Genomic DNA, 55,956 nt, shown 5'->3' on the forward strand with positions numbered 1-55,956 from the left:
AAAATATTTTTCTTTAAAAACATATAGATTTTATAAAACCAACATCATCATTCACGTACAAAGTCTCAAACTCGAATTAATAGTTATTTTACATTACTCTCATCAACTTGACCTGAGGGCTTTGTGTTTGTAAACAGCAGATGCTACCTACTTACCCTCATCAAAATTTTTAAACTCTGTGGCAAGCTGGCTGAGTGTTTTGACTTGCTTTCCATAACGACGACATGAACGGCATGCCAATAAATGAATTTGCAAATTAGTCTGTTCGGTCGGGGGGGCGCGCTATCTAAGTTTTGATTACTGGGTGAAGCATTTTTTCTTAAAATGAAATGAATAAGGGAATAAACTCTATTCCCTTACATTAAAGCAACTTGGATCAGCCTTTAAACCAAACTCAGGCCTATCCGCTGACAATCAAAGGTCTTTCTACGATGCCTTGTCACTCTTAAATAATGATTATTGGCATGGCTGTTTAAACGGTTTTTTACAGCTTGCAAAGCACGTTGAGTCTGCTTGTCATCAAAACAGTTTACCGAGATACCCTTTAAATCGTGCTCTTCAAATGAAACGGCTCCATAACCATTGGTTATATCCTGCCATTGTTCACCAATTCTGCGCGCATGATCCGCTAGAGTGACAGCTTGTGCCTGTCCAGCATAGATACAGAATAACTGAACATAATAGCCCTGCTCTGGATCATGTTTAATCTGCCAAATTACAGAATGAATGGAACGAAACAGCTCAGTATCTCTGGAGCGAATTAACTTTAGGAAAGCACTGAGGTAAAGATCGAGATCATATAGTCGAATCACAGATAGCGCTTCAGGTTGGATCCCTAAACAAATTGGAAAGATGGTTAATTGATCTTGTTGCTGTATACATTCTGATAAGAAGCGTTCAGCCTTTTTCACCTGTTTCTTATACTCGTTCTGATCATATAGATAATCCGCTTCAATCAACCCAACTTGATCGTGTACATATTTTATAAAACCTTCAACCACATGATCAGGTAAGTCTTGAATAGAATCATAGAACTTAAACGCATTGGCTTTAAAGATGATCTGCTCAAGATGCTTAAACACAATGATTGCTGCGATGTAATTATTCCCATCGATAAAGAATCGTCTGGATTTCTTAATCAATGGAATGATCTGCTGTTTGAATTGTTCAACACTGATTTGATTAGCTAATATTGCTTGAATAAAGATTTCAATTTCACAAAATGTTTGAGATTCATTGTAAGTCGTCATGATAAAACACATCCTAAGTTATTTATTTCATAGACTTAGGAGTGCCGTAACTTTTTAATGGTGATCTAATCTAGAATCCACATTGCCGCAAGGTTTGGACTACACTTCTACGCCAATGCACTTCAAATTGGCCCGTACCAAAGCTGCGCATTCGAGGCAACATAGCCCGTAAATGCTGTGCATATTTTTCAGGATTGACCAGATACATGGCCGCATTCAAAGCATTGCTTACTTCCAATTCAACATTGCACTGGATATGCCCTACACCTAATCGATTAAATTCCTTAAACTGCTGCTTATGATCCGTGGTATTACAATTAAAGTACCATCCCAGATTACCTGTAATACTTTGCCATAATTTCCCAACCTGATCAGCGAGATACCAGTCACTCATACGTTTAGATGGATCATAGATCAGCAATAAATGGCAATGATAGCCTTTATCTACCCCCTGTTCTAATGCCCATGCATACCCTCGCAAACCCATGAAACATCGATCTTGATTTGCGATACGATTTCTTAAAATACTCATATGCTGTTGAACATTCTCAATACCAATATAGACCTGTTGTTTTTTGAGATAACCCAAATCAACACGCACAAATAAAAGTTCAGAATAGTGGGTAATGAGTTTAGTCAGATACTGATGCAGTGAATTTCGATTCTGCTGTTCTTGTTGGATAAAACGAGCATGCTCATTCCAATAATCGTTTCGATATTGATAGAGTACATAGCATAGGGTTTGAACTTGCTGAGTATTAAAATTTAAGATCTGTGATGCAGGTTGACCATTCAGAAAGTAATCAATCCATTGCTTACATTGAATAAAATGTTGGATCGATTCAGCGTAGTGAAGCTGTGCTGAATAGAAGTGTTGAAACGCTTCATATAATGTACTGAGTGACTGTTTGAATTGTTGATCATTGATTTGTTCAAAGCAAACGCTATAAACAAAGTCTTCTATCGCAGTACAAACACTGGATTCATTCCAGATTGGTGTTGTCAAATTCATGTTGTGATACTCATCATGTTCGGATTCATATCACAGGCATGTCTGTAATCTTTTACTTGTTTACCCATATATATGAGTAAAGAATCAAGTAATAATAAAATAAGATATTGATAAGTATATAATTAGAATTAGATATAATAACTTTAATAACCCGCTAAGCTCCATCTACGACTTAACAGCGAATCGGTTAGATTGACTGAGCATAAAGCACATGACTTAACCTAACAGAGAAAAGCTAAAGTTAATTTTTTGGGTTATTACCTTTTTCAACATTAACAGTTGAACCCTTGATTAAAACCTTTCTGATCGGGACTTCTGGTCTTGGCTGGAAAATCTCATTGTAGGATAAATATTTGATAACTGTTTGTTTAAATAAATTTTGCTTTTTCTTGTCCCTAACATTAAATACTACGAACTTTGAGTTAAATTCTCGTTGTGATGAAAATACAGCTATAGATTCCGTATTGCTATACACATTCTGAGGATCTTTTTTTGACTTACTCTCAAAATGGTTTGTTAAGAAATTATGCCAATAATCAATTATTGATCTTGCAATACTATCAACCTGCGTAAGCTTAGATCGAGGAAAGAAAAACAAAACATCAGCAATACTTTTTTTCTGAATATTAAGACTCCAACAGCCTAAATAACCAACACATTTTGATAACGGTTGCGCTCTTTTACCAAAACGGATGAAACTTGTGAAAAGCTTAGAAAACTCTTCTTGTGGGATGGTCCCCCATCCCTCTACATCTAAGATGAATTGAATTCTATAGACCACTAGATCTTGCACTAAAATAGCATTTAAATAATCGATAGCTGTCGCATAACGTCGAGCACAAATTTTATATTGTGTCTCAATTGCAGTTTTTTTATTCATCTCTAAATGTTTAGAACTAATCCTGTTTTTTAGTCTTCCATGATGAACCGAATTTTCAATGTATCTATCTCTGAAAGCTGCAATCGCCCTATTCAGCTCAAAAATTTTGGTTAAATCCAGATTGAACTTATCGTCCATTTTGTTCTTTAAAAAGAAATTTGATATGCCAAAATGATCTACTTTGATATTAAGACTTAAAGCAGAATTTTCATTGTAACCTAAGAATAATTGCACTGCCTCATACTCATCAATCAAACTGAAATATTGCTGGCAGCATGGAGTAACCGAACGCGACCATTCATCTTCGGTTAATAAGTTGGACTCACTAAACTGTCTAGGGAAATCAAAAAAGCTGCCAAATGAGACCAAGACATTTTCAATAAAAATCTCTAATCGCACACCGACTTCGACTAATCCTTTAAAGTTAGTGTCAATGCAGGCATATTCTTGATACATCAACTGTGCTATCTCAATCCGTTCAACAGCTGCTATTGGTAAATCTTGATATTGCCAAATTTTTTCTGGATTTTTGCCTTCTATTCGTTTTTTCCACTGCTCAATATTGCTCTGATATGCTAGTAATGGGTCGTAATATACAAATTCATCAAGCCTTAAAAACTCCCCATTAAGAGGGACATTACCCGCATTGTTTCGGTAATCCAGCTTTATGATGTAATCAATGTATGCGTAGTAGCCCAGAATCCAATACTTAAACTGGTGTATCTGCTCTGTTTGGTGATATGAAATTTTTGTAAAATCGTGCTTGGTAATTTGCTTTGACAGGTTTAGCCAATTGGTGATTGCGACGCCTGAATCAAACTTGTCTCGACTGATACTATCGGTGAGCTTTTCAATTATTTTTTTCGAGCTAAGCTTTTTTTTACCCTTAAAAAATAAAATACAATGCAAATTCAAGCCATGCTGATGGTCACTTTCCCACTTAAATAATCCATTCAAAAAATCAGGAAACCGATTTAAGTACGTCTGAATTTTGGTTATGTAGTCTAAATTAATTCGGATAAATTCATGTTCTGGACTGTTAAATGAATTTTTTAGATTTATATCTAGACACAGAACATTCAATTCCAAATTTTGTGAAATTAGGGAATCAAACTCCGTACATAAATAGTTATGCTCAAAAAGATTTGGTCTACTTTCAACTTCTACATTCCAACTTATACTTTTCTGATTTTCCTTAATCCATTCTTTTAAAGCTTCTATTTGACTTAAAGGAAATGAAGTATCACTCCTCCTACGGGAAACTTTTTGTAAATTTGGGGATGAATGAGCATAGGGATCACTCTCGTCTAAGTGTAAGGAATGTGCACTTGCATTCTGTATATTTCTAACACGTTCCATCAGTTCAGCAGAAGTCGTCATTTGACTAAACATATACCCACTGTCGGGGTAAATTAATGTATCAGCCACCAATTTACTAAAATACAAAAAAGTATCTTGATCAAACTCATGCCCCCCATTATGCGTATTTAAAAACTTCTCAAGTACAGGATTTCTGTGGCTACGAATGTCCTCAAAAAAGTTAGAAAAGTTTTCCAGTAAATCAACAGACTCTTTAAAAAAAGTGTTCCTTCCATGTTCTCCAGATGACAACGACGCATATGAGTGTGGAACTCTCAGCCTTAACAACTTAAAAAGTTTTTCTTTTTCCATAAAAATAAAAAATATACCAATTAAACCATTGAATTTATTATATATGAAATTAAAATTCAATTTTTAAAACACATATTAATCACATTTTTTCAAAATAAAAATAATATTATTTAGAATTATTAATCAGCAAAGTTTTAAGTGAGATTCCAAAATACATAGTTTTCTGCAACTAATCCCAGAAGTTTAATCAACAATCTACCCTTCAATTTTCTCAACCATAAAGCGCTCGCATAGCCAAAATATCTAGTACTGTTTCATCACCTCATGAGTTTAATTCCGTAGTACTTTTTCCATCTGACATTCAAACAAATCTATTCAATCAGCCAACATAACCTGAAAGTTAAATGTTAAATTTATTCAAAAGATGAGCTGATGCTAAATAGAGAAATATATTTGAAAATGAGCTTTGAAAAGTAGCTAAGTGAATAATTTCAAATAGCGAAGGTAAGATAGTTTTGAGTCAAAACGAGATTGTTAAGATTTCGATATCCTTATCAAGACGGGTAACTTTCTCTTTTTCAAAAGCTATGTCTGTTCAAATCTGAACTAATACAGAGTATTAAATAATGATGGCGCTCAGACCATAATCCCCCCAAAAGTGAGTCGTAAAATTTTCAGATTGATATAGAATTTTGAATACTCTCTTTTTCGACTAAAGTTTATTCTTGTACTTGTGTATTAATTTTAGTCCAATTAATCTGACATTAAAGGACTAAAATACTTAGATGAAACTAGTAAAATACTACTATTAAAGGTAAATGTCTTTTCCTCAAACTCCTCTCAGCTATTACATCCAACTCATCACTTGCTCCCCATACCACTCCATAATTTTCACTCGCTCATCCCAGTACTGTGCTCTGTTATAAGCGGATCGAATTCTGTTTTGAGGAACATGAGCAAGCTGACGTTCAATCGCATCGGGATTAAATAGGTTTGACTCATTGAGGACTGTACTGAATAACGACCTAAAACCATGTGTTGTCATTCGACCTGCATAGCCTGACCGCTTAATCACAGCTAAGATCGATTCACTGCGCATGGGTTCCTTGTTACTTAAACGGTGTGGAAATAGTAGTTCCTGATTATGGGTAAGTCTTAATGCCTGAAGCTCTGCAATCATTCTGTCCGTCAACGGTACACGATGTGGCAATCGATTCTTCATACGCTCTTCAGGGATATCCCACTTGCGCCCTTCCAAATCAAATTCATCCCAACGTGCTCGTAGTAATTCACTTACTCGAACGCCTGTCAGCATAATTAGGACAATTGCATGGTGTGTTTGAGCATCAGCAGGATAAGCCTTAATATGTATGAGAAACTCAGGCATTTCAGCGGCAGATAAAGAGGCTAAGTTTTTAACCCTTTTATTCTTGAGGGCATAAACCAAATCACCGGCAGGATCATCGTAACGATAGCCATGAGCAATGGCATATTTCATCACCATCCCACAACGAGATAAAGTACGTTTGGCTACCTCAAGTGAGCCTCTCGCCTCAATCTTTTTTATGATCTGCAAAATTTCAGGTGCTTGAATCTGATTAATACGCTTATTTTCTAATGAAAGATATAATTCATCTAGAGATGCTCTGACATTGCTAATATGTTTTGGAGACCACGTCTCCTTCTGATTCTCGAACCAATCTTCAGCTACTTCTTTAAAGAAAGGCTTTATGTCCTCATGAAGTACTGATTTGGAATGTTTATACTTAAGTTCATAAGCCATTTCTCTCGCTTTTTTCAAACTAAGCTCTGGGTATGGTCCTAGTGACTCAGATTGACGCTGCCCATGAACAGTATAGCGGACATTCCAATACTTCTGCCCTTTAGTCGTAATAATCAGCGATAAACCATGTGAATCCGATAGGCGATATTGCTTGTCTTTCGGTTGAGCTTTTCTACATTCTGCATCTGTGAGTGACATATATTTAACCAGAATTTGTTGTGTTAATTTCTGGGTAAATTTTGCCAATTTTTACCCACACAAAGCAAAAATAGGGTCAAATCGCTTAGGACAGTATCGGACAACACAGCCAATAAAAAAGCCCTTAAACATTGAGTTTAAAGGCTTTTTTACATTCAGTCGAACCGCTCTGAATTGAATTTTGGTGGAGGTGGCGGGAGTTGAACCCGCGTCCGCCAGCATTACGCTCGAGAATACTACATGCTTAGATATCGTCTACTGTTTTAACTCTTTGTGACCCGACGAACAGGGTACAAATCGCGATCCTCTAAATTTAGTACAAAGCCCCGAGGCGTGGCTTTAATACGGACTTGTGTGCGTGCGCTTCAGTCGGACTCTCTAACCACAAGTATTCGGAGAGGCGGACAAGCTGCCCTTAGGCAGCTAGAGCGTATGATTCGTCGTTTGCGACTAAAAAATGCAAATTTGATTTACGAGAGAAAATGCGCTCTCGGCATGCATCTATGAGTTTCATCACCAGCGTCGAAGCCAGAAACACCCCCAAAGTACGCAGTAATCATAGCATAATTAATAAAAAATACGATGCATTTTCTAGACAATTACACTTTTCAATGCGCTTAATTACATTATTGCGCTAATATTTTCATTTTCAAGGACGATATAAGAATATATGAGCTATTTACTGGCACTCGATCAGGGTACAACTTCCAGCCGCGCCATTATTTTCAATGAACACGGTAAGGTTCATGCAACAGCGCAACGTGAAACTCAGATCAAAACCCCGCATTCCGGCTGGGTGGAGCAAGACGCTCAGGAAATTTGGAGTTCACAGATTTCTGTCGTACAGCAAGCCCTTGCATCGGCCCGTATCTTAGCCAAAGACATTAAAGCCATTGGATTGACCAACCAGCGGGAAACAACCGTTGTTTGGGACAAGCGCACAGGCAAACCTTTAGCACCGGCGATTATTTGGCAAGACCGCCGCGCTGCAGACTGGTGCAATCAGCTTGTCCAGCAAAATATGCATGAGACTATTCATCAAAAAACAGGCCTCCGCATAGACCCCTATTTCAGCGCAGGCAAACTGGTTTGGCTGTTAGAAAATATCTCAGAACTGCGTGCGCTTGCGCAGCAGGGCCACGCTGCTTTTGGCACCATCGACAGCTGGCTGATTTGGAATTTAACCCAAGGCGCAGAGCATGTCATTGAAGCCAGCAATGCGTCCCGCACCATGCTGATGAATCTGCAAAATCAGCAATGGGATGATGAACTGCTTGAATTATTTAATATCCCTGCCTCCGTGTTACCCAAAATCATCAGTTCAGACAGCTATGTGGCGGATACTGCCTCCGGCCTGCTGGGCGCCAACATTCCTATTACCGGTATTTTAGGTGACCAGCAATCGGCTCTTTTCGGGCAGTCCTGCTTTGAAGCCGGCACTGCAAAAAATACCTACGGTACAGGCTGCTTTATGCTGTTCAATACCGGTACAGAAGTTCAATACAGCCAAAATAAGCTGCTGTCGACTCTGGCTTGGCAAGCGCAGAATCAAACTACTTTTGCATTGGAAGGCAGCGTTTTTATGGCAGGCGCCGTTGTACAGTGGCTGCGTGATGGCTTAGGCATCATTCAAAAAAGCAGTGATGTCGAAAAGCTGGCTTGCCAAGTGGAGCATACCGATGGCGTTGTATTGGTCCCTGCCTTTACCGGGCTAGGCGCGCCGCATTGGGACAGCGAAGCCCGCGCTCTGCTGTGCGGCATGTCCCGCGGAACCGGCAAAGCGCATATTGCCCGCGCCGCGCTGGAATCAATTGCATTTCAAGTGTCGGATGTGCTGACCGCCATGCAATCAGATATCTCTAAACCGCTGAAAGAACTCCGTGTTGATGGCGGCGCCTGCGCCAATGACATGCTAATGCAATTTCAAGCAGATATCCTAAATGTTCCCGTTTTACGCCCCAAACTTTTGGAATCCACAGCATGGGGCGCGGCGGCTATGGCTGGTTTAAAGTCTGGCGTGTTTTCAAATTTAGAAGAGATTGCGCAATCTTGGCAATTGGAACGCGCTTTTGAACCTCAAATGAATACAGATCAGCGTGAATACCATCTGCAGCAATGGCAGTCTGCCCTGAAGCGGGCTAAATCAGATCTTTAATTCAGGCCAGCACATCATATTGACTTAATAAAAAACCGCTTCAAAAAGCGGTTTTTTCATCTGTTGGATTTCATCAGTGCGCATGGCCGCCGCCCGCCACGACTTTCGGCCGAGGACAGAACCAAATCATGATGGCTGCCGTAATAAAGACCAAGGACAGCAATAAAAATACATGATTGGCGGACAGCGTTAGCGCTTCTTTATCGACAAGGCTCGAAATATAGCCCAGCGCGCCTTCGGAACTCATGCCCTGCTGCACCAATGCCGCTTTGGCATCATCGGTATGCAGGCTTCCGGCCATTTCACTGCGCGCTATTTTGGTGTGGTCATCCCAGATTGTCACTGCAATGGACGCGCCTATTGCCCCGGCCATCGTCCTTAAAAAATTCATTAAGCCGGCAGCCGAAGCCATTTCGTGCGGTTTAACCGAAGCCATTGCCATATTGGACAATGGAATAAAGAAAAATGGCACAGCAAAACCTTGAAGAATTTGCGGTAAAGCAAGCGCAAAGAAATCCGCATCAGTCGTCCAAAACGAACGCATTAACGTGACTCCGCCCAATATGCTCAGGCCAAAACTGGCCAAAGCCCGCTGATCATATTTGGTGGCTAACTTCGCGACTAAAGGCGACATGGTCAAACTGCCAAAGCCCATGGTTGCTGTTAAATAACCGGCCCATGTTGCGGTATAGCCCAAGTTAATCTGCAGCCACTGCGGAATCAGTACAATACTGCCAAAGAAAGCCCCGAAGCCCATGGCCAAAGCCAGAACCGAAATGGTAAAGCTTTTATATCTGAAGATTTGCAGATTAACGACTGGATGCCGGTCGGTCAGCTCCCAAATGGTGAAAATCACCAAGCCGACCAATGAAGTGAGCGCCAAAGCAACAATAAACGGGCTATTGAACCAGTCACGTTCATGCCCCAAATCCAGCATCAGCTGCAATGCGCCGATCCACAGCACCAGTAATATTAAGCCGCCCATATCAATTTTCAGTTTTGTCGTTTCAGTCTCTGCAGGCTTCAACAGGCGCATCGCTGCCATCGCGCAGACAATGCCGACTGGAATATTGATAAAGAAAATCCAGTGCCAAGATAAGTTGTCGCTGATCGCACCGCCTAAAATTGGTCCTAAAATAGGCCCAACAACGGTGGTCATGGCCCACATGCCCATCGCCTGAGACTGCTTTTCTGGCGGAAAAATCCGCAATAGCAGCATTTGGCTGAGCGGCATAATCGGGCCGCCAAAAAGGCCCTGTCCAATACGGCAAAACACCAGCATTTCTAAGCTTGTGGATAAACCGCACAGTACAGAAAACACCGTAAAGCCAATTAAACTGAAGGTAAAAACTTTTACTCCGCCAAAACGCCCTGCCAGCCAACCGGTCAAGGGCACACAAATCGCTTCGGCAACGGCATACGAAGTAATGACCCAAGTGCCCTGCGAACTGGAAACCGCCAAACTTCCGGTAATATGCGTGATTGAGACATTGGCAATGGTCATGTCCAGCACGACCATAAAGTTAGCCAGCGCCAGCACAAAGGCAGCCAATATCAGCCGGCCGCCTTTTAAATCACCATAAGGAACGTAGCTATTCATAGGCGATTACTTCGAGTTCAGATCAATGTTCGCTTCCATAGACAAACCCACGCGCAATGGATGTTCTGCCAATTCTTTCGGGTCAAGCTGAATGCGCACAGGCAAACGCTGAACGACTTTAATCCAGTTGCCTGTTGCATTCTGCGCAGGAATTAAAGCAAAAGCTGATCCTGTACCGCCAGAAAACCCAACGACTGTACCTGTATATTCAACAGAATCGCCATACAGGTCAGAAGTTAAAGTTACTTTCTGCCCCGGACGGACTTTTTCCAGCTGGCTTTCTTTAAAATTCGCATCGACATACAGCTGCCCCAAAGGCACCACCATCAGCAAAACACTGCCCGGCGCAACACGCTGTCCTACTTGAATTTTTCGGCTGGTGACCACGCCGTCAAATGGGGATTTAATAACCGCGCGCTCTAAATCAAGCTCTGCCTGTTTCAGTTTAGCCTGTGCGACTAAAACATCTGGGGTTGAATTTTCATTGCTGCCATGAATTAAAGCATCATTAGCCGCTAAAGTGCTTTGCGCCGCTTTTTGGCTGGATTTCGCTTGTGCCAAACCGGCCTGAGCCAAATCATAGCCTGCCTGCGCATTCTGCATCGCGCTTTGCGCAGTGCTCAGTTCTTCTTTCGAAATTGCGCCAGATGCACTCAGCTGCTGACGGCGGTTCAAATCATCTTTAGCCTTGTCCAGTTCTGCCTTGGCTTTCGCCACCTGCGCTTCTGAACTGTGAATGCCGTCATCACTGACAAAAACCTGCGAGTTCAATGCGCTGCTGTTGGCTGCTGTTTGCTTGTACTGGCGCTGGGCTTTCAATAATTCAGCTTTCGCCTGCGCAACCGCAATTTCAGCATCCCGCGGATCGACCCGCACCAGCACATCGCCTTTTTTGACTTGCTGGGTATCGCTGACCAGCACCTCAGCAACCTGCCCAGTCACCATCGATGTGACTGAGGCCGTTTCAGCGCCGACATAAGCATTATCAGTCGATACTGAATGATTAAAAAAAAGCGTCCAAATCAGATAAAGAACAGCCGCAAGAATTAAGATCAAGGCAACGAAGCCTAAACCTTTTTTCCGCTTGGCTTTCAGTTCCTGATCACTCGGCTGAACCTCTGTTTGAGAATCTGGCAGTGTGTTTTGAGCATCTGTCATTGATTTTTCCTAAATCCAACAGACTTGGTCAGCCGGCAACATCCTTGCTTAGCGCAAGAAATCGGACATTTTTGTCCTCAATGGTGTCGATGAGAAAGTCATTTCTTTTTAAATTTGACGCATTTTATAGCGAGATAATCATCTTTTGAGAATATAAAATGTAACTGGGCAGTCTTTTTTCTGCCTACAGCATCCAATTTTCATTGGATGCTGTAAATTATACTTAACTATTATTGATTTAGCTGAATTGAAAATTAATAGGCATAGGATGCTATTGCGGTGGCAATCGCCTTGCCTTCGTCATTGACCATGGTCATGCGCATGGTGCATCCTTTGCGGCCTAAACGCAATGTTTCTGCACGTGCAGTAAAATGTTCGCCGCGGCCGGGCGCTAAGTAATCTACCCGCATATCCACCGTGGCTAAGCGTGAAACTTTTTTACTGGTTTCAGCCAAATGTTCCGGTGCTGATTTTCGGTAAAGCTCCGCCATAGCAGAAATGCCGCCAATACTGTCCAAGAGGGTTGCAGCTACGCCTCCATGCAAAATCTGAAAAGCCACATTGCCAATTAAGTTTTGCCCCATTTCAACATGCGCTTCCACTTGACCGTCTACAACCCGCATCTGCATGCCATTATGCAAATAAAAAGGCGAACTGTTAAATGCTTGGCAAATTTTTTTCAAGATCGCCTGAATATCAATTTCTGAGCCCGAACCAATATTGCCTGTCCAGCTTTTTTCTGCTTCCGTCATAGTCTGATCGAATTCCCGTTATTGGATAAAAAAATAAACGCGGTTGCCCTAAAGGCGGATTATAAGTCTACAATAGCCCACAGTTTAATACTGATTATTGAGATTGTTATGACCTATACGTTCAATCGTCCAGCATTTCCTGCTACCCGTATGCGCCGAATCCGTAAAAATGACAAACTGCGCGCTATGGTTCGTGAAACTCAGCTGACGGCTGATCATCTCATTTACCCAGTATTTGTATTGCCGGGTCAAAATCAAACTCAAGATATTCCAAGCATGCCCAATGTGCAGCGCCTGTCTGCAGATTTACTGCTGAAAAAAGCAGAACAGCTGCTGGAATTAGGCGTCTCCAAGCTGGCGCTGTTTCCTGTGACACCGCAGGAAGACAAAAGCCTGACCGCAGAAGCCGCTTGGCATGAAAATGGCCTCGTGCAAAGCACGGTGCGCCTGCTGAAAAAAGAATTGCCTGAGATGGTTCTCATCACGGATGGTGCGCTTGACCCTTATACCACGCACGGTCAAGACGGCATTATTGATGAAACCGGCTATGTACTGAATGATGAAACTGTTGAGTGCCTGATTAAGCAGGCATTAAGCCATGCGGAAGCCGGCGCGGATGTCATTGCGCCAAGCGATATGATGGATGGGCGCATTGGCGCAATCCGTCAGGCTCTAGAAGCCAACGGCCATATTTACACCAACATCATGGCGTATTCTGCAAAATATGCCTCAAGTTTCTACGGCCCCTTCCGTGATGCAGTCGGTTCTTCAAGCAACCTGAAAGGCGGCAATAAATACAATTACCAAATGGATGTCGGCAACCGCGCAGAAGCCCTGCATGAAATTGCGCTGGACATTCAGGAAGGCGCTGATATGGTGATTGTGAAGCCAGGCATGCCGTATTTAGACATTGTCCGCGAAGTTAAAGATACTTTCGGCATTCCAACTTTCGTGTATCAGGTCAGCGGCGAATATGCCATGCTGGCAGGCGCCATTCAAAATGGCTGGCTGTCCGACAGCGTGATTATTGAGTCCTTGATGAGCTGCCGCCGTGCAGGCGCTGACGGCATTTGGACTTACTTTGCAGAAGAAGCCGCGCTTAAACTGAAAGACATGAAATAATTTTTGAATCCGCCTTTCTCATTTGAGAAAGGCTTTTTTATGTGTAAGGCTTTCAAAATATTTAAACCTTAGGACTGGGTTCAAACAGATGCATATTGCCATTATTGGTGCAGGAATCAGCGGTTTACTGACTGCACTTGAGTTGATTGAGCAAGGCTGTTCCGTCACCATTTTTGATCAGCAAGCTGCAGGAAAAGCGGCCTCTTGGGCCGGCGGCGGCATCCTATCCCCCATGTACCCGTGGCGCTACCCGCAGCCCGTCAATGATCTTGCCAAATATGGCAAAGGCTTATATCAAAGCTGGAATGAAAAATTACAGCCTATAACGAGCATTGATTTTGAAATTCATGAAACCGGCATGCTGATTTTTGATGAAGCGGATTTTGAAACAGGCTTGAACTATGCGGCAGCATATAACGAGCCGATGCAGCACTGCGAATATTTACAGCAAGAACAGCTGGAGCAGATCAATCCCAGAGTTTCTGAGCAATTGACGCAAGCGATTTATTTTCCGCAGATTGCCAATGTGCGCAACCCGCGCCTGCTGAAATCAATTATTGCCTATTTGAAACAGCATGCTCAAGTTGAATTTATTGAAAATACTTGGATCAATCACTTTGAAATCCACGAGCATCACGTTCAGTCTATTGGCGCATCCAATGGGCACAGCTATAAAGCGGATCATTTTGTGATTGCCACCGGCGCTTGGTCGGAACATTGGTCACAGCAGTTAAATCTCTCTATTCCTGTCGAACCTGTTCAAGGGCAAATGCTGCTGTTTAAAACACCCGAAAACTGGCTGCCGACCATGTGCATGAATGAAGTCATGTATTTAATTCCGCGAACTGACGGCCATATTGTTTGCGGTTCCAGCATGCATCATTTGGGTTTTGATAAACGCCCATCCACCCAAGTTCAGCAGAATATTTATAAAACCAGTTTGGCGATGGTGCCTGAACTGGCCGATTTCCCAGTCGTAAAGCAATGGGCTGGGCTGCGTCCGAGCTCGCCTACAGGTGTGCCTTATATTGGGAAAATGCCGGATTTAAACAATCTCTGGGCAAATTTCGGCCATTACCGCAACGGCTTATGCATGGGGCCAGCATCGGCACAATTGCTGCGCCAGCTGATGCTGCAACAGCCCTCAACGGTAAATCCAGCGGCTTATGACCCAAATCGGCTGATCCCCAATAAAGAACTCAGCCGCACATTGCAAACGGTATAGTGTCAACGATTGCATTCTTCGCCAATATGCAATCGAACCCCGAATAGACCATGATTTACGCGCTATCATTTACAGAACTTCATGACGGCATTGACTTGACAGCCCGCTGTAAGATTGCGCCGTCAATGAAGGCTGCGCTATTCAGCATCAAGCAGATAAAATCAACTCAGCAAATCAGCCAGCGCTTCTTTGAGCGTAGGGAAATTAAATATAAAACCTGCCTCTGAAAGCGCCTGCGGTTTGACATACTGCCCATTCAGCACCAGCTGCGACTGCTCTCCCAGCATTATCTTCATGACCCATGCCGGCAAACACAGCACCGGATGCTTATGCAGCTGGCACGCGGCCAGTTCAGAAAAAATGGCCTGACTGATCCGCTCTGGCGCTGTCAGATTGAATATTCTCGCTTCAGGTTGCTTATCCATTAAAAATTCAATCGCCCGAAGCACATCCCGGATATGCACCCAAACCACAGGCTGCCGACCATGGCCAATTCTACCCGCTAAATTCATTCGGATTGGCTGAAGCATCTGAGGCAGAATCCCGCCTTTTGCTGACAGCACGATACCTAGCCGTATAATTTTAGTGTTCTGATTGGGAAATTGCAGCGCGGCCTTTTCCCATTGCTGACAGAGTTCAGACTGAAAAATATGCTGCGGCGGTGAATCTTCTGTACAGGCATTTTGCCATTGTTCTGCGGCATCTATGCCATAGTAGCCCACAGCCGAACCCGAGATAATGCATTTTGGCGTTATACGGCGGCGTTCTAAATAACGGTACAGGTTTTCAGTAGTTTCAACCCGGCTGCGGATCAGCTGCTGCTTACGCGCCGCAGTCCAGCGGCCTTTGCCAATACTTTCACCCGCCAAATTAACCACATAGTCAATTTGATCACTTTTCAGCTCATCCAGCTGTGCAATCCACTGCATATCCGGGTGGCGGGACACTAAGTTCGCTTGCCGGCTTAAGCCGACGACTGCATAATCTTTGGACAGCAAATACTGGATTAGCCTTGTGCCAATAAAACCGCTCGCGCCAGTGATTAATACCCGTTCTTTATGCATACGCCAATCTCATTTTAATGATGTGCTGCTATATCTATAAAATAAGATGGTTTTTTGTTCAAGCGTTACTCATGCCCAAACATTTTCAGCGCCATGCGTTTAGCTTGAGGGCCATAAAACCAGTAGGTCAGCAAATACAGCGGTATCGCCAGCAGCAGCGCCATAATCAAAACAATAGTGATAAACTGCGGCTGCTGCAGATAAAGCAGAAAATTCTGCCAAATTTCCGGATCTTTATAGGCAAAAATAGCGACACCCAAAATTTGAAAAGCAATGTTATAGCCCCAAAAAATCAAGGTATAGCCTAAAGTCAGCCGTTTGCGTTCAGCCTGATTCGGTGCGCGCTGGTTGCGCTTCAAAAAATGGAACAGCACCCAAATCATGGCAGCGAGATATGGAACCGCAGTTAAAACACCGCCAATCCCAGCTGGCAACAAAGCCGCCAATACGCCGCAAATGCAAGTAAGCACCAAACAAATCAGAAAAAATATTAAAAAATAACGTTTTAGAGACATCTGAGCGATGACCAAAGAAAAATAATATGACCAGTATAAAAAAAAATGATTTTTTTTTCATTTTATTGTCAACCAATCTGTAACCCTATGCGTTATATAGGGTACAAGGTCTGTAGCAACCGATGATTTGTACTGGCATCCACAATGTTTCGGTGACCTTTCTTAAAGCAATAAGCTTCATTTTCAGATTTAAGCTTTTGAACAGCAGTCAGAACTTAAATTTGAAAATAGATTTTTTGACCAGCGATTTACCATCACTCGAATCGCTGGTCTTTTATTTTCTGCAACGCTACTTTTACACAGCTGACAACAAACTCAATTCAGCATTCAGCATTCAGCATTCAGCATTCAGCATTCAGCATTCAGCATTCAGCATTCAGCATCAAAATACATTGACTCAAAAGATTCATATTTTTTGCATAATTTTATGGCTGGACTGAATCTGCGATATAGCGGTTGCGCCCCAAACTTTTCGCTTGGTACAAATTGGCATCCGCCAAGCTTAGAAACTCCATTTGACCGCTTTCTTCAGTCGGCAAAATACATTTCACCCCAAAACTTAAGGTCAGCTGATCCGACACTGGAGACGCCTTGTGCGGCAAAGCCGCCGCATTGACTGTCCGCTGAATGTTTTCCGCCACCTGTATCGCATTTTCTAAATTTGTCTCAGGCAAAACAATAACAAATTCTTCACCGCCATACCGGGCCACTAAATCCCGCGGCCGTACACAACAGCTTTCCAGCAGCCGCGCAATCTGCTGAATGCAGGCGTCCCCCACAATATGGCCATTCACATCGTTATATTGTTTAAAATAATCAATGTCCGCAATAATTAAAGACAGCGGTTTTTGCACCCGGATTGAATTCAGCCATTCGCGCGAATAATATTCATCAAATAAGCGCCGGTTCGCTATACCTGTTAAGCCATCCTTATAAGAATATTCCTCAAGTTTTCGCTGCATGGCCCTCAGCCGGTCTTCCTGACGCTTACGCGCAGAAATATCAAACATAAAGCCGACCAAGCTCTCGACTTCACCATTCGGCTTACGCACCACATGCACGACGTCGCGGATCCACGTATATTCCCCATTGGTTTTCAACGCCCGGTAGTCGGCCTCATGGTCTTGCCCTGCAATCGATTGAGAAACGCAATAATTAAAAACATTATCGCGGTCGTCTTCATGCATGCGGTCGACCCAGTCTTGAACGGACTGCCATGAATCCTGTGACCAGCCCAATAGTTTTTCAATCTGCGGGCCAATATAGCTGAATTTTTTTGTCTCCCAGTCAATACTCCATGGAATAGCCAAAGTCGATTCGATAAGTGTTTTATAAGTCATGTCTTTTGACAGTTTTTCAGAATCAAAATGATGGTTGATCATAACGTTGCCCGACCCTGTTGCGCAGTCTGTGTAAAACTCTTCATTCTTTTGATATTTACAATGAGGACTGCTTTTTATCTGCTCACCATTCACATGTGAGCCCCCAGACTTAAGCCTTCAGAAATATCAAACCCAAAAATCAAAATTGAATACTATTTATACAAAATAACACGTTTCTTTGATATCCCTATAATTAGGGATATGTTTTAATTTTTAAAAATAAAACCCTTTATTGACAGCAACTTGACTAATTTGGATAAGACAATGAATCAGCTCTGCTATTTTGAGATCCAATCATCAGATCCAGCCCGCGAAGCCGCATTCTATCGGCAGGTTTTTGGCTGGACTTTTACCCAAATCGAAGGCTTAGCCATCGAATACTATCAAATTGAAACGCCGAATATGCATGGCGGCTTATTGGCGCGCCCAGCACCGACACCATCTGCGCATTGCGGAACCAATGCCTTTACCTGCTCCTTCGAAGTCGAAAATTTTGATGCCGCGGCAGAAAAAATTTTAGCGCACGGCGGCCAAGTGGCGATGGAAAAATTTGCGATCCCCAACAAATGCTGGCAAGGCTATTTTATTGACCCTGACAACAACACTTTTGGACTGGTTCAAGTCGATGAAAATGCGCACTAGAAAAACCCGCTGCATAGAGATCGGGTAAAATAATTTAGCGCCTATCCTTCAGCAGAGCCGGTCTGCAGTGCCCATTAAAATGGCGTATAAAATACTGAGTACAAAAGGCTGAAATAAGAGCAGCCATCTGATGATGGCCTAGAGCTCCTCCATTCCTCAGCAGATGAATGCTTAAGCCATCTATCATGCCCTGTCCTTATTTGAAGCGCCTGACAAAATCAAGCGCACTGAAATAGCATTCTGAGGCGAAAAATAAAAAACTCAGCATCTAAGGCAAAAAGTAAAATCCAGCTGCCGCATCGGCGGAAATTGTCATTTCATTTCCAGCATCAGACATAGAATCAAAATTATTCTGATGAAAATATGCTAATTTAGTACGCGGCATTTCTGACATTTGAGTTCATATGACTGTACGTTTTTTTCATACATCTGACTGGCATCTCGGGCAATTTTTTTATAACCATTCACGTCAGTATGAACACGAACAGTTTCTTGCATGGCTCTTAACTCAAATCCAAGAAAAACAGCCCCATGCCTTGCTCATTGCAGGCGATATTTTTGATGTCATCAATCCGGCATCAGCAGCGCAAAAACAGCTGTATCAGTTTCTGGCCGATGCTCACAGCCTTGCTCCGCATATGCAGACCTTAATGATTGCCGGCAATCATGACTCTGGCTACCGCATCGAACAAGTTGAACCGTTATTAGCCAAATATAATGCCAAAACTGTCGGCGTCATTCACAAAAATGCCGACGGGCAGCTGGATTTAGACCGTTTGCTCACTCCGATTTACGATGCCCAGCAGCAAATCATTGCCTGGTGCCTGACCTTGCCTTTTTTGCGCCCAGCCGAAATTACCGGCATCAATGAACATACTGACAGCAGTCAAAATGCCATTGCCTATTTGCATCAGCAGCTGATTCTCGAAGCAAAAAAAAGAAAAACGGCCAATCAGGCTTTAATTCTGATGTCGCATGCGCACATGCAAGGCGGTGAAACCTCTGATTCCGAACGGCCAATCATTATTGGTAATGAAGAAGCGCTTTCCACAGCCTTATTTGATGAGGTGATTGATTATGTCGCTCTCGGGCATCTGCATAAGCCGCAAAAAGTACAGCATGCGCATATCCGCTACAGCGGATCACCTATTCCGCTGTCATTCAGTGAAATCCACTACAAGCATCAAGTGCTGGACATTCAGCTGGATCCCTCCCTGCAGCATGAAAACCGCCTGCTGATAGAGGCTTTGCCCATTCCGCGCACGGTTCAGCTGCATAAAATCAAAGGTGAATTAGCCGATGTGCTTTCACAGCTCAAAGCCTTGCCTAACGGTAAAATTGACAGCATTGACCGCCGCGAATATGTTGATATTGAATACCATACCCTCACCCCGCCGCCGCCAAATTTGCGGCAGCAGTTTGAAGAGGCGTTGCCGCAAGAGCGCTACCGTCTAGTGCGGATTTCACGGCAGTATCTTGCTTCTGAAAAAAATGGCGGTGCCGATGATGCTGTTCATCTGGAACCGCCGACGCCTGAAAAACTCTTCCAGCAGATTTGGCGAAAGCAAGGCTATACAGCCGATGATGATGTGCTGCAGGATTTTATGAGCCTCGTGCAGGATGCGCAAAAATCGCTTGAATCAGAATCCAATACTTAAGGCTGCGCCATGAAAATTCTATCTATCCGCCTTAAAAATCTGGCGTCCATTTCGGGTGAGCATTTTATTGATTTTGAAGCTGAGCCTTTAGCCAGCGCCGGATTAATTGCCATCGTCGGTAAAACTGGCGCAGGTAAATCCACCATTTTAGATGCCATGTGCCTTGCGCTGTTCAATAAAATTCCACGCCTCAAAGACAGTGATGGCAAATTGATTGATGTCGACGGTTCAGAATTATTGACCAACTCACCGCTGACGGTGCTGCGCCGCGGCACGGCGCACGGTTTTGCAGAACTCTGCTTTGTTGCGCAAGATCAAAAACGCTATTTGGCGCGCTGGGAACTGAAGCGCTCACGTGAAAAAACGGACGGTAAACTGCAAAACGTACAGCGGTATTTAACTTGCCTAACGGATGGCGCAGTGATCGCAGATAAACCCAAAACAGTTGAATCCAGCATTCATCAAATCACTCAGTTGAATTTTGATAAATTTACCCGGGCCGTGCTGCTGGCGCAGTCTGAAGTCACCGCCTTTTTAAAAGCACGGGATAATGAGCGCGGTGAATTGCTAGAATATCTGACCAATTCAGCCATTTTCGCAAAAATTGGCCAATTGGCTTTTGAAAAAACCAAGCAAGTCGCTCTGCAGCGCAAAGAACTTGAAAATGTGCTGGGGCATATTGAACTGCTGTCCGAAGAAGATGCCGCCGCCCTGTCTGCACATTTTCAACAGGCAGCGGCCGCCTATCAACAGTTGGAATCTGAAAAATCCCAGCTGGAAAAACAGCAACAATGGTTTGAACGCAAATATAAACTGGATCATGAGATTATTCTGAAGCAGCAGCTGACGGATGCCCAGCTCAAAGCCCAGCAGGATTTAATGCCGGAACGAGAGCGCTTAAATCGGCTGGAAATATTTTCAGCAATTCGTTCAAGCGTGTTCCAGCAGCAGCAATTACTTAAAACTGAACAGCAGCTGACACCGCAGATTGCACAGCATCAGCAGCAATTTAATGCAGTGCAGATGCAATTTGACGCTGAAAAAAATCAGTTCAGCCTTGCAGAAAAAGCGTTAACTGAACTGCAGAGCTTTGAAAATATACACCATGACTCTTTAAATGAAGTGCGTAAATGTATTCAGGAACGGGATTTTATTGGCGCTGAATTTAAAAAAAATCAATCAAAACTGGCAGATCTAGAACAGTCCCAAAAACCGCTGGCCGAGCATCAGCAAGCGCTCGAACAGCGCACCCAGCAGTTGACCCAGCAGCTGGCGCAGTTCAATCAGCAGCTGGCGCATACGCAACAGTTTTCAGTTCTGGATAAAGGGATCGAAGCCCATCTGCAGCAGCTTGGCCAATTTATTCAGCAGTATCAAGCGACCGAAAATCACTTGGGGAATGCTGTTCAGGCTGAACATCAGCTGATCGAGAAAAAAAATCAATTACAGCAATTCATCCATCATTGGGGAAGCGTTGAACAGCTTGAAAGCGCCGTTGAACAGACACGCCAGCAGCGTGAACTTAAAATCAATCAGCGTAATCAACTGGACTTTATCCAGCAAAAGCTCACTCAATGTTTTGAATGGCGCACCGAAGTTCAGCAATCGCAAGACCAGCTGAAAACGGCTGCGGCGCAATTGCAGCAGCTTGAAAAAAATGCGTTAAACGCTGAACAGGCCTTTCAGTCAGCAAAAGCCGCCTGCTTAACACTGCAGGAAGTTTTACAGCAGCAGCGCCTGTTGCATGCAAAAAATGTTGAACATTTGCGCGCGGATTTAAAAGACGGCGAGCCTTGCTTGGTTTGTGGAAGCATCGCCCATCCCTACAAAGTAGACGATACTGCTGTGTCCAATGCCTTGTTTGAATTGCAGCTGCAGCAAGAACGGCAGGCCGTGCAGAAAGAACAGGAAGCGTTAAAAGCGTGGCAGCTTGCACAGCAGCAGCTGACCACGCTGAATGCTGAATTAATACAGCTTGAAGCGGCGATTCAAAATATATCGAACAAAGCCGCCGCGGCTGAAAAAGACTTAACTAAGCTATGCGCAACAGCCAAGATTCAGCTTGATTTAACTCAGCCGCAGCCTGAGGCGGCAGCACAGCTCAATCAGTTTCATCAAAACTACAGCCTTGAAATTCAGCAGCTTGAAGATCAATCAAACCGTCTGATTCAGCAGATCAAAACACAGCAGGAGCTGATGCAAAAAATTCAGCAAGCTGAACATTGGCTGCAAACAGCGAAGCATCAGCAAAGCCAAGTGCAGCATATTATGAATTGCTTGACTGATGCTGAAAAAGAACTCTGGCTGCAGCAAAGCATCACCGCTGCACAGCAAGTTTATAGCCGCTTAAATACCCGCTCTCAACAGTTGAACCAGCTTGAACAGCTGACAAAACAGCTTGATCTGACCCATCAGCAATTCAGTTCGCTTAAATTAAAAATGGACAATACTGAAAAGCAAATTGAAGATATGGCGCAAAGCTTAAAGGACATCAAACTCAAAGGGCAGCAAAACACTGAAAGCGCCTGTCAGCTTATTCAGCTGATGACAGGCTTAACTGATGTAAAACCCAATGAATGGCTGCATCAGCACGACATCCAGCGGCAGCAGTCCCAGCAGCATTATCAGCAGTTTAAGCAAAGTTTTGAACGTATTCGCCAGCAGTTTGAACAAGAAAAAAATGCATTAGAACAGTTAAAAGCACAACTGCAGCAAAATCAGCAGCAGGAAAATCTGGTGAAGCATGACATTCAGCAATGGCTGGCGCAGCATACCGAATTTCAGTGGCCGGATTTAGAACAGTTGGCGCAAATCAGTCCGGCTCAAGAACAGCAGACGAGGCAGCAGCTGCAAAATGCAGAACGGCTGCTGAATGAAGCCTGCGCAGCGCTTAAAACCATGCAAGAACAATTGGCTGAACATCTGACGCATCAGCCTGAGATGGATTTGGCTCAGCTGCAGCAATTGATTTCAAGCAATGCGGAAACACTGAAAACGCAATTAGAGACACGCGATCAGCTGAAACTGAAACTGGAACTGCATCAGCAAAATGTGGCAAAGCAAATGCAGTTTGCAGCGCAAATACAGCAAGTGCAGCAGGAAGAGCACCGTTGGGGAAAAATTTCAGGCCTGATGGGAGATGCGAATGGCAAAAAATTCCGAGACTATGCACAGCAGTATAATCTGGATATTTTGCTGGAACATGCCAATCAGCAGCTGGCGGTGCTGTCTCAGCGCTATACATTAAAGCGTTTGGACAATTCTTTAAGCCTAGCCATAATTGACCATGATATGGATGGCGAGACCCGTTCTGTTGCTTCTCTTTCGGGCGGTGAATCCTTCCTCACTGCCCTTGCCCTGTCCTTGGCTATTGCCAACATGGCATCGGGTTCAATGAAAATCGAATCTCTGTTTATTGATGAAGGCTTCGGCACCTTAGATGCATCATCCCTGCATATGGTCATGAATGCCCTAGACCAGCTGCAGAATCAAGGCCGGAAGGTCGTGCTGATCTCACATATACAGGAAATGCATGAACGCATTCCGGTCCAGATTCAGGTATGCCCTTTAGGTGCAGGCGCAAGCACAATTGAAGTTGTTCATTAAGGAACAGCTAAGTAAAAACAGGAGCCGAAGAAAGCGCTTAATCCGCAGGGAATGCATTCGGCGCAGGCGCATACCTTCCAGCAGGCGCTGCCGTACCGCGCGGCGCATTCAGTTCATAGACAGCCGTGCCAATAACCCCGGTATTGTAAATAGAACCGCTGGCAGAATGGGCTACGTAGGCATCTTTAGGCTTGCTGAACGTAAAGGAGGCCACGGCATCATTGCTCTTGCGGAAACCTTCAATTTCCAGACTGCTGTAAGGCCGAAGCACATAGCCGCTGTTATAGCGTGATGCGCGCTGTCCGTTAATTACATCTAAACCATCAACACTGGCCACAATCTCATATGTTTGAGCGCTGCTGTTGCTGTATTTCAGCACATAGCTCTGCCCTTCATTTGCCGATAAAAAATACTGCTGATCCTCCCGGTACAGCGGCAAAGTACGGCCTCGTCCATCCAGTACAGCAAAGCTGACTTTACCTGCGGCTAAAGAAATACTGTTGATGCTGCGTCCTGAAAACTGTTTGCCGGCATAGCGGATTTGTGTTTCGGAAACAGGGGATGAACTTAAGCGCTTTAAAGCCACTTGGGTAATCGGTGAACTGATATCATCGCCCCACTTCGTCCCCAAACGCTGCTCATTCAGAATATTGCTGTTATTGGATGATGCAGAGCTGCGGCTGGCAGCGGCCTGAGCTGAATCTGCACGGGCTATTTCCGTTTCAGCTTGGACTTGCTGTGCTTCTGCACTGGCAGGCTGCTGTATCGCTGGAGAACTGCAGGCTGTTAAAATCAGCGTAAAAATGCTGGACAGCAGTGTCCAGATAAGAACTTGTATTGCTTTCATTGTGTTGTCCTTTATTAGAATATTTATACGCTCAAGTATAAAAGGATGGTCAACTCAGTGAAGCTGCAAATTGTTGATTTATGCTAAAGCCTGTAAAGAAAAAAAGCAGGCAATCATGCATTGCCTGCTTTTTTTTGATGCTTATGAAACGGAAAACCTTGGACTGCATTTCAGCGTCATGATTCACCGAACTGCCTCAAGGTTAAAATTTGTTCACTTCGTCCAAAGGGTCCATTCACATCATGCAGCACCGAACTGGTTAAGCCAATGCCGTCGTCGCCATACTGCTGCACCGTCTGCAAGCCCAGCCACTGCCCTTGCGGGATACGGTGCAGATGAATCTGCAAATCTAAATTGGGAAAGCCCCATTTAAATGGCCAATCCTGTCTTGGCACAATACCATTTGCAGTATCCACCAGCCCCATTAAGCGCACAAAGTCAGAACTGGCTTCACCGTCAATCATTTCGTGCGGCGTACTCAGCCAGATGATGCCTTGACCGGCACGCCGTTCATGGCTTCGCGCTTCAATTGACTGAATATAGCCGCCCGGCCATTGGCGAATTCCTTCCCACACTGGAGCCTGCTCAGGCCCTTCTACAGGCCGGTCTTCCAGCCCATGAACGCTTTGACTATTTTGCGTCAGCATGCGCCAAGTCCGCGCTGTTATGCAGGTTTTTCCCTGCGCACTCATTTCAGATTCAATCAATTCAATGGTTTTGCCTGGACGGATGACTTTTGTGACAATTTTAAACTCGCCCGCTGGAATTAAACCCAAAATATCCAGGCTGATGCGGCCAATGCGCATATCATTGCGCGGGGAAAACTGATCCAATTCAGCACAGATAATGCCGGTGGCAGGCGCCATATGCTGCTCATGCTCGTTCCAAGCGCCTTGCGCTAAAGATGTTGAACGGTAATGCGCTTCCACTGTGCCTTGAGCATCTGTTTCACGTCGAATCAGCTGATAATATGCAGTCATGAACTTTCCTGTCTGTTCAGTAAAATGAGTCACTTCGATATCAAAACTATCCTGATACGCTGCTTGTTTTGTACTCAACTTTAGTGGAAAGTTCAACTTTTAACACCTAAACTGAACCCGAAAGTTCAATTTATTGAGAAATATGTCCTGATATGCTGAAAGCATTTTTAACCTGCACTGCAGAGGAAACGCCCTATCACAGCGAGATATTGCCATTGCAGATGCATTTATTTCTGTGACCGGCGGCAATTTGGCTTCAGCGCAAAGCTGAACACACTTTCAGCATAAAGCATCATGCCTGTTTTGAATAATCACGGGCGCCAAACAATGCTGTCCCCACACGTACCATGGTTGAGCCGGCAGCAATTGCATCAGCCATATCGCTGGACATCCCCATGCTCAAGGTATCCCAATCATCAGGATGCGCATGCTGCCCTTTCACTTGCTCAAATAAAGTCTTCGCATCTGCAAATGCGCCGGTATTTTCAGGCGCTGGAATCACCATTAAACCGCGTAAACGCAAATTCGGCAGTTTTGAAATCTGCGCAACCAAATCAGAAACTTCATTCGGCTCACAGCCATCTTTCGTCTCTTGACCGTCAATATTCACCTGCAGGCAAATATTCAGCGGGGCCAGAGCAGATTCACGCTGGCTGGATAAGCGCTCGGCAATAATCAGGCGGTCAACGCCATGCACCCAATCGAATTTTTCGGCCAAATGCTTGGTCTTATTGCGCTGCACATGGCCAATAAAATGCCATTCAATCGATAAATCTTTCAGGGCTTCAATTTTATCCAAAGCTTCCTGCAAATAATTTTCACCAAATGCGCGCTGGCCAGCACCATGCATTTCCCGCAGCATTTCACTCGGATGCGTCTTTGACACCGCCAGCAGCTGTACGGCCTGCACATCGCGTCCAGCCTGCTCGCATGCCTGCTGAATCTGATGCAGCACCTGATCTCTTGCTTCTTGAAGTGTATTCATTGACGGGGTTCTCATTTCATTCATCTTTTTTTCCTTTGCCCTTTAACTAACAGTTGGTTAAGCTGAGGGAAAGCCTTATTATTCTATCAAAATAATTAAGATTTAGACGTTCTCGGGGATATTATGGATATTACAGAATTACTGGCGTTTTCTGCCAAAAATGGCGCATCGGATTTGCACTTATCTGCGGGCATGCCGCCGCTCATCCGTGTGGATGGTGAAGTCCGCCGCATCAACTTACCGGCCTTAGAACATAAAGAAGTGCACAAATTAGTGTATGACATTATGAACGATAAGCAGCGCCGCGACTTTGAAGAAAAATTGGAAACTGACTTTTCATTCGAAGTGCCTGGCGTAGCCCGGTTCCGTGTCAACGCGTTCAACCAAAACCGCGGTGCGGGTGCAGTATTCCGTACCATTCCATCTAAAGTGCTTTCAATGGAAGATTTGGGCCTAGGTCAGATTTTTAAAGAGATCTGTGAATATCCGCGCGGCATCGTTTTGGTCACAGGACCGACCGGTTCAGGTAAATCGACGACGCTTGCAGCCATGATGGACTATATCAATGACAACCGCTATGACCATATCTTAACGGTCGAAGATCCTATCGAATTTGTGCATCAGTCAAAAAAATGCCTGATTAACCAGCGTGAAGTACACCGCGATACCCACGGCTTTAACGAAGCGCTGCGTTCTGCACTGCGTGAAGACCCGGACATTATCCTCGTCGGTGAGATGCGTGACCTTGAAACCATCCGTTTGGCGCTCACCGCTGCCGAAACAGGCCACTTAGTCTTCGGCACGCTGCATACCACCTCCGCCGCTAAAACCATTGACCGTGTCATTGACGTTTTCCCTGCTGAAGAAAAAGACATGGTTCGCGCCATGCTGTCAGAATCGCTGCAGGCGGTTATTTCACAAACGCTGCTGAAGAAAAATGGCGGCGGCCGTGTGGCTGCGCATGAAATCATGATCGGCATTCCAGCCATCCGTAACTTGATCCGCGAAAATAAGGTTGCGCAAATGTATTCCGCAATCCAAACGGGCGCAAATTACGGCATGACGACACTGGATCAAAGCTTAAAAGGCTTAGTATCTAAAGGCATTATCAGTCCGCAAACTGCCCGTACCGCAGCCAAGCAGCCTGAATCTTTCCTATAAAAACAATAACACTGTCATTGGGGACTATTTATGGACTTTAACGGCTTGCTCGACTACATGGTCGAGAAAAAAGCGTCTGACTTATTCATCACTGCTGATGTAGAGCCTTCAATTAAAATTAACGGCACCATTATGCCGATTGGCTCAACCAAGCTGCCCGGCTCAACTGTGGGCCAGCTTCTGAACTCCATCATGTCTGAAAAGCAGCGGAAAGAGTTTGCCGAAACTCGCGAATGCAACTTCGCCATCACCAGCAAAGATAAATCTTCACGTTTCCGTGTCAGCGCATTCCAGCAGCGTGATCAGCCTGGCATGGTGCTGCGCCGCATTGAAACGGTCATTCCAACCATGGATGATTTGAAGCTGCCGCCCATTTTAAAAGAACTGGCAATGACCAAACGCGGCATCATTATTTTTGTTGGCGCAACCGGTACAGGTAAATCGACCTCATTGGCTTCTATTATTGGCTTCCGCAATGAAAATTCACATGGCCATATTATTACCATTGAAGACCCGATTGAATTTATTCATGAGCACAAAGGCTGCATTATTACCCAGCGTGAAGTAGGTATTGATACTGACTCTTTTGAAATTGCGCTGAAAAACACTCTGCGTCAGGCGCCAGATGTAATTTTGATCGGTGAGATCCGTTCGCGTGAAACTATGGATTACGCGATTGCCTTTGCCGAAACAGGCCACTTGGTTTTTGCCACCCTGCATGCCAACAATGCCAACCAGGCCATTGACCGGATTATTCACTTTTTTGAAGCCGACCGTCATGGCCAGCTGTTCATGGATTTATCCTTGAACCTGAAAGCCATGGTGGCGCAGCAGCTGATTCCAACGCCAGACGGCAGCTCTCGCCGCGCAGCCATTGAAATCCTCATCAACTCCCCTCTAATTTCAGATTTAATCCGCAAAGGTGAAGTCCACGAAATTAAAGACTTGATGAAACGCTCGCGCGAGCTAGGCATGCAAACTTTTGACCAAGCACTGTTTGACTTATATAAAGCGAAGCAAATTACCTATAAAGATGCGCTGAAACATGCCGATTCACCAAACGACCTGCGTCTGCAAATTAAATTGTCTGAAGAAGGCGGTGACCGCTTGCTGCATGCCAGCACCAACATCACTTTTGACGGTCAGTCATAACATTCTGCAAATTTAATGGCTCAAAAAAAAACAGGCTTGATATCAAGCCTGTTTTTTTATTTCTGCGTCAATAAACTGATTCAGATTATTTTTTGCGGTAAGCATCCTGACATTCCTGCGAATCGCAGTAGCCATATAAATTCAATGAATGGCCAGTCAGCTCAAAACCAAATTTTTTGGCCACTTCATGCTGCTCATGCTCAATCACATCATTGGTAAATTCAACGACTTTATTGCAGTTTTGACACACGATATGATCGTGATGATCTTCCTGCATAATCTCAAAAACAGAATGGTTGTTTTCAAAATGATGGCGCTGAATAATGCCGGCAGCTTCAAACTGTGTTAACACACGGTAAACAGTTGCTAAACCAACATCTTCACCCTGTTCAAGTAAAGTCTTATAAATGTCTTCCGCACTTAAATGATGTTGTCTTGAATTTTCTAATAATTCCAATATTTTAATTCGTGGAAGCGTAACTTTAAGTCCAGCTTTGCGTAAATCTTGGTTTGATATAGGCATGAAAAAAGGTCTCTCAACAAAATTAAAGTTGGAATATGCAACAAACTTTAGATGCAGTATGATCTATCCTTGGATCAAATGCATCATAATTAATTTGGGATAGTGTAGCAAAATGCAAAAACTCATGCTGACGTTATTCGTCACTTCATTGCTCGTAGGCTGTTCAACCTTGGGCGTTTATAAAGTTGATATTCCTCAAGGAACGCCTCTTACACAAGCAAAAGCAGCTCAAATCCAGCCTGGCATGAACTTTCAGCAGGTGCGTTTTTTGCTTGGCAGCCCAACAATTACAGATCCAATGAATCCGCTGCGCTGGGACTACATCTACAACTATACCCCAGGAACTTATGCGAAAAAAGCCAAGATTCCTGCAGCACAAGGTCAGCATTTAAAAGTATTCTTTAACCAGCAAGGCATTGTAGAAAAAGTTGAAGGATTGGAAACAATTCCAGCAACTCAGCCCGGCCTGCCAGGTTCTAAAGAAGCGATTTTAACTGCGCCCCCACTATAGTCAGTTTAAGATAAAAAGAAACCCCTCATTGAGGGGTTTTTCTTATTGCTTCAATTGTTTAAAGCGATTTCCTTTACTAAAGCGCCCGACTGGATGGCTGATGGCGCGTTTACGCCGGATATCTTTCGGGTTGATCGTTAGGGCGCGGTAGATTTCTACCCGGTCTCCCGCGGCCAACAATTGCCGCGGGTCCTGTATGCGTTGACCGAAGATGCCCAATTGAAGCGGTTCAGGAAGAACCGTCTGCTGGGCTATCCCGCTTTGCTCAATGGCGTCTAAAGCCGTCATGCCCTCTTTGAATTCTACAGCAATATGAAATTGCTGTTCTGCATCCGCAAATGTCACCCAAACCTGAGCCTGCATAACCATTAGAATAATTTACCAATGACTGCAATAATTGCCGCGACAATGGCAACCGGCAATACAATGCGCACAGCAATACGCCAAATATTGTAAAACACTTCATTGCTGAAATTCATCGACTTGCGCAAATGGCTGATTTTCATGATCCAGCCGGCAAATATGGCGTAAATCAGGCAAATGACTAAGCCCCACAGCATTAATCCTATATTTAGAATCATATTCATGTTTGGCACGGCCCAAATAAATACCGCTGCCAGCAGAATGATCCACTGTATAGGCAAAGCCAATTGGCGCTGCTGAAACTGTTCACGCGCCATATTCAGAATTAAACCTGCTGCCATCACTGTAGCGAAAGCGAGCACATAAGCAGGAATAGCTGAAGTAACTGCAAAAAAGCCAAATGCCACAACCGCCAGCAGCTGCGCAAACCAAATCGGCAAGGCTGATTGAGTCGCGGAGTTTTGGCCTTGCGCGGCTGGCAAGCTGCTCTGCCAATACAGGCCTAAGCCTAAACCGCTGGCAACCAAAGCCAGAACCGTAGCGCTGCCCCACTCACTGAATTCAACAGGAGTTGCTTGCCACTCAGGCAATGACGTGCCGAATACATTGGCGGCTATTAAAGATGCCAGCACGCCGGCTGCGGTCAGCAAAACGGTAAATTGACGCGGAATAAAAGATACAGCAACAGCAGCAATGGCCACGACCGCAAACAAAATATTAGGCGCGGCACTGGAGATTGCTGAAAGCTTCAAAATGTATGCTGAATTGGACAGCATGCCGCCTGTAAGGAACGGAATAAATACCGCACCCAGCCAGCCAGCTAAACGCCACTTTTGAGATGCATCTGCATCACGGGTCAAATTAGATAAAGCCTGCAATGCCGTTGTCTTTGAACGTTTCGCCAAAGCAATCTCTAAATAGCACAGCGGCAGTGCTAGAATCAGCATTGCCGCGATCCAGAGCAGCCAAAAATCTAGCTGACGTTCAAATTGAATGCCTGTCATGGGCGCCAAAGTGGCGATCACAATAAATGACAAACAAAATGCCAGCAATGGCGGCAACCATTTTGACATAGCATTATCCTGCATGATGCGTTCCTTTATTAAATCTAGCGCTATTTTGCCCTGCTCAAGGCTGAAAATCAAAAACAAAAAGCAAACCACCATAACAGTGATTTGCTGCGCCAAGTTGTATCCAAATTTTAATTCTAATTATTCAGTGATTTTTATTTTATGAGAAAAAACGCGAAAACCAGTTTTTACCCTTTTTCTTCTCTTTTTCTTTGATGATTCCCATCATGTTCTCTTTTACCGCGCCGACATAATCCGCATCATCATGCTGAATATGGTTAATCAGCCATTTTGATAGCACTTCATGCAGTTCAGATTCAATTGCATGGCCCAGCTCAAAACGGTCACGGTAGGATTCAATTTTTTTAATAAATAAATCATGAACACGCTTATGCGGTACACGGTACTTATAGCCCGCTTCTTCTTGAAGAGATTCTTCAAAAGTAAAATGCGACTGCGTGTAATCAATAATATTTTCAAGAATCTGCTTTACACGTTCACGATCAATATTGGCATCAATGCCATCAATTTCATTGATATAATCCAAAATCCGTTTGTGCTGATCGTCAATCACATCGATGCCAGTATTATATTCTGGAACCCATTTCATTTTCATTACGATCACCTTGCGTCAGATTTTAAAAGATAAATCACATTAAAATTAATAATATAGGTAAATTGATAAAATAAAAATGAAGTGATTTACTCGGGTTTCCGTATTTTTTTTATATTTCTTGTAGGTTATTGTTTTACAATCTGTTTACAAAAATACCCAACCATAAAGCTAAGATATTTTTTAATCAATTCAACAATTTATTAATTATTCATTGTGCATATTCATCATAAAAAACCATTTAAACAGCATCATGGCTCAGCCATGGCATGAATATACCCAGCACGCAAGATTAACCCCGCAATGCGGGATAATCGACGTAAAAACACTTCCAGCACTTTAATTTACTGAATTAAACGATACAGAAAATATATCAATGCTGATCGGCTATACTGATCCGCTTTAAAGATGGATCCAGACGCTCCCGCTCTAAACGGGCAATATAAGTCTGGCCATGGCGGATAGGCCGTCCATGCTGAAACAGAATCATTTCACCTGGGGCAAAGGCTGTCCACACTTCATTTTGTGTTAGAGGCTCTGTAGTAATCACTGCCACACAGTCTTCAGGTGTTGTTACTTCACTGAAATCAACTTCCACATCTAAATCAATCAGCTGAGCCGGCTTGAATGGATACTCACGCACCAGCCAATGCAGTTTGGTAATCGCATAGGCAAAAAGCGCCTGACCATTCGATAAACAGAAATTAAAGGTGCCGTGTTCTGCAATGTGCGGAGAGATTTCCAGCAGCGCATCAAAAACCTGATCCAGCGAAGGTTCAGTATAGCCGAAACGCGTTACCAGCTGTTCCAGCAGATAGCAGAATGCACGCTCACTGTCAGTATTGCCGACTGGGGTAAACCGGCCGGCCAGTTGAGGATGAAAGTCATGCAAGTCGCCATTATGGGCAAAAATCCACTGCCTTCCCCACAGCTCGCGGCTGAATGGATGAGAATTTTCAAGGTTGATTTTGCCCTGCGTCGCTTTACGGATATGCGCAATCACATTGCGTGATTTAATGGGATAATTGCGGATCAGCTCTGCAATCGGCGACTCTACAGCAGACTGATTATCGGCAAACAGGCGGCAGGCCTTATCTTCAAAAAAAGCAATGCCGAAACCATCACAGTGGTCAGAGGTAATTCCCGCGCGCTGTGAAAAACCGCGGAATGAAAAGGTAATATCCGTCGGTGTCGCACAATTCATTCCTAACAGCTGGCACATAAGTTTTCATCATCTGTTTAATCCACCACACTGCTATTCTGCATGAGTCCTTATCCCATTTCAAACTGGAAAATCAGCGTTTCTTATGAATTTTCAAGATTTAGCCATAGTTTTCTTTTGCAAAATAAAATCTTTGACCAGCTGGGAGGCATCCAAATACACAAAATAATCTAAGCCATTAAATGCTTCATCATAATAAACCTGCGTTGACAGCCGAGTATTCATTTTTAAATAGACATCAAACAGCTTAGAAATAGGTTCATCCTAATAAAAGCTGTATTGCGGATACGGCGGCTCAAAAGCCAGCTGAGGCTCGATATGGCAGCGGAATGACTGCAGCAGCTTCTGATAGATTGATGAGTTATAATAGACCCGCGCTTCATTGCCCTCCATGCTGATGCTGACACAGCCAATAAAATGCTTTGCGCATATTTCCCATCAAACTTTCGGCATTATTTCGGCAGCAAATATATCTTGATTTAAGCCTAATTCAAACTGAATGCCGAATTACTGAGAAAATTATTCGGCCCTAAAGCGTTGCGCTTATTTCAGGCTGTGTGAGTCGTTTATCCTTTCAAATTTATAAGAGTTATTTTTTGCAGATTTCTTTTGAAAGAGAAAAGTGAAATTTTGGCGGTAGTGATTTTTTAATTTATCCAACATCACCAACAGCCCAAGTATTTTTTTCTACATTAGGCAATCCCGATGACATTTTTATAACGTGCAGCCAACCTGCTAACCATAAAAATGCCAGCCAATAGGTGTATTGGCTGGCATCAGTATTTGAATACGAGCTTTCGATTTAATTTGAATTTTACAGAACTTTCACTCTGCAAAAAATCAGCATTAAATTAAGCTTTTTTCACATTGGCGCGGTTGGTAATGAGTGTGCCGACACCATGATCGGTAAAGATTTCCAGCAAAGTGGCATGCGGTACACGGCCATCAACAATGTGCGCGCTGATCACACCGCCTTTAACTGCATCCAATGCACAGCCGACTTTCGGAATCATGCCGCCATAAATGACACCGGTTTCAATCAGGCGGTCAACTTCCTGCGTACTGAGTCCAGTCAGCAGGTTTTTATTTTCATCCAGCACACCGCTGATATTGGTCAACAGAATCAACTTTTCCGCGCCTAGCGCCTCGGCAACCTTTCCGGCAACCAAATCAGCATTGATGTTGTAGGTATTGCCATCTTCATCAACCCCCAAAGGCGCAATGACTGGAATGAAATCACTTTGCGTGAACATCTCCAATACATCGGTCTTCACGCCCACTACTTCACCGACCAGCCCAAGATCAATCTCAGTCACAGTACCGTCTTCTGCTGTTTTCTGCATCAGCAGCTTTTGCGCGCGGAGTAAATTGCCGTCTTTACCGGTTAAGCCTATTGCGCGGCCGCCATGCTGATTGATCAGGTTCACAATCGATTTGTTCACGCTGCCGCCCAGAACCATCTCAACCACTTCCATGGTAGCAGGATCCGTCACGCGCATGCCGTCAATGCGGTCAGATTCACGGCCCAGCTGTTTTAAGAATGAGTCCACTTGCGGACCGCCGCCATGCACAACAATTGGGTTCAGGCCCACTGTTTTCAATAAAACAATGTCTCTTGCAAATGAACTTTCCAGCTCAGGATCAGTCATGGCATTGCCGCCATACTTCACAACCAGCGTTTTGCCCGAAAATCTTTGAATATACGGCAAAGCTTCTGTCAAAATTTGCGCTTTGTCGATGCCTGTATGCTGATGCGGCATTCGCCTCTCCTTATTGAGCATCTAATATGTCCTGAGCAATATGCGGATATTGCTCTGATAACATAGAACTGAACAGGTTCCTTATTTCATTTAAACGCGATGGATTGTCTGCATCAAAGCGCACTGTGAAATACTCCCCTGTATTTGATGCTCGAATGATGCCAAATCCATCATCAAAATCAAGACGTATGCCATCAATTTTACTGATTTCTGCATCAATATATTGAGATTGCTGCTCTACCGCATTTAAAACCGTTTGCGGAATGGCTTGATAAGTGCTGATGTATATATCTTCTGTGCCGTTGCGTTCAGGATACTTCGCCAGCGCCTGAGACAGGCTTAAGCCTTTGAGCTGAATGAATTCCAAGACCCGCAGCGCTGCATACAGGCCATCATCATAACCGCAGCCGCGCCCGTCATTGAAAACATAATGACCGGCGTACTCACCGCCAAAGACAGCGCGTCCAGCCGACTTTGCCAAATACTTGCGCAGGAAAGAGCTTCCTGTGCGGATCATAACCGGCTGGCCGCCTAAAGCGGCAATCGTTTTCCGAACCATGCTGGAACATTTGACGTCATAAATAATTTCACGTCCTGGGTGTTCTGCTAGGCACAGCTCTGCAAACAGGCACAGCAACCGGTCTGCTGAAACTGTTGCACCCAATTCATCAATCAGCACTAAACGGTCACCATCGCCGTCTAAGGCTATGCCAATATCCGCTTTTTGTTCCAGTACGGCCTGACGTATTTTTTTCAGGTGAATCTCTTGTGAAGGGTCAGGGGCATGATCCGGGAAATTCCCATCCGCTTCACAGCGGATGGCAGTCACGTCACAGCCTGATTTTTGTAAAACCAAGGCTGCGCAGCGTCCAGCTGAACCGTTTAAGCCATCCAGCACAACGTTTACTGAGTGCTTTAAATGAATGTCCGAAAGCAGTGAATGCTGATACTGCAAGCAAAATTCAGGATAAATCTGGAGTTCTGCAACAGGCATTTGCACAGCAGATTTAGGTACAAAATATTTTTTAGAATCCTGCCCGACCTGCTGAATCATTTCTGGACACGGCGGTTCGCCTTGAATAATCCATTTAATGCCATTGTCGGATTTAGGATTGTGGCTCGCTGTGACCATAATGCCGTTGCCGCCATACTGGCGCGCTATGTAATACAGCATTGGACTTGAACAGCAGCCGATTAAAACGGTATGTAACTGATGCTGCTGGCACACAGTTTGAATAATTTGCGCATAGCCGGGACTGGTTAACCGCGCGTCATAACCGATCACAAGCTGAGATTGACCAGCGCGAATATATTGCTGCGCCAAACCGTGCGCAATTGCCTGCACCATTTCTGCATTCAGCAAGGATACCTTTCCGCGGATATCATACGCGCGGAAAATATGTATCGGGAAGTTATTATACAATGTCCCCATAATGCATTCTTCTAATCATCAACGTTGCTAAGACCGATTTATAATTAAATTTTAAATTAAATCGCGGAATAGATAAAATAATTTAAGCCTTGTTTTAATTAAATTATATTTACCATGCTAAGGTGTATTTTGAAATCATGTTCATTTAAGAACCAATTAAAATACGCCTACATATTACAGTATAATTTTTCAATTATAAAATCCATCGATGGCCCCATTTCACATTTCAAAATTATTTAACTTATAATTTTATTTAAATTCATAAAATACAAAACAATAACTTTACCAAAACTTAAATAAACCAGATAAACCACAGCGTTATTTTTAACAAAAGCGCCATTATTCAATTTACATTAAAAGAATACTCTATGGCAGTAACCCGATTTTTTACACAAAAAATAACATTGCTAACCATTATTTATACAAATATCATTAAAAAACGTAAGCTTACAAACAGATAAGATCCCAGCAGGCGTCAAAGTTTTATTACTATTAACAACATAAAATCATCTGACCATTTTTAATTACTTTAGAAGCTGATTCATTTAAAATAAAAACAGGTTCAAAAAAAACGAACTGCAGGAGCAATTCGTTTTAATTTCAAATGGAACAGAGCTGAATCAATTTTTACCCGTATGTCCAAAACCGCCGGCACCGCGTTCTGTGGCTTCAAACTCATCCACCAAATCAAATTCGGCCTGAACCACAGGCACTAAAATATACTGCGCCAAACGCTCGCCTGGTTCTAAACTGAATGCCGCCTGCCCGCGGTTCCATACAGAAACCATCAGTTCGCCTTGATAATCGGAATCGATCAAGCCCACTAAGTTGCCCAAAACAATACCGTGCTTATGGCCTAAACCTGAACGCGGTAAAACCAAGCCCGCAAAATTCGTGTCTTGAATATAAATTGCTAAACCGGTTTTAACCAAAACTGTTTGGCCTGGCTCAATCACGGTGGTTTGCTCAACACAAGCGCGCAAGTCTAAGCCTGCAGAACCTGCTGTTGCATACGTTGGCATAGGCCATTCTTTACCTAAACGTGCGTCGAGTACTTTTACCTGAACTTTCATCGGTTCATTCCTGTTGATTTAATTGATTGAAATTAACGCTTAATCAGCGCACGTAAATTATCCAAGTAGTGCTGCGCCTGCTGTTTAGGATCGATATTTCCTGCCAGTTTTTTCTTGCGGCCCAGCCACTCCAGTTCATCTTCAGGCAATTCATCTAAAAAACGGCTCGGAGTTTGCTGCTTCATCTGCCCGCCCGCTTTGCGCTGCTCCGCCAAAGTAATGGTCAGGCCTTGACGCGCTCGGGTAATCCCCACATACATCAGGCGGCGCTCTTCTTCGACAGTATCCGCAGCAATTGAGTTTTTGTGCGGCAGCAGCTCTTCTTCAAGGCCAATCAGGTAAACATACGGAAATTCCAAACCTTTAGAGGCGTGAAGCGTCAGCAGATTCACTTTATCGGTATCTTCTTCTTCCTGCTGCTGCTCCAGCATATCCAGCAGCACCATTTTGCGGATGACGCTTTCAATATTCTTTTCGTCTACATCTTCTGCACGGTTAATTAGGCTTTGAATACTGCTGTACAGCACTCCAATATTGTCCAGCTTGGTTTTTTCCTGCGCAGGCGTCGCCGCCGTTTCTTTCACATAATCAATGTAGCCGGCTTCCAGCATCATCTGACGGATGATCGGTACAGGCTCATCATCTTCCAATAAAGTTCGGGTAAAACGGTCAATAAATTCGGCAAACTCGGCCAGCTGTGTCGTGGCCTTTTTCGGGATTACCATAGTCAGGCGCTGGTCACCCGCAGCAGCCAAAAGCGACAGCCGCTGCTCCTGCGCGAACAGCCCCAGTTTCTCTAAAGTTACAGGCCCAATTGCACGCTTTGGCGTGTTGATAATACGCAAAAAGGCACTGTCATCTTCCGGATTAATGATTAAGCGCAAATAGCTCATCATGTCTTTGATTTCTGAACGCGCGAAGAAAGACTGCCCGCCTGACAATTTATAGGGAATCTGCATTTGACGCAGCTGGGTTTCCAGGGCGCGGGCCTGAAAATTGCCGCGGTATAAAATCGCGTAATCTTTCCAGTTTTTGCCGTTCATCAATTTATGCGTGATCAGGTCTTTAACTACGCGTTCCGCTTCATCATCATCATTACGGCAAGTAATCACCCGAATCACTTCACCATGGCCTTTATCTGACCAAAGTTTTTTGTCAAAAATGTGCGGGTTGTTGCCAATCACTGTATTGGCAGCTTTCAGAATACGGCTGGTCGAACGGTAATTCTGCTCCAGCTTAATAACTTTTAAGTTGCGGAAATCTTCATTCAGCAGCGCCATATTTTCAGGCTTAGCGCCGCGCCATGCATAGATGGACTGATCATCGTCACCAACCGCAGTAAACTGCCCCATCACGCCCACCAGCAGCTTCACCAGCATATACTGCGCAGTATTGGTATCCTGATATTCATCGACCAGCAGATAACGGGTACGGTTCTGCCAGCGTTCACGCACTTCAGCGTTCTGCTGCAGCAAAAGTGTCGGCATGACAATCAGGTCATCAAAGTCGACAGCGTTGTAGGCACGCAAGTTGCGTTCATACAGCTGATAAAGATGCGCCATTTGCACGTCATCCGCTGTTTCACAGGTGGTATGCGCCTGCTCCGGCGGAATCAAGTCATTTTTCCAGTCTGAAATCATCTTCATCGCTTTGGCGATCAGCTCTTTGCTTTCAGCGCCCGATAAGTTATCGCGCTGCATCAGATCCATCAAAATGCGCTTGCAGTCATCGGCATCTAAAATCGAAAAATTGGCTTTCAGCGGAGTATTTTTGAGTTCCAAGCGGAGTAAATTCAAACCAAAAGTATGGAATGTCGAAACTGAAAGACCTTTGGCTTCTTCACGCGATAAAAGCTTGGTCACACGCTCTTTCATTTCACGCGCAGCTTTATTGGTAAAGGTCATTGCAGTAATGCGCTGGGCCGGAATCCCGCAATTTTTGACCAAATGGGCAATTTTTCGGGTAATCACCGATGTCTTGCCCGAACCTGCGCCAGCAAGCACTAACAAGGGCCCTTGAGTGTATTTCATGGCTTCAAGCTGCTTGTCGTTTAACTGGCTGCCGAGTGACATAGTGTTTCCTTTTCCTGATTCGGAGTCGATTATAGTCATCTCTGCGTGACTTTCCTAATCTAAAAGATGTTTTTCCGTTCATAAAAAAAACCACCCGAAGGTGGCTTCCTTTAATCAATAAATAAATTATTGAATTGCATAAATGCTGATTTCTACACGGCGGTTTTGTTCACGGCCTTCAGCAGTCGCATTTGAAGCGATTGGGTTTGCAGCGCCTTGACCTTGCGCATTAATGCGTGAAGTCGAAACGCCTTGAGACGCTAAGTAGCTTGCAACAGACTGCGCGCGCGCTTGAGACAATGGAATGTTGATTGAATCATTACCAGTGCTGTCAGTATAGCCAGTTACAAGAATACCGCTCTTGTTGTCTTCAGTTAACGTTTGAGCCACTTTATTCAAAGTTGAATAGAAGTTTGGCTTGATGTTTGATTTGTTAGTATCAAATGTGATGTTGCCCGGCATAACCAAACCAACAGAACCATCTGGATTACGGTTAACTTCTACACCAGTACCCGCCATTTGCTGACGAAGTTTTTTCTCTTTATTGTCCAAGTATACGCCAGTTGCGCCGCCCAGCACTGCACCGATAGCAGCAGCACGGTTGTTTTGCGCGCTGCTGTTTGCATTGCCCTTAGACAAGCCGTAGCCTGCAGCCGCGCCTACAAGTGCGCCAATCGCTGTTTTGTCGTATTCTACGCCGCCCAAGTTGTTGCCTGTAGATTGACAGCCAGATAGAACTAAAGCCCCTACTACCGCTGACGAAATTACTAGTGCACGCATTGCATGCCTCCTTCGTTGTGTTTGTTGTATGGTTGAAATGATGAATGAAACCAAAGGGCTGAACCATTGATTTTTTGTTAATAATAATCCCTTTATTTACATTTTGTAATGATTGATTGCGAAAATTCTGCTTACTTCGTCACAATTTCTTCATAGTTAGAATACAAGACTTTTCTATTTTCAAATCTGCAGCTATATTTGTGAGATTCGGCAAATTATAAATGATTTGATCCTAGGAAACTTTTATGCCATCTCAAAGCAATAAGCAACCAGCCTTAAAAAAAATCACACGTGGGCTTACAGTCGGTTCAGTTATTACCGGCAGCACTTTTTTTCATGGCCCGCCCGTTTTGGCGCTGGGATTAACCAAGCTGTTTAAGAAATCCAGTAAAGTCGATGAAACCAATATTAAAATTACCAACAGCTGGCTCAGTGTTAATAACTGGCTGATTGACAAGGTTTTGCCTAATACGCAGTGGGACATTACGGTCGATGAGCAGCTGGATTTAAATATGCAGGGCCGCTATTTGATGACCTGCAATCATCAAAGCTGGGTGGACACTACAGTGAACCAGTATTTTGGCCTGACCCGCATGCCGCTGACCCGCTTCTTTACAAAATGGGAACTTATTTTCATCCCATTTGTCGGCCAAGCCTTTAAAATTCTCGGCTTTCCGATGATGAAGCGCCACTCAAAAGAGCAAATTGCGAAAAATCCGGAACTGAAATACCGTGACATGGAGGAAGCGCGCAAGTCCTGTGAGCAGCTGCTCAGCCAGCCGTTCACCTTACTGAACTATTTGGAAGGCACACGCTTCACGCCGGAAAAGCAGGCGCAGCAGCAATCGCCCTATCAGCATTTGCTGAAACCCAAAGCCGGCGGTTTAGCGCTGGCGCTGAATATTTTAGGCGATAAAATTGATGCCTTGGTGGATATGACCATTGTCTATCCAGACGGCGCGCCAGGATATGGTGAGTTTTGGCTGGGCGAAGTGCCTCGCATTGCCGTTAATTTGCGTAAAATTGAGGTTCCGGCATGGGTGCTTGAAGGCAACTATGACGAAGATGCTGAATTCCGTGAAAAATTTCAAATCTGGGTGGATGGCCTATGGGCTGAAAAAGATCAGCTGATTGGACAAATGAAAGCTCAATACGCAGCGCTTGAGCAATAAACCCCAAAAATAAGGACGAAGTGAACGGACATGCCGCAAACTGAACGTGTTAAAAAATCTAAATATCATCATCTGGACCCGGGCAGCTTATCTTTCAAGCTGTTCCTGGCCTATGATATTTTTATGGTGTTTATCATCATCTTTAACCTCTTCTGCTTGGGCATGAACTTTTTCCTCATGAGTAATATCGGCGGCTGGTTCTTCAACAGCATCCATATGAGCAGCGTTCTGGAATTTTACCGTGAGCATCTGCACCCTTGGGTCATTACTACAGAAGCCTGGTTCATTATTTTTCTGATTGCCGAACTGCTCATCCGCTGGGGCATTGCGATTATTCAGAAACATCATCAACGCTGGTTCTTTTTTCCCTTTATTCACCTGTATGAAATACTGGCGATTATTCCGCATTTGCGTTTTTTAAGGCTGTTCCGCGCTGGCATTATCGCTTACCGCCTATATGAAATGGGCTATCAAATTTTTCCTAAATCCTGGCAAAACAAAGGCCTATTTTATTACCGCGTAGTTATGGAAGAACTGTCCGACCGCGTCGTCATTACGGTTTTGGATGGACTCAAGCATGAGCTGAACACCAGCACCACGCACAAAGATTTAATCAGCAATGTCATTCAGCATCATCGTGAACTATTTTCTCAAGTGCTTGCCGACATACTGCAGGAAAACCTTAGCAGAGAGCTCAAAGCAGACCGTGAGCGCATTGCCAGAAATGTCGGACAGATTGTCAACCGAGCCATTGAAGATACCCCTGAACTGACCCAGCTGCTGCGGTTAATCCCGATTGTCGGCGGACGCATTGAACAGCAGATTCAAAGTATCGGCCAGCGCCTAGGGGAAAATATCACCCAAGGCCTGATCGATCCGCTGGCTTATCCTGACGCCTCTGCTGCGCATCGGCCAAACTTATACTCGGATATCTCAAACCGAATCAGCCAAATCGAAATTGAAAAAAATGAAAAATTGGATGAACTTGTGCGTTCCGCAGTATTTGAAAGTCTGGATGCCGTCCGCAAACAAGTCAAAGTAAAACAATGGCAGCAAATCCTGCAGGAGCAGGATCAAGACAAAGAATAGGCAGCAATGCAAAATATTTGATTTTCGCGCTAGTGAAATGCGTCAATTTGTTCTAGCATTTGCTTTATTTATCACATCGCTTCGGCATAAAACAAACAGCTCAGAAGTAGTAAGGAATAATTATGGCTGATATACGGATAAAAGGCAGAATGGTCAATGCGATACGCATTAGCCTCGATACAAATGATCATGATGCGATCCGCCAGCAACTCACCCCTATGCTTCAAAAAGCTTTTCCAGCGGGCACTTTAGCTGTGATTGAAAGCAGTGTAGATCAGGAACTGATTGAACTGATACAGCTTTTGATCAGTCTGGACCTGCAGCCGATGGCTGTCACCGAAGGCCTGCTTGCAGCTCAGGCGCGCGCCATTCAGTTCCCTATTATTCCAGCTGACCGCCAATTGCAGCAGGTCAAAGCCACCAAAGAACAAGTGGCTGAAGCGCCGCCGGTAGCCGCTGAACAAAAATCATCAGCTGCCCCTGCGGCAGAAGCGCCGGCAGCACAGCACATTACCTCCTATCACGATGAAGTTTTGCGTACGGGCCAATGCCTTGTGCAGAATCATGGTGACATCATCAGCACCGCCGGCATTAACAGCGGCTCTGAAGTCATTGCTTCAGGAAATATACATATTTATGGCAGCGCCCGTGGTAGAGTCATTGCCGGAGCAGGAGGCAATACCGCTGCACGCATATTCTGCCACTCGCTGGAAGCAGAATTGGTATCTATTGCGGGAACTTACTGCGTTGCGGACGATATTCCGCAGCATGTAGCAAAACAGCCTGTACATATTTATTTAAATGACCAGCAAGAGCTGGTATTTGAAGCTCTGCAATTTTAATGTATAAATAAACACCAAAAGCCCCCAAATCTAAGAGGGGGATTTACCATAACAGGAGTGGATTCGGTGGCGAAAATTGTTGTCGTAACATCAGGCAAAGGCGGCGTAGGCAAAACAACTACGAGTGCATCTTTTGCAACAGGTTTAGCCCTGCGCGGTCACAAAACTGTTGTGATTGATTTTGACGTAGGCTTGCGTAACCTTGACCTTATCATGGGTTGTGAACGCCGCGTTGTTTACGACTTTGTCAATGTACTGAATAATGAAGCTCGATTGCAGCAGGCGCTCATTCGCGATAAAGACATTGAAAACTTGTATATTTTACCTGCTTCTCAAACCCGCGATAAAGATGCCTTGACCGATGAAGGCGTGGCGCGCGTTATGGATGAGCTTTCTCAAGAGTTTGACTATATTATCTGCGACTCGCCTGCCGGTATTGAACGCGGCGCTATTCTGGCGATGTATCATGCAGATGAAGCCATCATTGTGACCAACCCAGAGATTTCGTCCGTTCGTGACTCAGACCGCATTATTGGCATGCTGGACAGCAAAACCAAGAAAGTGGAACAGAACGAAGGCCGTATCCGCAAGCATCTATGCATTACACGCTTCAACCCTGAACGTGCTGATAAGCAGGAAATGCTGACCATTGATGACATCTCTAAAGATATTTTGCGTGTACCAACCTTAGGCGTCATTCCTGAGTGCAAGAGCGTGCTTCAAGCGTCAAATGAAGGTAAACCCGTTATTCTGTTTACAGAAGAAGCCGCGGGCCAAGCATATGACGATTTAGTCGCACGTTTCCTTGGCGAAGAACGCCCTTACCGTCATATTACGGTAAAACCTAAAGGCTGGTTAGCACGATTATTTGGAGCATAAAATGGCAGGATTCTGGAGTAAACTTTTCAGCAGCGAGGACAAGCCGTCTAGCGCTCAAACTGCAAAAGACCGTTTAAAAGTTATTGTTGCTTCTGAACAAGGCCTAGGCAAACGCTTGAGCCAAGACAAAATTGACCAAATGAAAAAAGAAATCATGCAGGTCGTGAACCGCTATGTCAGCGGCGTGGATGAGCAGCACATTCAAATGTCTGTCCGCTCGGAAGCCAATATTGAAATGCTCGAAATGAATATCAATTTGCCTGAAGAGCGTTAATCTGATTTCTGATTAGTCAAGCAAATTGAATCAAGGCAAAATACACGGCATGAGACTGGAGATGTAAAGCAATGCTTTACCCGGTCGCAAGACTGGGAGTATAGCTTCCAGTTGGCGAATTCAGTGAAAACTGCTTTCTCCTGCCGACAGTTATTTTGCCTTTTTTTATTTTCAAAAGAAAACCAAGGAGATTGCGATGGCATTATCTCAACCAGCGACCTTCAATGAAGAATGGTCTGATGAACGCGTATTTGCCTACTTGAATCAGCTGCCTCCTGAAGGCGTAAACGGCGATTTTCATGTGCTTTACCATGCTTTTAAACACATGCGCCCAAATGACTATGAGCGCCTGCTGACTAAATTCACAGCGGATGGCCGTAATGTGAATGCGGTCAATCCTGAAGGCCAGCGCATTCATGACGTGATCGCGCAATACCCGCGTCAAAGCGAAGGCTTCTTAGCCGTGTTGGCAAAATTTGCTTAAGCATTTTACAGTCAATAAAAAAGGGCCTGCATTTGCAGGCTTTTTTTATTGACTGGATATTCTTCGGGATATGCCAATAATGAAGCAATGATGCTGGTAGCGGCTTAATACAGCAGCCACATCAATAGCGGAAAACTGGCAATAAAACATAGCGTTTGCAAGCTGATTACCCCAGCCATCAATTGACTGTCCCCTTGAAAATAACGGGTTAGAATATAAGCAGCAGATGCTGTAGGCAAAGAAAAAAAAGTGACAACGATTGCGCTTTGCATCGTGTCCAGCCCTGCCCACATGCAGACGGCATATGCCAAACACGGCATCGCAATTAAGCGCCCTGCCGTATTCCATGACAAGCTGAATAAATCATAGCGCAGCTGCCCAAACTGCAGCGCCACGCCGACCGACAGCAATCCCAATGGCAAGCTCATCGCCGCCAAAATTTTCAGCAGCGACTGCATGCCGCTCAATAGGCCTAGGCCTGACAAATTAAATAAAATCCCTGCCGCGCAGCCTAGAATCAGCGGATTCTTAAAAACCGCCCATAACGTATTGAGCCACTGGCCGCGCTGTCCTTGAGAAAACCCCATGACAGACAGTATATTCACCGCAGGTATCGCAACAGCGATCAGCATTGCGAACATCTGCATGCCTTTAGCGCCAAAGAGCGTTCCCATCAAGGCCAAACCAATATAGGTATTAAAACGGATATGGCTTTGCAGATAGACGCCGAACCGGCCAGGCGGGATCTGATATATTTTTTTGCACAGCCACAATAGCGCGCTGACGCTAAATACAATGATGAAAAATGCAATCAGCATTTGAAGAATAGCCGGCAGTTCCAGCTGAACATCCGCTAAATTGGTAAACAAGAGAATTGGAAACAGGATGTAATAGTTCAGTTTCTCTGAGTTTTCCCAAAACTCATTCTTTAAAAACTGAGTCCTTTTTAAAACATACCCCATGGCAATCAATACAATCAGCGGAAATAACGCCATGATGATGTTCATTTTTCTCCCCATGCACCCTACTAGGGGTACTTTTACTTTAATTCACCTCACAATATAATACTCATTCAAATTCATAACAAAATGAGTAAATACTCATATTTAAAAATGACCTTAACCCAATTAGAAATTTTCGTTTTAGTTGCTGAACATCAAAGCTTTACTTTAGCGGCGAAGCAGCTGGGAATTACTCAATCCGCTGTTTCGCACGCCTTAAAATCGCTGGAAAAAGACTGGAAGGTCAATCTGCTGATCCGTGAACAGCACCGCATTGAATTAACGCATATTGGCAGCCAGCTCTTGCTGCATGCCAAAGAAATGCTGAATACGGCGCAAATTATGCAGCAAGAGATCAATGCTTCTCACGGCATTCAGCAAGGAACACTGCGGATCGGCTCTTTTGGAGCCTCGGCCTCTATTCATTTACTGCCGGAGCTATTGAAGGCATACCGCTTGCGCTATCCCAACCTAGAAATTTTTGTTGAGGAAGGCACCGATCTTGAAGTATCGCAGTGGATCCATGAACGGCGCGTCGATGTCGGTTTTGCGGTTTTGCCCCGCCCCAATTTAGATACCTATCCGCTGCTGCAGGATATTTTTATCGCCCTGATTCCAAAGTCATATCCGGCTGCGCAGCAAAGCGCTTTAAATATTCAAGACTTACAGCGCTACCCATTCATTATGACCAAGGCCGGCAGCCAAACCCATGTGGAGCAATTACTGCGCCAATATCATGTCCAGCCTAAAATTCAGTACCAGATGTCACAGCTGCTGACCATCCTGAATATGGTCAATCTGCAGGAAGGCATAGCCATCGTCGCCGATATGTCAATGACGCCTGAATTATTGCAGCTGCATCCGAATGTGGTAAAGCGCCCATTAATTCCAAATACGCAGCGGCAAATCGGGCTTGCGGTAAAGGATGAAAAATCGGTCAGCCCTGCAGCGAAAGCATTTATTCAGCTGGCGCAGGACATGTTTCATGACCAGTGCTAAATGCCTTAAACTGGCTAAAATGCAATACATAATTTATTTAAGATTGATCATAAAACCAATCAACTTTATATTATTGCTCAATCTATGCGATATTATGCTCATTTAACGCACATAGAATAGCGTGCAACATAATAACTATTCCAAAAAGTAACAATAAAATATGACCATTTCATCAGCAGATACCGTCCCGCTTGATCTTCAAATCGCTTATGCACATGTCGAAGAACAAAGAATCATCAGCTTAAACAGATTTATCTTTTTATCGGTTATTTCTTTTGGTCTTTACCCAATCTGGTGGATTTTTGAAGCTTGGCGCTTCTTTATGCAAAAGGATAAGCTGGATATTATGCCCGCAGCCCGCGCTATATTTGCAGTGTTTTTCATCTATTCACTCTTTAACCGCATTCAAAATTATGCCGAAGCGTATGGCTATCGCGCTAAATTTTCATCTGCGCTGATGTGTATTGGCTATATTGGCGGATCTATGCTGGCACAACTGCCGGATCCATACTGGCTTATTTCTGTCGCTGCATTTGTTTTTTTAATTCCCGCATTTCAAGCGCTGAATGATGCCAAACAAAATACACAAGGTTTGAAAATCGTGCAGATACATAAATTCAGCACCCCGCAATGGATATTGGTAATCTTCGGTTCAATCTTTTGGCTGCTGATTCTTGTCGCCCTGTTCATATTAAAAACGCCGCAGTAAGCAGAACTTATTGCGGCGCTATAAGGGCTAAAACTAGTGCCGTACAATCAACTTAGTGCAAATGGCAATTAAACTAAAATGTCGCGTTTGCCGTTTGCTCCCATTGAGCTCACAATGCCGTTTTCTTCCATCTGGTCAATGATTCGGGCAGCACGGTTATAGCCCAAACTGAACTTCCGCTGCAGCGAAGACGTTGAGGCCTTGCGGGTTTCTAAAACAAAAGAAACGCATTGGTCATATAAAGCATCACGGTCAGAACCGCCATCTCCATCTTCAAAACCGCGTGAAGTCGGCTCTTCATCATAAGGGGTTAAAATTTCATCAACATAATTCGGCTCACCGCGCTCACGCCAAGCATCACAAATCCGGTTCACTTCATCATCGGCAATAAATGCGCCATGCACGCGTTCCGGCTCAATTTTACCCGGCCCAAGAAACAGCATGTCTCCATGGCCCAGCAAGTCTTCTGCACCGCCTGCATCTAAAATAGTCCGCGAGTCAATTTTACTGTTCACACGCAATGCTACACGTGTCGGAATGTTGGCCTTAATCAAGCCGGTAATAACATCAACTGATGGACGCTGTGTTGCCAAAAGCAAATGAATGCCTGCCGCACGTGATTTCTGCGCCAAACGGGTAATCATCTCTTCCGCTTTTTTACCCACCTGCATAATCATGTCCGCAAACTCATCGGCGACAATCACAATCGATGGCAACGGCGTTAAACGCGGCGCGCGTTCACCGACCACAGAATCACTGGCTTTCCAAGTCGGATCAATCAGGTCTTCGCCATTGGCAATCGCTTCTTCTACCTTCCGGTTGTAGTCACTGAGCTTACGGATTTTTAAGAAGGACATCAGCTTATAGCGGCGTTCCATTTCATTGACACACCAATTAAGTGCATTGACGGCATCTTTCATGTCCGTCACCACAGGTGTCAGCAAATGCGGAATATCGTTATAGTTAGCAAGCTCAAGCTGTTTCGGGTCAATCAGGATTAAACGCAATTGCTCAGGCGTGTATTTCAGCAGCATCGATAAAATCATTGAATTGACCGCCACGGATTTACCAGAACCTGTCGTTCCAGCGACCAGCATATGCGGCGCTTTACCTAAATCCGCAATTACGGGATTGCCTGAAATATCTTTGCCCATCGCCATTGAAAGAATGCTGTTCGGGTCAGTAAATGCAGGAATAGTCAATAATTCAATCAAGCGCACCATTTCGCGCGCGCTGTTCGGCACTTCAATGCCAATGTAAGGTTTACCCGGAATCACTTCGACTACACGTACCGATGCCATAGACATTGAACGGGCCAAATCCCGGGAAATATTGGTCACTTTCGACGCTTTGACGCCTGGCGCTAAATCCAGCTCAAACCGGGTTACAACTGGGCCGGGCTGCGCTTCGATCACTTTGGCTTTGACATTGAATTCCTGCAGTTTAATTTCCAGCAGTTCAGATAAGCGCGCCAGCTGCTCTGCGGTAAAATTGACTTTTTTATTCAAATCAACTTCGTCCAGCAACTCAAGCCCCGGCAATGTCGGTAAATCCAAACGTTTTTTAGCGACCTGCATGGAACGCGACATAGGGCGGCCAGCAGCATCTGTCAGCGGCGCATCTAAGTCGAAGTCATCATCTTCGTCCACTTCTACTGGTTTGCCGGCCGTATCCTGCCATACATCACGGAACGCATCTTTATTGGATGTGATTAATGCTTTTTCATCCTCAGTCACATAGGAATCTGGCACAGCCGCCGGCGGATTAATATGTGTTTGAATTTCCGCTTTCACAAATGGCGACGATTGCGCATAACTGCTTGCTGTACGCGGCGCTGAAACGGGTTCAGCAACTCCTTGGTCTTCCACCAGCAAATCGTCTAAATCATCAAAATTCGTTTCTAAAGCCGATTTAGGCAGATGTACTGGCGCAACAGCAGCTGCAGATACCGCAGCAACTGTCACGGCCGGAACTGCATCATCTAAAATATGCAGCGCAGGAGCAGCCGCTGTGTCGGCCGGATGATTAAATGGCGCATGAACATCTGTTGCTGTTTTGCCATTCGGCACAGCAGCAAGCAGTTCATCAAAAATTTCGTCATCATCCCAATCTACAGTTTTCTGTTTAGCGGACTCTGCTGGTTCAGCCGCACTGGCTTGCGGATGAACCACATGCTGAAAATGCCCTGCTGGATTGCTCGGCTGGTCTTCTTCCGCCGCTTTCAGCAAAGCATCAATATCCTGCTTATGACGCTGATCTTCATTGGAGTGCAGAGCACGCCAAACTTCACCTGTCGCAACTACTTTCTGGCTGTCTTGTTCTAAACGGTGGGCTTTTTCCAGCGTGCGTTCAAATTCGTCATCGTGTTCCGCTGCATCATATTCAGCAGAATGCGCTTCTTCTTGCGCAGATGACCACTCTTTATGAGCGATATCTTCGAACAGCCGCTCTGCTGCGCGGTCGCGGACAGCAGGGTCTACGTGCACTTCACGGTGTTCTGGCGCAGGCGTCACTGCCGCTGCAGATTTTACAGCCGCAGAAGCCGCGGCTTCTTTTTTAACTGGCGGCGCCGTCCGGTCAAATGCAGACTCTGACTCCGGCACATTGCGGTAAAATAAATCCTGCAGATAGGCTGGCGCAGCTTTGAGTGTCGCCCAAGTGCGGTTCCACTTAACCCCAAAGGCCAGTGTGAACAGCAAAATCAAAAATGCGACTAAAAAAAGCCCAGCACCATACACCGTCAGCAGATTTTCTAAACTGCCGCCCAGTTCATAGCCAATAATGCCGCCAGAAGAATTATCTAAAGTATCTGCCGGCACTTTCCACATTAAAAACAGCAAGCTTGCACAGGCCAGCAAAATGAAAAATTGCGCGGCATAGCGGAAAGGACGATTCAGAAAACTATGCGGCCACCAGACTTGTATTGCTTCTGCAAACAGATATACAGGAATGAGCAGGCTTGCCCAGCCCAAAAAGCCGAACAGCAGGTCTGCAATCCACGCGCCAGCGACACCGCTTGCATTCGACACCTGCAAAGTATCACTGGAAATATGCATCCAGCCAGGGTCAAATGGTGTGTAGGTCACTGTTGCAAGGAACAGATATATCCCAAAAGAGACTAAAAATAATGTCATTACTAAGCGCTGTGCATAAGCACTCGACACCGCTGTCATATACTGTCCTGTCGCCAATTCTTCATAAATGTTTTTGTTTGCTGTTTTGCTTTAAAAAGCCCCGCAATAACGCATTATTATGCACCTGTTCCTTAAAAAAAGATGCAAGATTATTGATGTATGTTGTTAACTGAAAGCTATATAGCTCAAATCGATTTCAATGATCAATAATATCGACTTTAATCGCACACATTCACCATACACTTTCACGTATAATTCCATAAATTTCTATATAAAAAAAGGATGCCGCGGATGAGCGCTCGTCACTCACGTTTGATTATTCTTGGTTCTGGCCCTGCCGGCTACAGCGCAGCGGTGTATGCTGCCCGCGCCAATCTCAAGCCAACCTTAATTGCTGGCTTGCAGTTAGGCGGTCAATTGACCACGACAACTGAAGTTGACAACTGGCCAGGCGATGCGCATGGCTTAACTGGCCCTGCCCTCATGGAACGCATGCAAGAACACGCAGAGCGTTTCGGTACAGAAATCGTGTACGACCACATCAATGAAGTGAATTTAAACGTCCGCCCATTTGTACTGAAAGGCGATATGGAAGAGTTCACCTGTGATGCGCTGATTATTGCCACTGGCGCAACAGCACAGTACTTAGGTCTTGAATCTGAAGCGGCGTTCATGGGCCAAGGCGTCAGCGCCTGCGCAACCTGTGACGGTTTCTTCTACAAAAACCAAAAAGTGATGGTTGTAGGCGGCGGCAACACTGCGGTTGAAGAAGCGCTATACCTTTCAAATATTGCATCGCATGTGACTTTAGTTCACCGCCGCGATTCATTGCGCTCTGAAAAGATTTTGCAGGATCACCTTTTTGAAAAAGAAAAAGAAGGCAAAATCAGCATTATCTGGAATCATCAGGTCGATGAAGTATTGGGAGATGCGAAATCTGGCGTAACGTCTGTACGCTTGAAATCCACTCAAGATGATTCAGCTCAAACTGTTGATGTCACAGGCATGTTCGTTGCGATCGGGCACAAACCGAACAGTGAAATGTTTGCAGGCCAGCTCAACTTGCGTGACGGTTACATCCAAGTGCAAAGCGGCACATCGGGCAACGCGACTCAAACTTCTGTGCAAGGCGTTTATGCAGCCGGCGATATCGCTGACAGCGTTTACCGCCAAGCCATTACATCTGCTGGTTCAGGCTGTATGGCTGCGCTGGATGCAGAAAAATACTTAGATGCTTTAGGCCAATAAGCTAAAGATTCTTTGTACATTAAGAAACCGCCCGCTCTGGGCGGTTTTTTTATCACTGATTTTAGGTATGATCTTCCTATCATTTGTTAATCTTCCAGCACGCCATGATGCAAATTTTTCCCCCGTCAGAATTCATTTTCCCCAATCCAATCGAAGCTGATCCGGATGGGCAAGGGCTGATTTGCATTGGTGCTGACCTATCCCCCTCCACCCTCTTTGAAGCTTACTCAAATGGGCTGTTTCCCTGGTTTTCTGAAAACGATCCTATTTGCTGGTGGAGTCCTGAGCCGCGCTGCATTATCCGTCCGCAGGATTATCAGCCAAGCAAGTCCCTGATCCGCACCATGAAAAAAATGGATTATAAAATTACAGTTAATCAAGCTTTTGAAACTGTTATCCGCGCTTGCTCGCTGCCGCGCAGCTATGCAGATGACACGTGGATCAGTGAAGAGATTATTCAGGCATATTGCGAAATGGCTGCAGCAGGCTATGGCTACAGTATAGAAGTTTGGGCCAATGACACTGTTGTCGGCGGGCTGTATGGCCTCAATATTGGCCGCGGCTGCTTTGGTGAGTCGATGTTCAGTACGCAGACGGATGTTTCTAAAATGGCTTTTTACACGCTGATGCTGATAGGCCGTGAAAATCAGCTGCCATGGATTGACTGCCAGCTGGTCAATGACCACTTACTGAGCCTTGGCGCTTGCACACTTTCTCGCCATGAATACCTAAAATCGTTACAAGATGTAATAAAACAGCCGCCTATCGATTGGAAAAAGTATCAGGACAGTGTATTTTCAAGTAAAACAATCGCGCAAAACGCGCGGCTGATTGAGTAGCAATCCGCCGTATCACACAATAATAGCGAGGGATATTTGAAAATGAATTCATATCAGCCAAAGTCCCTATTGAATGAATTGCAGTATTACATTACGCCGCCGCATGATTGCAGCTATCTGGAAAATAAATCTGCGCGCATGGTCTTTTTAGATCCGGTTCACCGAATTGACGTCGTAACGCTGTCTGAACTTTCACGAATGGGATTCCGCCGCAGCGGAGATTTTGTTTACCGCCCAGAATGCCATTTGTGCCGGCAATGCCTGTCATCACGCGTTCCGGTTCAGCTTTTTGAAATGAACAGCAAACAGAAAAAAGCATGGAAACGCAATCAAGACCTGACTTTAAAAATCAGCCGGCCGCAAGATGCATCAGATGTGCACTACGCTTTATATGAGCGCTACATCATTGAACGCCATGCAGATGGAGATATGTATCCGCCCAGCCGCGATCAGTTTGAAAAATTCTTAATTCACAGCTGCACTGACAGCTTCTTTTTAGAATTATGGAAGGATGACCGCCTCATCTGCGTTTCAACCTGCGACCCGTTAGATGATGGCCTTTCTGCAGTCTATACATTTTTCGACCCAGACGAGAGCCGGCGCTCATTGGGTGTATTTGCGGTTTTAAAGCAGATTGAACATGCTAAAAATTTAGACCTCAAATACATCTATTTAGGGTACTGGGTACCGCATTCCAATAAAATGAATTACAAGTCCGAATATATACCGCTGGAACTTTTATTGGATGGCCAATGGCGCAGGCTGAACCGCACCCTGACCACCGAGGAAATTTCACAGCTGGGGGATTCGCTCATGACGACCCTGCCTTCAGGCTGGAATAACCCCATTATTAAATAAACGTATAATTTCAATCGCCATGAATCTGAGCCTTAATTAAACAGCTTAGAAAAATCATCGCTGCAGGCTTTGACCATAATAATGGCATGCTCACGCTTGCCATCAGGCTTTGGATAATAATTTTTACGCAAGTCTATTTGATGAAAATCTGATTTTTCATACAGCTTTACCGCTGCCGTATTGCTCTCCCTTACCTCAAGAAAAATCTGCACGGGGTTATTCTTCAGCATTGCTATTGATGCTTCCAGCAGCTCATAGCCTAAACCCTTCCCCTGCTGGCTTGGATGGATCGCCATCAGCAGCAAATTCGCCTCGTCCAAAACCGGCTGTAAAATGCAAAAGCCCAGCACTTCGCCGTTTTCCTCTATAACCGTACTTTGATATGCATTCACAGCATCCTCGAACTGCTTTTTGCTCCAAGGATGGCTTTGTACTAATTTTTCAATTTCTGCGACAGCAGGAACATCCGCAGCATTCATCAAACGAATCATCTTCGTTTATCTTTTATCGAAATAGGAGTAGCGAATTATAAAAACTTTCACAAAAAAATCGAGCAAAAAAGAGCGATTTTCATCGCTCTCCGCATCAAATTGACTAAAGCAGCGGTTCAGCGGTCGAATAGTAAAAAAATCATGCCTATTAAAAGCCCAATTTTTCTTTCCAGCCCATCAGCAGCTGATCTGTATCTAAATCATTAGGATGAAAGCCCAGACGGAAATATTCCAGCATCTCTTTCCCCATGCCTGTAATCACCCCTTTGGACGGGCTATAGGCATAGGTATAAATATCTTTCAATGACTGAAAATTCAGCTGTTTATCATCCTGCAGCAGCCGAAGTACAAAATAGCTCTGCACAAAAAACAAGGTCACCATAGCGCCAACCAAAGAACTTGTACGAAGCATATACGCTTTTAGGCCTTTGCCAAATACACCTTCAAAGACATCATACGCTACGGCTTTGTGCTCATTTTCTTCAATTGCATGCCATAACCACATTGTTTTCATGGTTTCATCTGTCATCAAGGCTTGAATATGCGGGTTTGTCAGCAATTGTGACGCTATCGTGGCCGTAAAATGCTCGAGCGCTGTCGTGGCGGTTAAATCAACCATTTCCTGTGTAATGCCTACAGGCTTGCCAATCAATGCAAATACTTTTCGAGTCCGCTGAATCACTCGGTCAGTAATGCGGTCCAAGCGGTCCACATCATGCCCGAATTTCTGCGCAGAGGCATTGAACCCAGCATGTTCTTGCGTATGCATGGCTTCTTGACCAATGAAAGCGCTGATTTCTTTTTGCAGTATTTCATTGTCTTTAATCGCAGGATGCTGACGCACAGCACGCACACTATCAATGAAAAATTTTTCGCCAGCCGGGAATAAAGCTGACAGCCCCGTCATAAAATGTGTCAGCCCTGCAGAGCCATTCATCCAATATTCTGGGACAGTATTGAAATCAAAATTCATGTGGCGGACCGGGAAACTTGCGCCGGCGCGATTGGTAATTTTAACTTTAGCATTCATGTTGCTGCTCCTTTTAAGTGAATGATTCACCTAAAAACTTATATTTATTTTCATAGCTTTATCTTACTTTGTTCTGATTGCGCTATAAGTGCAGATAAGGACAGCAAATTATCAGTTAAGGACAGCTTAATTAATTATTGTCGGACAATTTGGCAGCACAATATTTTATATCATCATGTCTATATAGAATTTGGCATAAAAAAAGCGCCCCAAAGGGACGCTTTTTTTACACAGTAAAGTGATTATGCAGTAACTTTAGCAACTACACCAGCACCAACTGTACGGCCGCCTTCACGGATCGCGAAGCGTAAGCCAGCGTCCATAGCGATCGGGTGGATAAGCTCTACTGACATTTCTACGTTGTCACCAGGCATAACCATTTCAACGCCTTCTTTCAATTGAATAGCGCCAGTTACGTCAGTTGTACGGAAGTAGAACTGTGGACGGTAACCGTTAAGGAATGGAGTATGACGGCCGCCTTCTTCTTTAGAAAGCACGTATACTTCTGCGTCAAATTTAGTATGCGGCTTGATCGCGCCTGGCTTAGCCAATACTTGACCACGCTGAACGTCTTCACGCTTAGTACCACGTAGAAGAACACCACAGTTCTCGCCCGCACGGCCTTCGTCAAGAAGTTTACGGAACATTTCTACGCCAGTTACAGTTGTTTTAACTGTATCTTTGATACCAACGATTTCAACTTCTTCGCCTACTTTCACGATACCAGCTTCAACACGGCCAGTTACTACT

General features: G+C 44.5%; 50 protein-coding genes, 1 other RNA gene and 1 pseudogene. 20 read left to right on the forward strand and 32 right to left on the reverse strand.

The features are described 5' to 3' along the window. Window positions 1–147: 147 nt before the first annotated feature. The 6 genes and pseudogenes from AZH43_RS18915 to ssrA all read right to left on the reverse strand — a co-directional run. Window positions 148–267 (reverse strand): annotated as a pseudogene (locus AZH43_RS18915) (zf-HC2 domain-containing protein); the annotation flags it as partial. A 116-nt stretch (window positions 268–383) separates the two neighbouring features. Continuing rightward, window positions 384–1,250, reverse strand: coding sequence for a hypothetical protein (locus AZH43_RS12265; RefSeq protein WP_067670088.1), 867 nt, complete (start codon window positions 1,248–1,250; stop codon window positions 384–386). A gap of 70 nt (window positions 1,251–1,320) precedes the next feature. After that, window positions 1,321–2,262, reverse strand: coding sequence for a YagK/YfjJ domain-containing protein (locus AZH43_RS12270; protein ID WP_067670090.1), 942 nt, complete (start codon window positions 2,260–2,262; stop codon window positions 1,321–1,323). Between the two features lie 241 nt (window positions 2,263–2,503). After that, complete coding sequence (locus AZH43_RS12275) at window positions 2,504–4,813, reverse strand: hypothetical protein (RefSeq protein WP_227509816.1); 2,310 nt, start codon at window positions 4,811–4,813, stop codon at window positions 2,504–2,506. Window positions 4,814–5,600: 787 nt separating this feature from the next. Beyond that, a complete protein-coding gene (locus AZH43_RS12280; RefSeq protein WP_067670092.1) occupies window positions 5,601–6,734 on the reverse strand; it encodes a tyrosine-type recombinase/integrase in 1,134 nt (377 codons plus the stop codon). A gap of 182 nt (window positions 6,735–6,916) precedes the next feature. Further along, window positions 6,917–7,276: a transfer-messenger RNA gene (ssrA, locus tag AZH43_RS12285) on the reverse strand. 128 nt (window positions 7,277–7,404) lie between these two features. Between ssrA and glpK the strand changes: the two genes are divergently transcribed. Further along, on the forward strand, window positions 7,405–8,889 hold the full coding sequence (gene glpK, locus AZH43_RS12290) for a glycerol kinase GlpK (protein WP_067670094.1): 1,485 nt from the start codon (window positions 7,405–7,407) through the stop codon (window positions 8,887–8,889). A 73-nt stretch (window positions 8,890–8,962) separates the two neighbouring features. Here the strand turns inward: glpK and AZH43_RS12295 are convergent, their stop codons facing one another. The 3 genes from AZH43_RS12295 to AZH43_RS12305 form a co-directional block, all read right to left on the reverse strand. Further along, the gene (locus tag AZH43_RS12295) at window positions 8,963–10,489 is read right to left on the reverse strand and encodes a DHA2 family efflux MFS transporter permease subunit (protein ID WP_067670096.1); all 1,527 of its coding nucleotides are present in this window, start codon (window positions 10,487–10,489) and stop codon (window positions 8,963–8,965) included. A gap of 6 nt (window positions 10,490–10,495) precedes the next feature. Then, the gene (locus tag AZH43_RS12300) at window positions 10,496–11,647 is read right to left on the reverse strand and encodes an HlyD family secretion protein (protein WP_067670098.1); all 1,152 of its coding nucleotides are present in this window, start codon (window positions 11,645–11,647) and stop codon (window positions 10,496–10,498) included. 254 nt (window positions 11,648–11,901) lie between these two features. Next, window positions 11,902–12,399: a thioesterase family protein gene (locus AZH43_RS12305; protein WP_067670100.1), complete on the reverse strand. Its 498-nt coding sequence runs from the start codon at window positions 12,397–12,399 to the stop codon at window positions 11,902–11,904. A 108-nt stretch (window positions 12,400–12,507) separates the two neighbouring features. Here AZH43_RS12305 and hemB point away from each other — a divergent pair, with 108 nt between their 5' ends. Together hemB and thiO are read left to right on the forward strand one after the other, a co-directional pair. Further along, window positions 12,508–13,521: a porphobilinogen synthase gene (gene hemB, locus AZH43_RS12310; protein WP_067670102.1), complete on the forward strand. Its 1,014-nt coding sequence runs from the start codon at window positions 12,508–12,510 to the stop codon at window positions 13,519–13,521. 88 nt (window positions 13,522–13,609) lie between these two features. Continuing rightward, entirely contained in the window at window positions 13,610–14,746 is a 1,137-nt protein-coding gene (gene thiO, locus AZH43_RS12315) for a glycine oxidase ThiO (protein ID WP_067670104.1), read from the forward strand. Window positions 14,747–14,907: 161 nt separating this feature from the next. On the opposite strand, the gene AZH43_RS12320 is transcribed toward thiO, so the two are convergent. The 3 genes from AZH43_RS12320 to AZH43_RS12335 form a co-directional block, all read right to left on the reverse strand. Then, a complete protein-coding gene (locus AZH43_RS12320) occupies window positions 14,908–15,810 on the reverse strand; it encodes a TIGR01777 family oxidoreductase (RefSeq protein WP_067670106.1) in 903 nt (300 codons plus the stop codon). Between the two features lie 65 nt (window positions 15,811–15,875). After that, entirely contained in the window at window positions 15,876–16,325 is a 450-nt protein-coding gene (locus tag AZH43_RS12325) for an ABZJ_00895 family protein (protein WP_067670108.1), read from the reverse strand. Window positions 16,326–16,750: 425 nt separating this feature from the next. Continuing rightward, complete coding sequence (locus tag AZH43_RS12335; RefSeq protein ID WP_067670111.1) at window positions 16,751–17,707, reverse strand: sensor domain-containing diguanylate cyclase; 957 nt, start codon at window positions 17,705–17,707, stop codon at window positions 16,751–16,753. A gap of 264 nt (window positions 17,708–17,971) precedes the next feature. Between AZH43_RS12335 and AZH43_RS12340 the strand changes: the two genes are divergently transcribed. Beyond that, the gene (locus AZH43_RS12340) at window positions 17,972–18,349 is read left to right on the forward strand and encodes a VOC family protein (protein ID WP_067670113.1); all 378 of its coding nucleotides are present in this window, start codon (window positions 17,972–17,974) and stop codon (window positions 18,347–18,349) included. A gap of 268 nt (window positions 18,350–18,617) precedes the next feature. Here the strand turns inward: AZH43_RS12340 and AZH43_RS19080 are convergent, their stop codons facing one another. After that, entirely contained in the window at window positions 18,618–18,743 is a 126-nt protein-coding gene (locus AZH43_RS19080) for a hypothetical protein (protein ID WP_264753354.1), read from the reverse strand. A 10-nt stretch (window positions 18,744–18,753) separates the two neighbouring features. Between AZH43_RS19080 and AZH43_RS12345 the strand changes: the two genes are divergently transcribed. After that, window positions 18,754–20,007 (forward strand): exonuclease SbcCD subunit D, encoded by a 1,254-nt coding sequence (locus tag AZH43_RS12345; protein WP_067670115.1) that lies wholly within the window; start codon window positions 18,754–18,756, stop codon window positions 20,005–20,007. Window positions 20,008–20,016: 9 nt separating this feature from the next. Next, complete coding sequence (locus AZH43_RS12350; RefSeq protein WP_067670117.1) at window positions 20,017–23,613, forward strand: AAA family ATPase; 3,597 nt, start codon at window positions 20,017–20,019, stop codon at window positions 23,611–23,613. Window positions 23,614–23,650: 37 nt separating this feature from the next. Here AZH43_RS12350 and AZH43_RS12355 read toward each other — a convergent pair whose 3' ends face one another. The 3 genes from AZH43_RS12355 to AZH43_RS12365 all read right to left on the reverse strand — a co-directional run bounded on the left by AZH43_RS12355 (window position 23,651) and on the right by AZH43_RS12365 (window position 26,425). Beyond that, window positions 23,651–24,460, reverse strand: coding sequence for a hypothetical protein (locus tag AZH43_RS12355; protein WP_067670118.1), 810 nt, complete (start codon window positions 24,458–24,460; stop codon window positions 23,651–23,653). A 176-nt stretch (window positions 24,461–24,636) separates the two neighbouring features. Beyond that, window positions 24,637–25,440 carry a thioesterase family protein gene (locus tag AZH43_RS12360; protein WP_067670120.1) on the reverse strand — a complete coding sequence of 268 codons (804 nt, stop codon included), beginning with the start codon at window positions 25,438–25,440 and terminating at the stop codon, window positions 24,637–24,639. Window positions 25,441–25,732: 292 nt separating this feature from the next. Next, on the reverse strand, window positions 25,733–26,425 hold the full coding sequence (locus AZH43_RS12365) for a YggS family pyridoxal phosphate-dependent enzyme (protein ID WP_067670175.1): 693 nt from the start codon (window positions 26,423–26,425) through the stop codon (window positions 25,733–25,735). 123 nt (window positions 26,426–26,548) lie between these two features. Between AZH43_RS12365 and AZH43_RS12370 the strand changes: the two genes are divergently transcribed. After that, complete coding sequence (locus AZH43_RS12370; RefSeq protein WP_067670122.1) at window positions 26,549–27,586, forward strand: type IV pilus twitching motility protein PilT; 1,038 nt, start codon at window positions 26,549–26,551, stop codon at window positions 27,584–27,586. A 30-nt stretch (window positions 27,587–27,616) separates the two neighbouring features. Further along, window positions 27,617–28,738 carry a PilT/PilU family type 4a pilus ATPase gene (locus AZH43_RS12375; RefSeq protein WP_067670124.1) on the forward strand — a complete coding sequence of 374 codons (1,122 nt, stop codon included), beginning with the start codon at window positions 27,617–27,619 and terminating at the stop codon, window positions 28,736–28,738. 85 nt (window positions 28,739–28,823) lie between these two features. Here the strand turns inward: AZH43_RS12375 and fur are convergent, their stop codons facing one another. After that, window positions 28,824–29,261 carry a ferric iron uptake transcriptional regulator gene (gene fur, locus AZH43_RS12380; RefSeq protein ID WP_067670126.1) on the reverse strand — a complete coding sequence of 146 codons (438 nt, stop codon included), beginning with the start codon at window positions 29,259–29,261 and terminating at the stop codon, window positions 28,824–28,826. 112 nt (window positions 29,262–29,373) lie between these two features. Between fur and AZH43_RS12385 the strand changes: the two genes are divergently transcribed. Continuing rightward, on the forward strand, window positions 29,374–29,772 hold the full coding sequence (locus AZH43_RS12385; RefSeq protein ID WP_067670128.1) for an outer membrane protein assembly factor BamE: 399 nt from the start codon (window positions 29,374–29,376) through the stop codon (window positions 29,770–29,772). Between the two features lie 42 nt (window positions 29,773–29,814). Here the strand turns inward: AZH43_RS12385 and AZH43_RS12390 are convergent, their stop codons facing one another. The 10 genes from AZH43_RS12390 to AZH43_RS12430 form a co-directional block, all read right to left on the reverse strand. Further along, window positions 29,815–30,141, reverse strand: a complete 327-nt coding sequence (locus tag AZH43_RS12390) for an RnfH family protein (RefSeq protein ID WP_067670130.1) — start codon at window positions 30,139–30,141, stop codon at window positions 29,815–29,817. Next, window positions 30,141–31,223, reverse strand: coding sequence for a hypothetical protein (locus AZH43_RS12395; protein ID WP_067670177.1), 1,083 nt, complete (start codon window positions 31,221–31,223; stop codon window positions 30,141–30,143). Before AZH43_RS12395 ends, AZH43_RS12390 begins: the two co-directional genes overlap by 1 nt. A 142-nt stretch (window positions 31,224–31,365) precedes the next feature. Beyond that, complete coding sequence (locus AZH43_RS12400; protein WP_067670132.1) at window positions 31,366–31,821, reverse strand: bacteriohemerythrin; 456 nt, start codon at window positions 31,819–31,821, stop codon at window positions 31,366–31,368. Between the two features lie 370 nt (window positions 31,822–32,191). Beyond that, window positions 32,192–33,040 carry a class II glutamine amidotransferase gene (locus AZH43_RS12405; RefSeq protein WP_067670134.1) on the reverse strand — a complete coding sequence of 283 codons (849 nt, stop codon included), beginning with the start codon at window positions 33,038–33,040 and terminating at the stop codon, window positions 32,192–32,194. Between the two features lie 264 nt (window positions 33,041–33,304). After that, the gene (locus tag AZH43_RS19085; RefSeq protein WP_264753355.1) at window positions 33,305–33,433 is read right to left on the reverse strand and encodes a hypothetical protein; all 129 of its coding nucleotides are present in this window, start codon (window positions 33,431–33,433) and stop codon (window positions 33,305–33,307) included. A 458-nt stretch (window positions 33,434–33,891) separates the two neighbouring features. After that, window positions 33,892–34,800: an acetylglutamate kinase gene (gene argB / locus AZH43_RS12410; protein WP_067670136.1), complete on the reverse strand. Its 909-nt coding sequence runs from the start codon at window positions 34,798–34,800 to the stop codon at window positions 33,892–33,894. A gap of 10 nt (window positions 34,801–34,810) precedes the next feature. Continuing rightward, window positions 34,811–36,232 carry a phosphomannomutase/phosphoglucomutase gene (locus AZH43_RS12415; protein ID WP_067670138.1) on the reverse strand — a complete coding sequence of 474 codons (1,422 nt, stop codon included), beginning with the start codon at window positions 36,230–36,232 and terminating at the stop codon, window positions 34,811–34,813. 620 nt (window positions 36,233–36,852) lie between these two features. Further along, a complete protein-coding gene (gene dut / locus AZH43_RS12420) occupies window positions 36,853–37,305 on the reverse strand; it encodes a dUTP diphosphatase (RefSeq protein ID WP_067670140.1) in 453 nt (150 codons plus the stop codon). A 32-nt stretch (window positions 37,306–37,337) separates the two neighbouring features. Continuing rightward, window positions 37,338–39,377, reverse strand: a complete 2,040-nt coding sequence (locus AZH43_RS12425) for a UvrD-helicase domain-containing protein (protein WP_067670141.1) — start codon at window positions 39,375–39,377, stop codon at window positions 37,338–37,340. Window positions 39,378–39,503: 126 nt separating this feature from the next. Beyond that, entirely contained in the window at window positions 39,504–40,157 is a 654-nt protein-coding gene (locus AZH43_RS12430) for an OmpA family protein (protein ID WP_067670143.1), read from the reverse strand. A 245-nt stretch (window positions 40,158–40,402) separates the two neighbouring features. Between AZH43_RS12430 and AZH43_RS12435 the strand changes: the two genes are divergently transcribed. The 6 genes from AZH43_RS12435 (at window position 40,403) to AZH43_RS12460 (ending at window position 44,897) form a co-directional block, all read left to right on the forward strand. Then, on the forward strand, window positions 40,403–41,329 hold the full coding sequence (locus AZH43_RS12435) for an acyltransferase (protein WP_067670146.1): 927 nt from the start codon (window positions 40,403–40,405) through the stop codon (window positions 41,327–41,329). 30 nt (window positions 41,330–41,359) lie between these two features. Next, entirely contained in the window at window positions 41,360–42,418 is a 1,059-nt protein-coding gene (locus AZH43_RS12440) for a hypothetical protein (RefSeq protein WP_067670148.1), read from the forward strand. A gap of 122 nt (window positions 42,419–42,540) precedes the next feature. After that, window positions 42,541–43,260, forward strand: a complete 720-nt coding sequence (gene minC / locus AZH43_RS12445; protein WP_067670150.1) for a septum site-determining protein MinC — start codon at window positions 42,541–42,543, stop codon at window positions 43,258–43,260. A 66-nt stretch (window positions 43,261–43,326) separates the two neighbouring features. Further along, window positions 43,327–44,139 (forward strand): septum site-determining protein MinD, encoded by an 813-nt coding sequence (minD, locus tag AZH43_RS12450; protein WP_067670152.1) that lies wholly within the window; start codon window positions 43,327–43,329, stop codon window positions 44,137–44,139. A 1-nt stretch (window position 44,140) separates the two neighbouring features. Further along, window positions 44,141–44,413, forward strand: coding sequence for a cell division topological specificity factor MinE (gene minE, locus AZH43_RS12455; RefSeq protein ID WP_067670154.1), 273 nt, complete (start codon window positions 44,141–44,143; stop codon window positions 44,411–44,413). A 196-nt stretch (window positions 44,414–44,609) separates the two neighbouring features. Beyond that, the gene (locus AZH43_RS12460) at window positions 44,610–44,897 is read left to right on the forward strand and encodes a PA4642 family protein (protein ID WP_067670156.1); all 288 of its coding nucleotides are present in this window, start codon (window positions 44,610–44,612) and stop codon (window positions 44,895–44,897) included. A 104-nt stretch (window positions 44,898–45,001) separates the two neighbouring features. On the opposite strand, the gene AZH43_RS12465 is transcribed toward AZH43_RS12460, so the two are convergent. Further along, window positions 45,002–45,904 (reverse strand): AEC family transporter, encoded by a 903-nt coding sequence (locus tag AZH43_RS12465; protein WP_067670158.1) that lies wholly within the window; start codon window positions 45,902–45,904, stop codon window positions 45,002–45,004. A gap of 105 nt (window positions 45,905–46,009) precedes the next feature. On the opposite strand from AZH43_RS12465, the gene AZH43_RS12470 reads away from it, so the two are divergent. Both AZH43_RS12470 and AZH43_RS12475 read left to right on the forward strand, forming a co-directional pair. Continuing rightward, on the forward strand, window positions 46,010–46,897 hold the full coding sequence (locus tag AZH43_RS12470) for a LysR family transcriptional regulator (RefSeq protein WP_067670179.1): 888 nt from the start codon (window positions 46,010–46,012) through the stop codon (window positions 46,895–46,897). Window positions 46,898–47,057: 160 nt separating this feature from the next. Beyond that, window positions 47,058–47,606, forward strand: coding sequence for a hypothetical protein (locus AZH43_RS12475; RefSeq protein WP_067670160.1), 549 nt, complete (start codon window positions 47,058–47,060; stop codon window positions 47,604–47,606). 68 nt (window positions 47,607–47,674) lie between these two features. Here the strand turns inward: AZH43_RS12475 and AZH43_RS12480 are convergent, their stop codons facing one another. Further along, complete coding sequence (locus tag AZH43_RS12480; RefSeq protein WP_067670161.1) at window positions 47,675–50,779, reverse strand: DNA translocase FtsK; 3,105 nt, start codon at window positions 50,777–50,779, stop codon at window positions 47,675–47,677. A 252-nt stretch (window positions 50,780–51,031) separates the two neighbouring features. Between AZH43_RS12480 and trxB the strand changes: the two genes are divergently transcribed. The 3 genes from trxB (at window position 51,032) to AZH43_RS12495 (ending at window position 53,685) form a co-directional block, all read left to right on the forward strand. Further along, window positions 51,032–51,988, forward strand: coding sequence for a thioredoxin-disulfide reductase (gene trxB, locus AZH43_RS12485; protein ID WP_067670163.1), 957 nt, complete (start codon window positions 51,032–51,034; stop codon window positions 51,986–51,988). 107 nt (window positions 51,989–52,095) lie between these two features. Continuing rightward, a complete protein-coding gene (gene aat, locus AZH43_RS12490) occupies window positions 52,096–52,827 on the forward strand; it encodes a leucyl/phenylalanyl-tRNA--protein transferase (RefSeq protein WP_067670165.1) in 732 nt (243 codons plus the stop codon). Window positions 52,828–52,869: 42 nt separating this feature from the next. Further along, complete coding sequence (locus AZH43_RS12495; protein WP_067670167.1) at window positions 52,870–53,685, forward strand: arginyltransferase; 816 nt, start codon at window positions 52,870–52,872, stop codon at window positions 53,683–53,685. A 32-nt stretch (window positions 53,686–53,717) separates the two neighbouring features. Here AZH43_RS12495 and rimI read toward each other — a convergent pair whose 3' ends face one another. The 3 genes from rimI to AZH43_RS12510 all read right to left on the reverse strand — a co-directional run. Next, the gene (gene rimI / locus AZH43_RS12500; protein ID WP_067670169.1) at window positions 53,718–54,176 is read right to left on the reverse strand and encodes a ribosomal protein S18-alanine N-acetyltransferase; all 459 of its coding nucleotides are present in this window, start codon (window positions 54,174–54,176) and stop codon (window positions 53,718–53,720) included. A gap of 148 nt (window positions 54,177–54,324) precedes the next feature. Continuing rightward, window positions 54,325–55,206 carry a metal-dependent hydrolase gene (locus AZH43_RS12505; RefSeq protein ID WP_067670171.1) on the reverse strand — a complete coding sequence of 294 codons (882 nt, stop codon included), beginning with the start codon at window positions 55,204–55,206 and terminating at the stop codon, window positions 54,325–54,327. Window positions 55,207–55,448: 242 nt separating this feature from the next. After that, the coding region (locus AZH43_RS12510; protein ID WP_206598957.1) for an EF-Tu C-terminal domain-related protein at window positions 55,449–55,956 on the reverse strand (508 nt) is incomplete at its 5' end.

This window comes from Acinetobacter pragensis (genome assembly GCF_001605895.1).
GTDB lineage: Bacteria > Pseudomonadota > Gammaproteobacteria > Pseudomonadales > Moraxellaceae > Acinetobacter > Acinetobacter pragensis.

Excerpts from the sequence above, each read along its gene's own strand:
- AZH43_RS12460 (WP_067670156.1), top strand. The coding sequence starts at position 44,610 with ATGGCATTATCTCAACCAGCGACCTTCAATGAAGAATGGTCTGATGAA.
- AZH43_RS12440 (WP_067670148.1), top strand. The coding sequence starts at position 41,360 with ATGCCGCAAACTGAACGTGTTAAAAAATCTAAATATCATCATCTGGAC.
- AZH43_RS12475 (WP_067670160.1), top strand. The coding sequence starts at position 47,058 with ATGACCATTTCATCAGCAGATACCGTCCCGCTTGATCTTCAAATCGCT.
- AZH43_RS12430 (WP_067670143.1), bottom strand. The coding sequence starts at position 40,157 with ATGCGTGCACTAGTAATTTCGTCAGCGGTAGTAGGGGCTTTAGTTCTA.
- AZH43_RS12340 (WP_067670113.1), top strand. The coding sequence starts at position 17,972 with ATGAATCAGCTCTGCTATTTTGAGATCCAATCATCAGATCCAGCCCGC.
- minE (WP_067670154.1), top strand. The coding sequence starts at position 44,141 with ATGGCAGGATTCTGGAGTAAACTTTTCAGCAGCGAGGACAAGCCGTCT.
- AZH43_RS12495 (WP_067670167.1), top strand. The coding sequence starts at position 52,870 with ATGAATTCATATCAGCCAAAGTCCCTATTGAATGAATTGCAGTATTAC.
- AZH43_RS12345 (WP_067670115.1), top strand. The coding sequence starts at position 18,754 with ATGACTGTACGTTTTTTTCATACATCTGACTGGCATCTCGGGCAATTT.
- AZH43_RS12480 (WP_067670161.1), bottom strand. The coding sequence starts at position 50,779 with ATGACAGCGGTGTCGAGTGCTTATGCACAGCGCTTAGTAATGACATTA.
- AZH43_RS12425 (WP_067670141.1), bottom strand. The coding sequence starts at position 39,377 with ATGTCACTCGGCAGCCAGTTAAACGACAAGCAGCTTGAAGCCATGAAA.
- AZH43_RS12325 (WP_067670108.1), bottom strand. The coding sequence starts at position 16,325 with ATGTCTCTAAAACGTTATTTTTTAATATTTTTTCTGATTTGTTTGGTG.
- AZH43_RS12355 (WP_067670118.1), bottom strand. The coding sequence starts at position 24,460 with ATGAAAGCAATACAAGTTCTTATCTGGACACTGCTGTCCAGCATTTTT.
- AZH43_RS12350 (WP_067670117.1), top strand. The coding sequence starts at position 20,017 with ATGAAAATTCTATCTATCCGCCTTAAAAATCTGGCGTCCATTTCGGGT.
- AZH43_RS19085 (WP_264753355.1), bottom strand. The coding sequence starts at position 33,433 with ATGGAGGGCAATGAAGCGCGGGTCTATTATAACTCATCAATCTATCAG.
- AZH43_RS12470 (WP_067670179.1), top strand. The coding sequence starts at position 46,010 with ATGACCTTAACCCAATTAGAAATTTTCGTTTTAGTTGCTGAACATCAA.
- AZH43_RS12375 (WP_067670124.1), top strand. The coding sequence starts at position 27,617 with ATGGACTTTAACGGCTTGCTCGACTACATGGTCGAGAAAAAAGCGTCT.
- trxB (WP_067670163.1), top strand. The coding sequence starts at position 51,032 with ATGAGCGCTCGTCACTCACGTTTGATTATTCTTGGTTCTGGCCCTGCC.
- AZH43_RS12400 (WP_067670132.1), bottom strand. The coding sequence starts at position 31,821 with ATGAAAATGAAATGGGTTCCAGAATATAATACTGGCATCGATGTGATT.
- AZH43_RS12465 (WP_067670158.1), bottom strand. The coding sequence starts at position 45,904 with ATGAACATCATCATGGCGTTATTTCCGCTGATTGTATTGATTGCCATG.
- AZH43_RS12360 (WP_067670120.1), bottom strand. The coding sequence starts at position 25,440 with ATGACTGCATATTATCAGCTGATTCGACGTGAAACAGATGCTCAAGGC.
- AZH43_RS12435 (WP_067670146.1), top strand. The coding sequence starts at position 40,403 with ATGCCATCTCAAAGCAATAAGCAACCAGCCTTAAAAAAAATCACACGT.
- AZH43_RS12295 (WP_067670096.1), bottom strand. The coding sequence starts at position 10,489 with ATGAATAGCTACGTTCCTTATGGTGATTTAAAAGGCGGCCGGCTGATA.
- AZH43_RS12365 (WP_067670175.1), bottom strand. The coding sequence starts at position 26,425 with ATGAATACACTTCAAGAAGCAAGAGATCAGGTGCTGCATCAGATTCAG.
- dut (WP_067670140.1), bottom strand. The coding sequence starts at position 37,305 with ATGAAAGTTCAGGTAAAAGTACTCGACGCACGTTTAGGTAAAGAATGG.
- minC (WP_067670150.1), top strand. The coding sequence starts at position 42,541 with ATGGCTGATATACGGATAAAAGGCAGAATGGTCAATGCGATACGCATT.
- AZH43_RS19080 (WP_264753354.1), bottom strand. The coding sequence starts at position 18,743 with ATGTCAGAAATGCCGCGTACTAAATTAGCATATTTTCATCAGAATAAT.
- AZH43_RS12405 (WP_067670134.1), bottom strand. The coding sequence starts at position 33,040 with ATGTGCCAGCTGTTAGGAATGAATTGTGCGACACCGACGGATATTACC.
- AZH43_RS12505 (WP_067670171.1), bottom strand. The coding sequence starts at position 55,206 with ATGAATGCTAAAGTTAAAATTACCAATCGCGCCGGCGCAAGTTTCCCG.
- AZH43_RS12305 (WP_067670100.1), bottom strand. The coding sequence starts at position 12,399 with ATGACGGAAGCAGAAAAAAGCTGGACAGGCAATATTGGTTCGGGCTCA.
- AZH43_RS12320 (WP_067670106.1), bottom strand. The coding sequence starts at position 15,810 with ATGCATAAAGAACGGGTATTAATCACTGGCGCGAGCGGTTTTATTGGC.
- AZH43_RS12415 (WP_067670138.1), bottom strand. The coding sequence starts at position 36,232 with ATGGGGACATTGTATAATAACTTCCCGATACATATTTTCCGCGCGTAT.
- AZH43_RS12370 (WP_067670122.1), top strand. The coding sequence starts at position 26,549 with ATGGATATTACAGAATTACTGGCGTTTTCTGCCAAAAATGGCGCATCG.
- AZH43_RS12395 (WP_067670177.1), bottom strand. The coding sequence starts at position 31,223 with ATGCAGGATAATGCTATGTCAAAATGGTTGCCGCCATTGCTGGCATTT.
- hemB (WP_067670102.1), top strand. The coding sequence starts at position 12,508 with ATGACCTATACGTTCAATCGTCCAGCATTTCCTGCTACCCGTATGCGC.
- fur (WP_067670126.1), bottom strand. The coding sequence starts at position 29,261 with ATGCCTATATCAAACCAAGATTTACGCAAAGCTGGACTTAAAGTTACG.
- aat (WP_067670165.1), top strand. The coding sequence starts at position 52,096 with ATGCAAATTTTTCCCCCGTCAGAATTCATTTTCCCCAATCCAATCGAA.
- AZH43_RS12270 (WP_067670090.1), bottom strand. The coding sequence starts at position 2,262 with ATGAATTTGACAACACCAATCTGGAATGAATCCAGTGTTTGTACTGCG.
- AZH43_RS12280 (WP_067670092.1), bottom strand. The coding sequence starts at position 6,734 with ATGTCACTCACAGATGCAGAATGTAGAAAAGCTCAACCGAAAGACAAG.
- thiO (WP_067670104.1), top strand. The coding sequence starts at position 13,610 with ATGCATATTGCCATTATTGGTGCAGGAATCAGCGGTTTACTGACTGCA.
- AZH43_RS12385 (WP_067670128.1), top strand. The coding sequence starts at position 29,374 with ATGCAAAAACTCATGCTGACGTTATTCGTCACTTCATTGCTCGTAGGC.
- AZH43_RS12300 (WP_067670098.1), bottom strand. The coding sequence starts at position 11,647 with ATGACAGATGCTCAAAACACACTGCCAGATTCTCAAACAGAGGTTCAG.
- AZH43_RS12335 (WP_067670111.1), bottom strand. The coding sequence starts at position 17,707 with ATGATCAACCATCATTTTGATTCTGAAAAACTGTCAAAAGACATGACT.
- AZH43_RS12275 (WP_227509816.1), bottom strand. The coding sequence starts at position 4,813 with ATGGAAAAAGAAAAACTTTTTAAGTTGTTAAGGCTGAGAGTTCCACAC.
- glpK (WP_067670094.1), top strand. The coding sequence starts at position 7,405 with ATGAGCTATTTACTGGCACTCGATCAGGGTACAACTTCCAGCCGCGCC.
- AZH43_RS12390 (WP_067670130.1), bottom strand. The coding sequence starts at position 30,141 with ATGGTTATGCAGGCTCAGGTTTGGGTGACATTTGCGGATGCAGAACAG.
- argB (WP_067670136.1), bottom strand. The coding sequence starts at position 34,800 with ATGCCGCATCAGCATACAGGCATCGACAAAGCGCAAATTTTGACAGAA.
- rimI (WP_067670169.1), bottom strand. The coding sequence starts at position 54,176 with ATGATTCGTTTGATGAATGCTGCGGATGTTCCTGCTGTCGCAGAAATT.
- AZH43_RS12265 (WP_067670088.1), bottom strand. The coding sequence starts at position 1,250 with ATGACGACTTACAATGAATCTCAAACATTTTGTGAAATTGAAATCTTT.